Below are 42,012 nucleotides of genomic sequence, written 5' to 3' on the forward strand. Positions count from 1 at the left end.
CCCCGCGGAGCGGGTACCACAGCGCTGCGCGCTGTGCAAGCGAAACGCGGTGCTTCGCACCGCGTGACGAATTGCTTCGCAATTCGTTGACGGTGTTTCACACCGTAATTCCCGTGCTTCGCACGGGAATTGGAATTACGCTTCGCTTAAATTCCTGAAAGGCAGGCGTGTCCGCTTCGCTCCCCCGCCCTGTTTCCGGCAAGCCGGAACGGCTGGCTACCGGGTGGGGGTGCATCAGTGCAGGCCTGTGTAGCATCCCGAAGAAACAGCCACCCCCACCCGGTGACGTGACGTCACTTCTACCGGGAGGCCGGCCCCGCAGGGTGAGGTGCACCGGACTCCGCTTCGCTCCATCCGGTGTGTGATGACCTTTCACTTCCTGAAGAACGTTCAGTGTGCGCATGAGTCTACCCGAACCTCTCTCCCCTCAGGCCCTGTTGCGCTAGAGTGATGCCCGCACATCATCACGATGATGCATCACGGGATGCAGTGTGTAATATCCCGAGGATACCGCTACCCCATCCGTCACGACTTGCCACCCCTCCCGTGAATTCTGGAGTATGGATATGACGAGCATAGAAAAGATTGCGCTTCGGCCTCATCGGGTTAAAGCCGTTGACGCTGTGAGGCACGCGTGAGCACCGAGCAGCACGATGCGGATGCTTACGGCCAGGAGTTGGCCCGCGTCAGCCATCACCAGCAGGAGGCAACGAGCGCGCGGTTCACGGTCTTCCAGGCCCTGGCCGCCGTCGGGATCACGAACGAGCAGGCGGATGACATCGTGTCGAAGCTGGAGGCCGGGGCGGTGGCCGGCGCCCACACCTGGATCTGTGAGAGCAGTGCCCCGCACGGGTCCGCGCAGCGCTTCGAGGACGGCTGGTCCGCCGGTGTCCGCGACGTCGCCAGCTACCTGCTGCGCATCGCCGACACGACCGCCACCGCTCAGCGCGGGCGTGCTGCTTCCAGTGCTCTGCTGCTCGCTCCCCTTCAGCAGCCGTCCTCCTCCGCCGCGGAGCCCCGGGTGCAGGAACCGGTCCTTGCCCCGGCCGCGGCGCTGGACGCGAAGGAGGTCCTGGCGGCGGCGCAGCGGTGCACGTGGGCCTTGGCCGACCCGGGCAACTTCCTCGTCCCCGAGGCGTCGGACGAGATCCTGACTGTGGCTCTGGGCGCCGTACGCGAGGACGAGCGGGCCGGGTACGTGGAGCGCCTGGAGGCGTTCGCCGAACAGCACCGTGAGCGGCTTCAGGGGCTGCTGCGCGCCTACGGGCCGGGCAGTGGACCAGCCGAGTACGGCCGCTACATGCTGGTCGGTCAGCCCGAGAGCCTGATCGTCTGCGAACGGATGGAGAGCGCCCCGTTCCTCCTGCGCAGCCGTTGGAAGGGCGAGCTGGAGGCCTTCCTGCTGGACGACCTCGAGTTCGTGTGGGGGCCGCGCATCCGCCTGAGCCGGTGACCCTCTCGGCCCCTCGACCCGCCAACTCCAGCCCAAACGCGCGGCATTCAGCGCGCCCGAGGAATGACACCGCCCTTCACCAGCCCGACAAAACCACCACCGCAACCCGCCTCGCGGCAGTGAAAGCACATGCTGCCCGTTAACTTGCCGCCCCTCTCGTGAATTCTGGAGTACGGATATGACGAGCACAGAAGAGATTGCGCTTCGGCCTCATCAGGTTGAAGCCGTTGACGCTGTGGTGCGCGGTCTCGATATCCCTCCGGGGAAGCGGATTCCGCGTCATGGGCTGCGGGCCACGGTGGTGGCGGCGTGCGGTACGGGAAAGACGTTCATTGCCGCGCATTCCGCGTTGCGGCTCGCGCGTAATGGGCGGGTTCTCGTGTTGCTGCCGACCCTGGATCTGCTGACGCAGACAGTGCGCGAGTGGCGATCGGCCGGGCATACGGGTCCGGCGGTGGCGGTGTGTTCGCTGGATGACGACCCGCACTTGTGGGATCTGGATGTGCGGTCCACGACCAGCCCGCCGCAGCTGGCGCTGTGGCACGGCCGCGGGCCTGTCACCGTCTATGCCACCTACGCTTCGCTGCCGGTGCTGGCCGAGGCGCACGAGGGCGCGTACGGGCTTCCCATGGACGTTTTCGACCTGGTGGTCGTGGACGAGGCGCACCGGACAAGTGGCTCGGCAGGGAAGGCGTGGGCCGCGATCCATGACCAGGACGTCATTCCTGCGATGCGCCGGCTCTACATGACCGCTACCCCGCGCATCTGGAAGGAGCGTCCGCCTCGGGCGCGGTGGGCGGAGCCCCAGGAGGGTTTCGAGAACGCGCGGGATCGTCTGCCGCAGGAGCTGGCCTGTTCCATGGATGACCCCAAAATCTACGGGCCCGTCGTGTACGAGCTCTCGCTCGCGTCCGCGGTGTCCCGGGGTCTTCTGGCGCGCTATCAAATTGTGGTCGTCGAATTGACCGACCCCGTCGTCACCCCCGCCCGCCTCGCGAGTGACGAAAAACGTGAGGAGCAGCTGCGCGGTGAGCGGATGGGGGCGTTGCAGGCCGCGCTGCTCGAGACGATGAGGGCGCATCAGCTGCAGACCACCATCACCTTCCATCACCGGACGATAGAGGCGTCCGCGTTCGCGAAGGGACTGCCCAAGGTCGCGGCCCGGCTGCATGCGTCGGATCCCGAGCGGTACCCGAAGCCTGTGTGGGCCGACTGGCTGAGCGGTGAGCACGAGATGGACCACCGGCGCTCCGTGCTCGCTGATTTCGGGCGCCGGGCGGGGCGTGCGGTGCTTTCGAATTGTCGTGTTCTGAACGAGGGTGTGGATATTCGAGCGGTGGACAGTGTTGCCCTGTTGGACCCCAAGGGGTCCGCGATCGATATCGTTCAGGCGATTGGCCGGGCGTTGCGTCAGAAGCCTGGGCAGGGGAAGATTGCGACGCTGATCGTGCCCGTGTTCCTGGCGCCGGGTGAGCGGCCGGAAGATATGTTCACTTCCGCTTCGTATCGGCCTTTGGTGAAGGTTCTTGAGGGGCTTCGGGCGCACGATGAACGTGCCATTGAGATGCTTGCTATTCCGCAGGAGAACCAGAAACAGGTCGTTGATCCGTCGCAAAACATCGGCCCGGAGCCGGAGGACGGTGAGGAGGAGTCGCGGCTGCTGCTCCGCTTCGCCGCCCCACGTGACCCCGTGATGATCGCGAAGTGGGTGCGGTTCAACGTCATCAGTACCGAGCGGCAGGACTGGCAGCGCGGCTACGACGCTGCCCGCCGATACTTCGAGCGTGAGGGCTCTTTGGAGGTCCCGTACGAACACTCCGAGGGTGCGTACCCGCTGGGAAGGTGGCTGTCCGATCAGAGGCGCGCCTACCGGGCCGGGACCATGCCCAGCGAGCGGGCCGACGAGCTGGATGAACTCGGGATGATCTGGGACACCGCCGACACCGGGTTCGCCGAGAACCTCGCCGCGGCCCGCGCGTACTACGCAGAGGCCGGCACTCTGGCCGCCCCACGGCACGCCACCGCCCTCGACAGGCCGGTGGGGCAATGGCTCACCAACCTCCGACGGGCCGGCGGACTCGGCAAAGACCCCGAACGCGCGCAGCGGCGGGCCGAGCAACTCGCCGCCATCGACCCGGACTGGAATCCGGGACAGTTGGGGTGGACCGTCGACTGGCAACGCCACTACACCGGCCTGCGCGTGCTCCTCGCGGGCGGTGCCCGCCTCGAGGAGATCGTGCCCGGAGTAACGCACCGCGGCGACGACATCGGACGCTGGCTCGCACGGCAGCAACGGGACTGGGCGCAACTCAACCCCGAACAGCAACACCGCCTGGGTGAGATGGGCGTGAAACCAGCCGTACGGCCCCAGAACGCCACAGCACGAGCCCACTCGAAGGCTGGGGCAGCGAAGGGCCCCGACGCGTTCGCACGAGGCGTCGTGGCCCTCAGGCAGTACATCCAGCGTGAGGGCCGGACCGTAGTCGGAAGGCAGCACGTCGAAGAGCTCCCGGACGGCACCTCCGTACGTCTGGGCGTATTTCTGAGCAACCAGAAAAACCGCCGCGACCGGCTCAGTGAACAACAGCTCACCGTACTCGCCGCACTCGGGCTGGAATGGGCTGCATAGATTCCTGGGATGGACCATCCCGGGCGTCCTCAGCGTTGGTCAATACGCCAGAATGGAGCCGATCTCGCGGACGGTCTGCGCATCCGGCTGATGCTGCCGCCGGGCTCCACCTGCAGCAACGCCGAACCAAACAACGAGTCACTCTGGGGCCGAGGGCGCGCGAGGCGCTGGAGGATGGAAGCGGTGACCGTGTGAGCCAGGACGAGAGCCCTCAGGATCCGCCGCCTATTGTTGTCGTGCTGCCAGACGGCCAGGAGATACGAGCGCGACTTCATGCCCGTCGGCAAGTGCGGGACGGCTGGCGGTACCACATCGGCGTCATGATGTGGCGGGGCAGCACAAGCGATGGTGTGGAAGCGGTCGAGCACCGGACCTGGGTAAGTCCCGTGCAGGCACGCCCTGTTCCGGGTGTCTCCTACGAGCACGTACCCACCCATCGCCGGTCCTCAGCAGCCGGCGGCCTGCCCAGGAATGTGGAGCCGGCCTGGACGGTTCAGCGCCTGCCACATCTACCTGGCCATCTGGGCGCCACCCTCGTGCACGTCATCGGCTGCGCACCCGGCGGACAGAGGCTGGACCGAGAACAGGCCCTCACCGCGCTTGGCCAGCCCCGCACAACAGCATGCAAAGAATGCGACGCGGCAGGATCCCTGGCTACTGAAGACGAACCCCCGTCTCCCTGAGGCGGAACGAGGCCAACCCGTACCAATCCCGCCTTCCTCCCCCGAGGACGCACAGGCCACCACCGCACCTGCCCGATCACAATCCCCGCCCTGTATCAGCGACGGCAGGAGAGCATCGCCGCTGACCGAGTGGCATCGATGGAGCCGGAGCACGAGGCGGCACTGAAGCCGGTCGGCGAGACTGATGCGGTACGGCTGACCGGAGAGTTGCGCGTAGCGATCGGTGAGGCGCGGCAGGCTGTGGTGGTCCTGGCGGGGCGTGTGCGGGACGCGCACCGGGCGCGGGTGCGAGTGCCGCTCGAATGAGGAACAGAGCCCGCCCCACATTCTCATCCGCCAGCAGGAACGGGTCACAGGCCGCGGAAAGCCCCGGCAGCGGCAAGCGTGTTCCGCACGTCGATCACGGTCTGCCCCGTACGCTCGGCAATCCGGGCAACCGGCTCCCCTTCCTCATACGCGGCAACCACCGCCGCCGTCAGACGACGCCGAGCCGCATACAACCCCTCCTGCGCCTCCCGCACCGCCGCCACAGCCCCCTCCAGAACACCCTCACCACTCGACATACGCCCCCATCCTGCCGCCCCAACACCACACACAACCACCCACCCCCGGGCAGGGGCCAGTGGCTATCGGAACCGGGGCCGGCGCCCGGACGGCGCCGCGTAGCCTTGCCCGACAAGCTGCGGCCTTTCGCGCGGCCGGAACACAACAGGAGGCTCCGCGTTGCTCACCGTGGATCTGCACCCGATCTTCCGCAACAACCGGGACATCGAACTGGCCCTGCGTCAGGCCATATTCAAGGCAGCGCGCAGCGGCGAGACCACGATAGAGATCATTCCGGGCAAAGGCTCGGGAAAACTGAAGAAACGCGTGCTCGCGTTCCTCAACCAGCCACACATCAAGAAGCTGTACGAACGCTTCGAAACAGACCCGACCAACGACGGCAGAGTCATAGTCCACCTCAAGTCGTAACACCCAATGGAGAAAACCGGCAGGCAGGCGACCTTCGCCAGCCGCACCGCCGACCGACCGTGGTGACTCCCCAAGAAACCCCCACCACGGCTCGGGACAACAGCCCGGGCGAGTTCCATTCACCACGCCCGTTCCCCCGTAGCCGCACCACAGACCCGGCAGCCAGGCCCAGCGCGAAGCAGACCTCTTCCCCAGCTGCGATCGATCACCTACACCGCCCGGTGACAGTACCGACACCCCCCGATCTCTCATCTCATGACAGTGGCAGCACGTACGGCGAGCCCGACATATGACTCACTGACCACGAAAGTGAGAGATCGCAGCTGAAAGCCCTCGGCAATCTCCGACGCGACGACGCCGTACTGCTCGCCGCTTCTCCTGACGGCGGAAGGCTTGCCCGGGTCAGGCACGGAATGCGAAGGGGGGCCTCAGGCGCCTCCTAGCGGAGCGTGGCAACACTGGCGCGCAGCACCAAGGCCCGCACGGGCTCTGTGACGGTCCCAGGAGCCATGTAGAGCGGTTGGAGGACGGCACCGCGGTCAAGCCAAGAATGTTCCTGTCCAACGCCAAGAGCAGGCGCGGGAAACTCACCCCCGACAAACTCCAACAGTTCGCCAACCTCGGACTTGACTGGGCAACAGCCTGATTGCCAAGTCGGCGCAGCGGGGGCGGCCCCGGCTGTACTGGCCTGAAGAGCGGTGGCGTAGCGCAGCGGAGTAGCGGCCTGTCGACAGGGCTTTTGAAGTGGTCCTTATGTACCGCTATGCCGCATATGCGGGGACTGGTCGGCGCATTCGTTCTTGGCTGCTGGCTAGTGGTGACGGCGTGCGCTTTAGAGTGCGGTTCTGCCGTATTCGTACTACCGACCTATGGAGGGTTTGCTCGTCATGTCGGCTGAGATCCATGAGTTCCAGGTGGAAGCACGTCAGTTGCTGCAGTTGGTGATCCATTCGATATATTCGAACAAGGATGTGTTTCTGCGGGAGCTGGTCTCCAATGCCTCTGACGCGTTGGACAAGCTACGTCTGGAGGCACTGCGTGATGACACCCTCGGGGTTGACGTGTCAGATCTGCACATCGGCATCGAGGCGGACGCTCAGGCGCGGACGCTGACGGTGCGGGACAACGGGGTCGGCATGTCGCGTGAGGAGGTCGTCGCTCTCATCGGCACGATCGCCAGCTCCGGGACGGCGAGGCTGTTGCAAGAGCTGAAGGACACCAAGGACGCGGACGCGGCAGCCGGGTTGATCGGCCAGTTCGGTGTCGGGTTCTATTCGGCCTTCATGGTGGCCGACGAAGTCACGGTGGTAACCCGTCGGGCCGCTGAGAGCCAGGGCACCCGCTGGACCTCGCGTGGTGAGGGCACCTACTCGGTTGAGACCGTCGACGAGGCACCCCAGGGCACCACGGTGGCCCTTCGCCTCAAGCCCGTCGACGTCGAGAACCAACTGCACGACTACACCGACGCATGGAAGCTCCGGGAGATCGTCAAGCGGTACTCCGACTTCATCACCTGGCCCATCCGCATGCCCGCACCCGCCACGACGGCAGCCGGCACCGACACCGACACCGACACCGACAGTGATGCCATCGAGCCGGCACCGGCGGGTCTGGAGACGGTGAACTCGATGAAGGCGTTGTGGGCGCGGCCGCGTGAGGAGGTGTCCGAGGATGAGTACCACGAGCTGTACAAGCACCTGGCTCACGACTGGCTGAACCCGGCCGAGATCATCCGGCTGCAGGCGGAAGGCACCTTCGAATACCAAGCCCTGCTGTTCATCCCCTCGCACGCTCCGCACGACCTGTTCGCCCGCGACCAGCGACGCGGCCTGCAGCTGTATGTCAAGCGTGTCCACATCATGGACGACTGCGAAGAGCTCCTGCCGCCCTACCTGCGCTTCATCAAAGGTGTCGTCGACGCCCAGGACCTCTCGCTCAACGTTTCCCGCGAAATCCTGCAGCAGGACCGCCAGATCCAGATGATCCACCGGCGCCTGACCAAGAAGGTCCTGTCCACCATCAAGGACATGATGACCAGCGCCCCCGACCGCTACGCCACCATCTGGCGTGAGTTCGGCCGCGCCCTGAAGGAGGGCTTGCTGGACGACTACGACAACCGCGATTCCCTGTTGGCGCTGTGTTCCTTCGCCTCCACGCAGGACACAGACGAACTGACCACACTGTCGCAGTACCTGGAGCGCATGAAGGACGGCCAAGAGGAGATCTACTACCTGACCGGAAACTCCCGGGAGACCATCGAGAACTCCCCGCACATGGAGGCCTTCCGCGCGAAGGGGATCGAGGTACTGCTGCTGACCGACGCCGTCGACGAGGTCTGGGTCACCACGGTGCCGTCCTTCGACGGCAAGCAGCTGAGGTCGGTGGCCAAGGGCGAGGTCGATCTGCACGCCGACGAGCAGGACACCCAGGCCGACAGCGAGCGCGAGAGCCGGCAGAAGGAATACACCGACCTGCTGACGTGGATGACCGAGGTGCTTGCCGAGGACGTGAAGGAGGTCCGGCTGTCCACCCGCCTGACCGTCTCCCCGGCCTGCCTCGTCTCCGACACACACGACATCACACCGGCCTTGGAGAACATGTACCGCGCCATGGGCCAGGACATCCCGCGCACCCAGCGCATCCTGGAACTCAACCCCAGCCACGCACTGGTCAACAACCTCAACAAGGCCCACGCCGAACGTGGTGACGACGGCGGTGCAGACGGTCTCGCAGGAATCGCCGAACTTCTCCACGGCATGGCCCTCATCGCCGAGGGCGGCGCGCTGAAAGACCCGGCGCGCTTCGCCAAGCTCATGGCCGATCATCTCGCCATCTAACCCAGCCGGACCTGGTCGGGGTGGGCCGTAGCCCGTCCGCGACGACGCGTCGCGGCCCACCGAAACCCATCGAACGGCCCTCCCGACAGCGCTGCGAACGACAACGGGAGGGCCGTTTGCCGATCAAGACATGGTCACCGTGCCCCTCGGCACCCCGGCGATCAACCCACCCGCAACGATCAGACCGCCATACTCGTTTGGGCTTTTTCCGGGTGCACTGCGAACCTCGCCGACGCCGGGCGGGTGCGGGTTGACGTTGGTGTCGCGTTTCCCGCTGTTTGCTCAGAACAGCGCCAGGCCCTCACCGCTGGTGTCCGCGATGACCGGCCGGAACCGGGCGGGGAGGCCGTCCAGACGGTCGGGTCCGGCCTCAGCCGCCACGGCAGGGGCGGTCTCGGCCAGCCAGATGCCAAACCGCCCGGCGGCTTCGCGGTAGGGGACTCTCGCCAGGACACGGTGCTCGCCAGAGGGGCACAAGTCGACGGCGACAGTGAGCAAGCAGGAACCGGGCGCGTTCTGACTGCCCGTCCAGGACACGCGCAGCGCGCCGCAGGGTTTGCGCGCGCGGGAGCCGCGGGGGCCGCGGTGGGTCGGGCGCAGTGATCGGCAGGCTATGTGGGCGGTCCATGCGGCGAGGTGTGGCAGCGGGAGGGTGGTGCGGGTGCGGCAGCCGGGGCAGCGGTGCCAGTGGCGGAGCCAGTCGGCGGTGTGGGTGTCGAAGAGACGTGTGTAGTGGTCGGCCACGCGGATGTCGTTGCTGTAGAGGTGGTCGGGTCGTTCTTGTGTGTTGCAGGACTGGCAGACGGGGGCACGGACGTAGCCATGTTCGTGGCAGTGGTCGAGTACGGCGGCGGGTGCGGTACGACAGACGGCACACGCCCACCCAGCCACCTTGCGGGAAATACCGGGCTTCCTGCTGAGAACCGAGTACAGGTGGCCTTTCAGTTCCTCGTTGTACGGGCGCAGTGGGGTGGTTGGGCAGTCGGGGCTCGTCGTCTGCCGGCCGTCGGCGGCTCGGGCCTGCCAGTGGTGGGAGGGCGGCTCCGTGACGGCTGCGTTTTCCTGGCGGGTCCGTGCGGCTTGCAGCCACTGCGTTTCGGTGTGCTCGGCCGCGTCCAGCAGTCTGACCACGGCGCGCGGCAGCCACCATGTCCGCACCGTGTGGCCGCGGGTTTGTTCCACGAGTATCCGCCGCCAGTCGATTCCCGCCAGATGGTGCGGCCGGCCGCCTTCACGTCGTGCTGCCCGCTCGGGGTCGCCCAGTTCCTGCAGTTCCCGGGTGATGCGCTGGCGCCATTGCAGCGGCGTTCCCTCGTTCTGCTTCTGCGCGCTACGGAACGGACCGATGCGGACCAGGTCTTGGCGGTCCATCTCCACCGCGTTCAGTTCCGCTGCCGCCCGGCGCACCTCGATCTCCAAAACACTCCACTGGCCGCCGCTTGCCTTCACCGTCGCCACCACACGGCCGCCGAGCAGGACGTACCCCACCTGGGCATTGGCAGGAGAGCCGGTGAACGCCGCAGAAGCCGTCGGCACAGCGCTGCCAGCCGTCAAACCGGCCCACAAAGCGTCCGCGGCGCCCAGAAGGATCAGGCCGCCCGTACGGCCCGGGATGACACGCTCTGACATACCCACAGGCTAACGGCCGGTCTCCGCAGCGCCGCCCGCATCGCCTCCGCGCTAGGCGCTGCCCGTGGCAACGGCCGCGCGGAACTCCTGAGTCATCAGGGCCACCGAGCCGCGCTGGACAGGGGCCTGGCCCTGCTCGCCCCACACCTTGTGCACCGCGGCTCGCATCCGGTCGTTCATGGCATCGTTGAGGACGGCCTGGTGCTCCTCGGGCACCTCGCGCACGTCCTGGACGACGACCATGGTGCCGTGGCGGGTGCCGATCATCCCGATCGTGGTGACCTTCCAGCCGAGCTGCCGTGCCGCTTTACGCATCGCGGCCCGGATCAGCTCCACCCCGCCCAATCCGACGGCCTCCTCGTCATCCAGGTTCACCTGATACGAGCCGCCGAATCCGCCGGCGCCTTCCGGGCAGTTGCGGCGCAGCAGAGGCGAGAGGGCTTCGGCCATGGCGGTGCAGCGCGGGTCCTTCGCGTACGAGGCCATCGTCAGCTCCTTTCCGGGCCGGTGAGGTGCGGCCAGAGCAGCTTGAGGTCGTGGGTGACTCGCTCGGCCAGGACGTCGGGGTCGTTGGCCGTCCACTGGTGCGCTGTCCCGATGGCGTCGGCGGCCTTCGTCCTGGAGGTGCCCGTGCGGGGGAAAGAGCCGGAAGTGATGCGGGCGGTGAAGGTCGCGGGGGCCGGCGGGCGGGGCAGGAAGAGCAGTGGGTGGTGCGGGGTGAAGTCGAGGTGACCGAGGCGGGCTGCGGGGGCTTCGTCGAAGAGCTGCGGTTCGGTCCACAGGCCGACGGTGACGACGATCCAGGTGTGCGGGTGGTCCGGGTCGTTGCACAGCCACAGGTCGAACGTGCCGACCAGGAGGTTCTCCTCCCACTTCCAGACCTTCGCCCGCGGATCGAGTTCATCGGCCCCGTCCCGGCGCAGCGGGATCAGGGCGCGCTCGAACGGGGCGATCAGATCGTCGTAGGCAGCCCGCAGGGCGGCGCTACCGGCGTGGTCGACCGTGTACTCGCGGTCCGGCGTAATCTCCCACTTCAGACCCTCGGGCAGCTGGGTCGTCAGGTACTGGCGCAGCGGGGCCATTGGCAGCGGCATACCGTCCTTGTCGAGTCGGGCATGCTCGGCTGCGGGCAGGCGGACCCACCAGGCGTAGTACGGCGTTTCGTCGTCGTAGGAGTCGTCGTCAACGCAGTGCTCGAACACGCAGCCCAACGAGGCAGCCAGCTCCGTCATCGTCTCCCGGGTGCGCTCGTCCAGATCCGGATCCTCGCCCGCGAGCCGCGATGGGTCCTGGACCTCCAGGCGCCACACCACCCACTCGAAGTCCGTGAAGTCCCTCACGCGCACGCGCCCCTCGGCTCAAGGGTGAAACCCCTGCTGTACCCGGCCAACGTCCCGCTCCCCTGCTTCGCCCAGCTCCGACACTCCAGTACATCAAGGCCACCAGGCGGGCGGGAACGTTCGCAGACACCCGGCCCGGACGAGCGACACACAGGACCGGCTCAACCCGGCGCACCGGCTCAGTCGGCGTCAGGGTCGTATCCGAGGCTCTGAAGGAGACGGCGGCGTTCGTCTTCCTCGCGCTCAAGGAGTGCCGCCAGGACGCGTATGTCTCGGTGGGAGGTGATCGCGGCTTTCAGCACGGCGGCGAGGACGTCGGGCGGCAGGGCCTCGGCCTGGGTGGTGGAGGTGCCGCTGAACGAGCGGTGATCACTTGCCTTCGGCGGGGCGGTGGGCAGCTGGTAGTCGGTGATCTGCTGCTCGGTCACCGCCAGGCGCTCGAAGACGACCTCCGTTCCCGGGGCGTCCACGGCGGCGAACGCGGTGACATCCTCGGCCAGCGCGGAGAACAGGTGGACCCCGCTCTGGTCCCAGTCGGAGACAACGAAAACCCTCACCGCGCGATGCCGGTCCGCAGCCGCACGCAGCGCTGCTCCCCGTTTCGCCGGCAGCCCGTTGAATCCGCTGCCCGAATACACCGGTACGCCGTACGGGTCAGCGACGGCGACAAGCTGGGGAACCATCCCGGCTGTCTCGCAGACGATCTCCAACCGCACCGGCTGGCCGGCCTGCCGGTCCAGCCGGTAGTCCAGCGCCGCCCGACGCAGCCCGGCCCTGAAGCCGTCGGGCCCCTCGTAGGCGACGGGTTCGGCGCGGATCTCGGTGTCGTCGCGCAGGGTCTCCCACGGGATACGGCCCGAGCGGCGGGCCATCCCCAGGAGTTCCACCGTCTGCTTGTAGGTGCGCTCTTCCTTGACCAGCACCCCGTCGGAGATCAGCGAGTACCAGACCTGCCGGATCGTGAGCGGCAGCTGAGCCGTGTAGCGCGCCAGAACCCGGTCCACGGCCTCCAGCAGCTCGCACGTGCGGGCGCGGGGCTTCCACCGCGGCTGATAACCACGCGGCCGCCGGTTCGGCATGACAGCGCCTCCCGATCGGGTTAGGACGTCTTGGCGTCCCTTTCCAGGATCCCGCCGCAGACCGCGCCGCGGCAACGTCCCCGGGCCGGGGCAGCGGGCTCTGGCCGTCGGCCTCGGGGGCTGGGCAAGCCTGTCGCACGGTGAGCTTGCCCGGGGTTTCCTTGGGCTTGCCTGCTTGGTCCGGTGTCTACCGGTCACCGGCGCGGGCGCGGAGCCGCGCGAGGACGCCGTTGTCGCGTCCGGCTTCCTCACCGGCCTGGTGCTCGCGTTCGGTGTCACGGCGGATGTCCTCGCAGGCCGGGCACAGGCCGCCCTCTGTGGGGCGGTACCCGTCCGGGCCCACGGTGCCCGGCTCGACGTCGCTCCGGCAGGACGGGCACTCCCAGGCCGCTTCCCACCGGGCCAGTTCTTCGCGCCGCTGCTCCTGCTCCACGACCCGGGCCGCCTCGCGCTCCTGGCGGTGCTGGTCCTGGCGGGCGCGGTACTCCTCTTTGGTGCCGGTGTTGGCCAGGGCGTCGATGATCGGCTGCCATTCGCTATGGCCGAAGCGCCACCAGACGGGCCCGTGCGGGCCGTGGGCGCGCAGCTGGTCAAGGTGCGTAGCGATGACCGGGACAGTGCCGGAGAAGTCCCACCAGCCGTCTTCCTCGGTGTCCTTGGACGACCAGCCGTGAGGGTTGTACCAGCGGGGCTGCCAGCAGGGACGGGACAGATCGCGGATCGCTTTGATGCGATTCGTCCGGGCCTGCGCGCTGACATCCTTCGTGAAGACCAGGGCGACGGGCGGAAAGCCACCTCGGCCGGAGTCGTCCCACAACGTCGACCACAACGCGATCTCGCGCCCGCGGTCGTTCTTCACCTGGCGGTCGAAGAACCGGCGGTAGCGGTCGATCTTCGAAGCGACAACCGCGGCGGGTTCGGTGTGGTTGTCGACCTCCACGAACAACACCGGCACCTGGTCCTCCGGCGCGACCAGGACCGCATCCGCGCGCAGGCTGCCCCTCGCCGGTGTCGTGAACGTGCCCGTGACCGGGAGGGCGACTTCGGTCTCCCAGCCCCGCAGGTGCCCCAGCCCCCGCGGCCGCACTGGGAGCACCCGCTCGGGGGCGGGGCGGGTGGTGCGGCGGGCGACGGGTTTCGTCGGCAGCGGCGGCGACTGACGGAACGCGTCGATCGTGTCCGTCACCGCCAGAGCGTGAGCGGCGCCGGCCTTCGCCGCATCCCGCGCCGTGCCGCCCATCTCCCGCACCGGCCGGCCCAGCTCCGACGCGGCCGCCGCGAGCCCGGCCGTCGTCAGGTTCCACAAGTCCCGCCGCACCGGCCGCCCGTGCACCCCCGCACTGGACGTGCGGCCAACCGACTCCATGAGCCCAGCGTGCCGCAGGTCCTTGCACGCGTTACGCACCGTCTGCAGATCCGCCGTGCCCGGCAAAACCAACTGCCGCAACTGCTCCGCCGTCGCGACCTTCACCACCCCCAGCGCCAAAAGCACCAGGCCCCGCGCCCTGGCCGTCGAGTTGTACGGCCACTCCGCCCTCCCCATCCCGCTCCCCATCCCTCGTCCGGCACCGCGGCGGACAGCACGACTGCCCGCCGGCCCCGGCCCGCCACCGTGTCTGTCCAAGTCCCCTTCACCGACAACAAACAGTCGGTAAAGGGGTGTCGGAGCGGCGGGCAAGCCACGAACCAGGCACTGACCTGCACAGCAACCGGTCACCCCGTCGATGATCACTGTAGGGCAGAGTGTAGGGGCGACTGTAGGGGAGGCTGTAGAGAAAAACACAAGGCACGGCCAGGGCTTGCCCGACTCACCGGCCACGCATCAGCCTGCGCCCGGAACACGAGCGGTCATGGCGAGTAGCGGACCATCAGCTCGATAGTGAAGGCACAGACCGGCAGAGCTCCGGTGCTCCACCACCGGACGCCACACCCATGACCGACCAGACACCAGCAGAACAGCCGGCACAGGGATGCAACCTGGTGCGCCTACCGATTGCTTACCATCCTGACGTAGGGACGCCGCCCACGAGCTGACCCATGACATCCAGGGGCTCTCGGCCGAACGGGGCGAGCAGCTCTCCCAACGCCAGCACGATGCCAACGGTCAGCTTCTCGGCGAACCGGCTTCGAGCCCCCGCCCGACGGCGCAACCACAGGAACACGACGACAGCGAGCAGCACCGCCACATTGATCGTCAGCACCCGGCCAGTCCCCCTGTCGCACAAGAGAGCATCGTCCGTCCTCTTGTGTAGCGCGAGACCGGTACGAGGGTGGCCCGGATGCCGATCATTGGCGGCAAAGCGCACCCCTGGCCGGATTCCTCGAGGATGCGACCTACAGAGGCATCACGATGGCGGCGCCTGACTCAGGTCGCACGGCAAGAGCATGGGTGCTGGACGCGCGGGATCTACCGGACCAGGGTGTGCAGATGAACGACGACAACCATGCAGATGAGACGCCGCAGGAACGGATCGCGAAGGTCGCGCTCTACCTGGAATCGGTCAAGGCCCGGATGCCCGCGGAGGAATTCGAGACGCTGCAGCAGGCCGTGCACGAGATGGCCCACCTGCTCGCCGACGGCGGCGAAGGCATCCTGGACGCCGGCGACCGCGAGAACTTCACGGACGACGTCCAGAAAGAGTTCCTCACCGTGATGGCGATCGTGATGACCGGCCGCATGGACCACCAGGTCGTGGACATGCCCGGCCCCGACGGCAGCCCCGGCTACGCGATCGTCACCCAGGAACTCGCCAACGACCCCGAAGAACTGGCGAAGGTCCGCGAGAAGATCCATCACTGGGCGACCGAACGCGAAACCATCAACACCGAGCTGGACGGCATCGCCCGCGCCAGCGGCATCGACACAGACAACTGACACCGCCCACCCACATCACATCGGGCGGGCGGGGCGGCGTTGAGCTGGGTCATAACGCGAGGTCAATCCCGGTCTGTGACACTCGGACCGGGGTTTTGCTGGTCTGGACCTGCGTGCTGTCTGCCCTCTCGATTGCGCGCCCACGCTGGTATCGAGTAGTAGACCTAGTAATGTTTGGCCGCATGAGCATCCCAAGTCCCCGTGGGGAGCGAGAGAAGCTAATCACTTCTCTGACCCCCACTCTGCGTAGACACCTGAAGATCCGTGCTTTCGAGCACGGTATGGACATTCAGGACGCGGCTGAGCACGCCATCAAGGCCTGGTACGCCACCACGGGCACGCTTCCTGAAGTCGAGACGACAGGCGCGAAAACGTGGGGAACCTTCCTTCCAGTCGGCGAACCCGAGCAGTTCAAGACGGTGTGCTCCCAGCGCCGGGTCACCTATGTGCAGGGGCTCGCGCAGGCGTTGACCCTGTGGCTCGACAACCATCCATCGCCGACAACGCCTTTGGTCGCTCAGCCTGCCGTGCGGGTGATAGTGGCGAACCAGAAGGGGGGCGTGGGCAAGACGTTCATCTCGTCCGGCATCGCTCAGGCGCTGGCTGAGGCCGGCCATCGCGTGCTGATCGTGGACTACGACCCGCAGGGGCACCTCACCGCGGAACTCGGCTTCGAGGAGCTGATGTACGAGGACGATGTCGAGACGCTGATGATGCACATGGATGGCACGGCGAAGGGCGACATACACGATCTGCTGGTTGCCCTGGACCACAAGCGGTTCGGCGAGCGGCTGCATCTGCTGCCGGCTTCCGATGACGCGTTCCTTCGCGACGTCGCCCTGTCCAAGGTCAGCTTCAGCGAAGCGGCTCTGGAGCGGGCCATGGAGCCGCTGGAGGAGGACTACGACGTCATCATCATCGACGGCCCTCCGAGCCTTGGTCTGAACATGGACACCGCTCTGTACTACGTGCGCCGCCGCGACGGCGAGCTCGCGGACCGGTCTGGCGTCATCACGCCGGTGTGGGCCAACAAGGCTTCCCACCGCGCCTTCCGGCTCCTGCGGACGCAGATGGATGACCTCTGCCGCAAGGGCCGGATCCAGGTCGACTACCTCGGGCTCGTCATCAACGCCTACGACAGCAGGCGGGGAAAGCTGGTCCAGGAGAACCGGGAGCAGTGGGAGAAGAGCGCTTCCCCGACCGTGTTGGCTGTGATCGGCGACTTGAAGGAAGGGCGTGAGGCGGCAGATGGTGAGATCCCGCTGCTGGAGTACGCGCCCGACAGCGAACACGCTCAGGTGATGCGTGAACTGGCGAAGGAGCTTGCCGTATGACGCCCCCCACCCAGCGGGTCACCCGCGGCTTCAGCATCGACGAAGACGGCCGGGACGAGAAGCCGGCACCTCGCAGGATCCGGACCCGGCAGCAGATCATGGCGGGGGAGGGGAAGCGCCCGCCAGCCTCCGTCGTCCTCGCAGCGTTGGCGCACAATCCGTTCAATCCCCGTGACGAGCTCACCGACCTTGAGGAGACGGCCGAGTCCCTGCGGACACGAGGACAGCTCCAGCCGGTGGCAGTGGTGCGCCGGGCTGCGTTCCTGAACGTGCATCCCGATCAGGAAGAAGCGATCGCGGAGGCCGAATACGTAGTCATCGACGGCAATCGGCGACTGGCGGCCGCCGCCATGGCGGAACTGGCAGAGCTCCGCATTGACGTCAACGACGATCTAGCTTCCAGCGCCGAGGACATGCTTGAGGGGGCGCTGATCGCGAACATTCACCGTGTCGACGTCCCACCGTTGGACCAGGCGAAGGCAATCCAGGAGCTTCTGGTCAAGCACGGAAGCCAAGAGAAGGTCGCCAAAAGGCTGGGCAAGTCTGGCGCCTGGGTGTCTCAGCGCCTGGCGCTCCTCGGCTTGTCTGACGATCTGCAGGAAAAGGTTGAATCGGGAGAGCTGAAGGTAAAGGACGGGCGTCGTATCGGACGCCTGCCGACTGAACAGCAGCAGGCAGAAGCGGCTGTGGCTCTTAACCGGGTTAAGACTCCTCGTAAGCCGAGGACGGCTCCATCGGGTGCTCCGATTCCTGCGCAGGGTACCGAGACCGCGCCCGCGAGCACCGGTAGCGAGGGCCTTAACCCGGTTAAGAGCGTGCCTGCGAGCCCCGATGCCGGAGGCGTTAACCCGGTTAAGACGGAGACGGAGCCCGCGACCGTGGACCTCCCGTGGGACGACCCGGAGTGGTTCAACAGCCGACTCCGTGCGCACATGTCAGCCGAGCACCGTGAGCAGCTCGTTCTGCTACTCATGACGGACAGCTGAAGGAACCGGCAGGGTCTTAACCGGATTAAGGCCCCAACGTAGGGCGATGGTCTGTCAACGGACTCCAGTGCGGTGTGACACGACCGGTGCTCCAACGCAAAAAGCGGCCTGGCCCCGGGTTTCCCCGGGGCCAGGCCGCTTCGTGTGCGCTGGTCAGAAGATCGTGCGATGGATCGGGACGCCGCCCGCCGAGGCGGACTGCGCCGGGTCAGGGGGCGGGGGTGGCGAGTGTGTCGTCGATGACGACCTCGGGGTCAGGGTCGCTGGCGGCGCGGACGTTGCTGACGCGGTCGATAGTGGGAGCGAGCGTGTCGTAGACGCGGAGGGCGGTGGCCTTGCGGTCGTCGGTGGTGCAGCTCATCCAGCCGCAGTGCGCATTGGCGTCGAGTTCGATGAGGTAGGCGACGAGTTCGGTGCCGGCGAGGGTGATGCGGATGAGTCCGCGGTTGCCGCGGTCCCCGTCGGCCGGGCGGGTCTTGTGGTTGCGCAGCGCCCACGGGCGGGTGCTCTTCCAGAGTCCTTTGGTGAGGACCAGGTCCATGCTGCCGATGCCGGCGGCCTTCTTCAGGCGGGCATCGTGCGCGGGCGGGGACTGGGCTGCGGCTCCGCACGCGGTGAGCGTGAGGGTGCCGAGCAGGGCGATGGTGAGCGTGGTTCGGGCGCGCATGTGGGCGGAGGCCTCCGTCTGGGATGGGTGTGGACTCCCGGCAGTCGGTTTCTGGGCGCGGTGATGCTGCCCAGGGACGCCGGGGGATCAAGGGGGCGTACAGGCGTGACCGCCGGAGCGCCGGTAGCGGAATATCTGGTCCGACCGCCGGGTGAGGATGTGGAAAGGTGAGCGGTGCCCGGGGTGGGCGTCTGGTGTATGGCGCCGGTGACGGAACGGCCACCCCGGGCATTTCTCGGTCAGGCGTGGTCGTCGTCGTCCTTGCGGCGGCGCGGCTTGGTGTCGGAGACGAACCGGCTCTCGCCGGGATGCGCCAGATTCCAGTTCTCCGCACAAACTTTGTGGGCTGCTTCCCCCGCGTGGGAGCGCAGCGGGGTCGGGTTTCCGCAGAGTACGCACGGTGCGGGACGGCGGTAGTGGATGCCGTCGCGCCAGTCGAGCAGCGTTGGCTGCCCGGGCGTGGTCATGGCCGGGTGGTGGTGCGTGCCGCGGTGCCGGGTCGTCCTTCGCGGCGGCCGTTGACGCTGGGCGTCTGGGCGTGGCCGGGTTGGGCCTGGACGATGATGCCGCTGTGTTTGCCCTTATACATGGCTGTGTCGGCGGCGCGCATCAGGGTGGGCAGGTCGGTGCTCCCGATGCCGGCGGGTGTGGCGGCGCCGAGGGAAACCGTGAGCGGTAGCAGTCCGTCGCCGTAGGGGACCGGGCGGGTCATGAGGCGGGCCAGGTGCTCCAGGCGCAGCGTCTGGTGCCGGGGTTCGATGTGTGCCAGGGCGGCGAATTCGTCGCCTCCGAGGCGGCCTGCGACACCGTGGCGTCCGGCCCATTCGGTCAGTCGGCTGCCGATCGCGGCGAGTGCGGTGTCGCCGGCGGCGTGTCCGTGGCGGTCGTTGAGCTGTTTGAAGTGGTCGGCGTCCGCGAGGACCAGGACTACCTCGTCGGGGTGGCGCTCGAGGAGGCGCTGGGCGCGGTCGGTGAATGCTTCGCGGCGCCAGGTGCTGGTGAGCGGGTCGCGTTGGGCTTGGACGAGGCGGCGGCGCAGGACGGTGGTGTGCAGGGTCCATCCGGCCAGCGGGATGGCCAGGGCGGTGATGTGGAGCGGCTTCCTCGGTAACGCGAGCGTGGTCATAATGGGTTTTCCTTCTCGTCTTCGACACGGGTTGGAAAAGCCCGGGACCGCCGTTGCGTCGGCGGTCCCGGGCGCTTGTTTTGGGTGCGGGGTGGTTGAGTCGCTGAGCAGGGTGCCTGCGTGACCGGGGTGGTCAGCGGCCGGTGCGGCGCTGGGTGTCGGCGCGGATGGCCTGCCGGTCGGGGTGGGCGTCGACCGCTGCCTGCAGGGCGTGCCACCAGGTGTCCGCGTACCGCTGGCGTTCCTTCAGCTCCCGCATCCGCTGCTTGAGGCGGTCGTGGCGGGCGGTGAGGGTGTCGCACAGACACTCGGCATCCGGGTTCTGGATGCGGGCCATGCAGCCGGGTGCGAGGCAGAGGGTGCCGTCGGGGTCGAGGAACCAGAAGCACCCCGAGGGGATGGTGTCGGGGGTGGTCACGGCCGGGTTGTCGCGTGTTCCGGTGCCGGTGTCGGTCATCGGTCGCTGCCGGTGGTGAGGCTGGAGGCCAGGTGCACTGTGGTGAAGCCCTCGCCTCGCAGCGGGACGGCCATGGCCGTGATGTGGAGCGGCTTCCTCGGTAACGCGAGCGTGGTCATAATGGTGGCTTCCTCTCGTAGCGCTACGGGATGGAAAGCCCGGAACAGCCATCCAGCCGGGAAGTTGCGCCGGCTGTTCCGGGCACCTGCCGTGCGTGGCTCAGGCAGCGAGCTGGTGGCCGGCGGCCGGGGGAGCGATGTAGCTGTGCGGGTCGGCGGGGGTCCCGTCGTGACATTCCAGGCAGCTGTCGATCGAGGTCGGCAGAACGAAGTGGTAGCGGCGGCGGCAAATGCCGCACGTCTCCCTGGCTGCCATGGCCTTGTCGAGTGCGGCTTCCTTGGCGAGCGTCATCGGGCGGACCGGTAACGCTTTCGCGATCTCGTACAGCAGCCCGTTCTTCGGGCCGCGCGTCTCAACTTCAGCAACTGGGTCCTGACCTCCGGGCCGTAAGCCCATGGCCCTGAGCTGGCGTTTCGTGGCAAGCCCGGACGGTGCGCACAGACGCGTGAACACCGGGATCGTCGCCTCCGGCTCCGCGGCGGCATGCGGGTCGACGTCGGCCACGTCGTAGCCGGCCGCCATCACGCACCCCAGGGATTGGGTGGGGCGGGGCCGGCCGATCCGGCGGCGTGGACGCGGGGTGAGCATGGTGGGGCTCCTTCGCAGAGACGATCCGTACGTGAGTGGAGGCGGTGCGAGGGGGTGGTCAGAACGGGGGCGGTGAGCGAGGCGCGGATCCGTAGCTGCCAGTCGCAGCGGACTGGGGCGCCGGGGCTGCGGGAGAGTCGCTGAGGCCGGGCGGCCTGTACGGGCCTCGCCCACCGCGCGGAGGCGGTGGCACGAGGGCCAGGCAGAGCGTCCGGAGGTATGTGGGCGGTACGACCGTTCTCACGGTGTCCGCTTACATGCTGATGGCCCGCACTCCAGCGTTTCGGAGTGTGGGCCATCAGCCGTAGAGCATCGAACTAATTGCGAGGCAGTTGCTTTCCGGTCTCCGTGTCGAATGCTGCATCGGCAGGAGAGAGGCGGATTGTGCGGGAGGGTGCCCGCATACCTTCTTTCCAGCTCTTGCCGCCAATCGCTACCCGGACGGTCACGTCGGCGAGGGGATCCGTGACTGGCAACACGACCTCAGGATCCTTGGGGAACCATCCGTCTTCCCGAACGCTGCTGGCGCTCTTCCCTGACGCGTCGATCCGCAGATACCTCGCGTCCGGATCGAAGTACGACCGAAGCTCCACAATGACGCTGTCCCCGCCCCTGGTCCATTGAGCCACCACGTCCGCATCGACACCATCTATGTTGAGCGACGCTCCCGACCTGCCCTTGTACGCAGCGGCCTTCTCCTCGCGCTGGTCGAGGTCGGCTTTCTGCCACACGAAAGCAACAGCGATGGACAGGACTGCGATGGCGGCGACGTAGGGCCACCTGCGGCGGCGCGCCGGCACGGACGCTCCGTCGTGAGTGGTCGGTCCGATTGCGGGTGGGGCTGTGGGCGGTTCGGGTACGTGGTACCACTGCGGTGATGTGGTGCCGTCGGTGTTCTCGAACCACGTGTCGTTGCCCATGCGGGCGACGGTAGCGCGCAGTTGGACGGCCTGGTCGGGGTTTCCGCACAGGTCAGCGACCTGGGCCCGGGTCGTGAGCCAGGACGCGGCCGGGGCCGAGTTGATGCCGTGGGCGGTGATGTCCTGGCGTTCGCCGATGGCCGCCAGGTCGGCGGCCTCGTTGCACCGGCCTTCCCGCGCGGCCTGGAGGACGTCCTGGTGTCGGTGGTCTATGACGTTGGGGGGCATGTCCCAGTCCCAGTCGCTCTCCTCTCTTACGTCGTGGGCGGGCTGCTCGAACAGCGCCGGCACAGCCGCGTCCTGGTCGTCACGGTCGGTGGTCTCGTCGGCCTCCGTCGCTGCGGCCTCCGCAGCGGGGGCTTGCTCGGCCTGGGCGTGTTGGGCCTGGCGGCGTCGGGAGGAGGTGTCGGTGAGGCGGGCCTCTTCTTCGCTGCGGATGGTTTCGATGATGTCGACGTAGTGGGGGCCGACCTTCCAGACGGCCTGGCCCGGTTCGAGGTTCGGGATTTCCTTGATCGCCCAAGTGGGCAGGCCGAGCAGTGCGCCGGTGAGGGCGGCTTCTTCCGGGTTGAGGCGTCCGATGTGGGCGACCTCGCACAGCCGGGCCAGGTCGCGCGCCTTGCCGTCGCCGAGGTCGGACAGCGTGTGCATGATCACCTCCAAGCTCAACCCGGCCTTGCGGGAGTTCTTGAGCAGCCGCTGGATCAGTTCGCTCGTGGCGGGGGACAGCAGGATCTGCCATGCCTCCTCGAGGACCAGGTGCCGGTGGACGGCGGTCGACTGGCGCAGCCAGACGTGTTCTGCCCAGCACGAGACCGCGGCCATCAGGCTGGGGATCGCGGGGCTGTTGCGGTCCAGACGGGAGAAGTCGAACGTGAGGATGGGAAGGTCTGTGGGCGGCAGGGTCGCGTCCTGGCCGTCGAAGAGACCGCGGAGCGAGCCTTCGGTGTAGCGGGACAGCCCGATCGCCACACCCTCTCCCCACTCGGCGAGCTTGGTGGCCGGCCACCTGCCGTCCTCGGGCCGCACCAGGGCATCGACCAGACCGGTCAGGTTGGTCGCCTTGGGGTGATTGAGGGCGTGCTGGAGGGCGTGGGTGGACTGGTAGGTGAGTGCGCCGGGCTCGACAGCGGCGATCAGCGAGCGGATCAGCTGCTCCCGTACTTCGGACGGCAGCTGGGTGCTGCAGGGGTTCAGGGTGAAGGAGCCGGCCTCGATGACCCGGCCTCCGAGCGAGTGGGTGAGTGCTCCCCACTCTCCGGTGTTGTCCTCTCCGAAGCTGTCGATGACGACGGCCTGGTGGTCGTGGTGGAGGATTTCGCGGCGCATCCGGATCTTGTCGGTGGTCGACTTGCCTGACCCGAGGCCCCCGAGGGCGAGGCAGTAGGTGGAGGGCAGGATCGAGTCCTCGGTGAGGACCGGGGAGAGGTGGAAGGGGCGTCCGTCCAGCAGGGACTTGCCGATCGGGATTCCGGGGAAGCGGGTGCTGGAGGCGACGAGGGGCGCGGTGATCGCGGCGTGGCTGGAGGGCAGTCGAATCATCAGAGGATCGCCCCTTTCCTGGTGGAGGCTCCGTGGGCAGTGGTCATCACATGGGCCCGGTGCTGCTGGCCCGGGAGCCAGTCGAGGCGGATCCGGTGGCGGTCGGCGGTCAGTGCGGTCTGCCAGCGGGCGTCGTTGACGGCCTCGGGGCTGTCGCCCCATACCGTCAGATACGCGTCGAGGTCCACCAGGGCATCGCCCTGGACGAGCGCGCCATGTGTTGTACGGGCGGCGATGCCCTGCGCATCAGCCTTGACCTCGTCGGTGGTGAACGCCCCGCCGGCGGCGGTCTGCCACTTCGCGGAGCGGCGTGACTGGGCCGCCGGGAGGGGCCGGTACAGAACGGCCAGGGAGCGGTCGGCGTCGTGGCCCAGGAGCAGCTTGGGCATGAGGTCACCGTCGGCTTCCTCGGGCCATCCGGTGATGCGTGCAGTCGCCGCGTAGCGGCCGTCCTCCAGCGCCGCCCAATGCGGCCCGCGCTCGACGACGGCAGGAATCGGCTCCGGTTCTACCGGTGTCAGCTTGCCCATGGTGGCGAACTCGCCTTCCAGCGTGTCGATGACCCGTGTGGGATAGCCGACCAGGCCCTTGGGGACGTGGACGGAAATCGTCTGGGTGTGGGCGGTGTAGTCGCCGACGGTGGCGTGGTGGGTGACGTGGACCTGGATCCCGGCGGCGCGGGCCTGCCCGCCGGCGAACGTCAACGCCCGCGAGAACGCGTCGTGGAACGCGGCGCGTTGGTGCGCGTCCTGCATGGTGCCGTGCCCGGGGTACAGCGCCCACGTCCTGGTCGCTCCGGTGCCGGGCATCACGCTGGCGGGTGCGGTGCGCTCGCGCAGGTGCCGGTAGCCGACAGTCGCCCATCGGGCGATCGAGCGGGGCCCCGGCGCAAGGTTGAGCAGCGCCGCGGCCGCGCCCACCGTGCCGAACGTCCAGGCGGGCGGTGGGGTGATCAGTGCCGACATCAGGACGGCGCTTCCTGCCCCGGCGTTGAGCTTCGTCAGCAGGGTCTCTGCGGGGCTCAGGCCGCGTTGCAGGGCGGGAATGCGGTAGCCGGGAGTCAGGGAGTACACGGGTTCCTCTTCCATGAAGTCTGGGCCAGGTAAGGGCCCTGGCCCCGGCGTACGCTCCGCGCCGTGTCGGGCGGGAGGCCGTACGCCGGGGCCAAGGGGCTGCTGCTGGCTTGCTACGGATTGGGCGGCCGGACCGGCGCCGGAGCTGCCGGAGCCTGCCTCCGGACGGCCGGACCGGGCCCCTGTGCCGGTCCCGGTGTCCGCGGACCGGGGGCTTGTGCGGCAGCAGCCCGGGCCGCTCTGCGCGCCTCGATGAGCTGCTGGTTGCGCGGCGCTTCCCGCTGGGTTTTGTCGATGGCGGACTGGGTGGTCAGCCGTGCGGACCGCTGCTTCTGGTTGATCCCGTAGGCGGCGAAGAGGACACCGCGGTCCTGGTGCGCGGCGCGGCCCGGGGTGTTAACGGTGCGGGGCATCCGCGGGTTGTTCTCCTGCTCGTAGAAGTCCGGGGACCCGGCCCGGACAACCGCCCGCGCCAGCGGGTTGGTCGTCCGGCTCTCCACGAAGCCGCGTGCGGCGCCTGCGATCTTGGGACCGAAGTACGGGATCCCGTGGAAAATCATCCGCAGCATCAACGCGTCCGCCGCGACCAGGAGCGCGGCGTCCATCACGAGCGAGCCCTTGACCATCTGGACGAACGGGCTGATCAGCAGCAGGGCGAACGGGGCGAACATCAGCCCCAGGAGGCGCATCGCCCACGCGCGGACTGCGGACGTGTCGCCGCCACGGGCCATCGAGGCCAGGACCAGTGGTGCCATGAGCACGAACGCGAGGATGCCGAGCTGGCGGGTCATGAACACCAGCGCCGCGAACGCCAACGCGACGACCAGCGCGGAGATGATCAGGATCGCTACGGGATTTCCCCCCTTGTCCAGGTCCTTGCTGATGGTTTTGAGGAGGGTCGACTGGTCGCTGTCGAACGCGGTCGTGAACGCGGAGCTCACGGCCCGGTTCAACAACATGACCACCCCTGGGACGGATGCCATGCCGGCGACGGCGGCCAGCGTCCATCCCGTGGATGCGCCGAGCTGCTTGAGGCGGGGTGCGCCCTGCCAGGCGGTCAGGGCGCACACGACGATCACGCAGATCAAAATGGCGACGGCCAGATGCTGGCCGAGCCACAAGAACTGCGCGTACACCGGATTGTCGGGCTTCTCCGGCGCCCACCCTCTCTTGGGGGCGAGCAGCCCATGAAGCGTTTTGATCAGGGTTTCGGCGAGGTCTTTGACGTGCTCGGAGGCCCCTTGGGTGATCCCGCCGCCACCATCGGAGGACCCGCCTTTCTCGGGTTCCCAGTCGTTCTCGCACATCTTCTTGGCGATGCCCTTGATCAGGGCGCAAGGGTCTTTGTCGGGCATGGTCAGCCCTTCGCGTTCGTCACGGTCGAGAACAGGGTGTCGCCGTAGAGCGCGAGGATCACAGCGACGAACAGCGTGCCCAGCGCCATCGACCCCTTCTGCAGGGCGCCCTTGGGGTCGTTGGACAGCTGGAGCAGCATGCGAATCGCGATGATCGCGATCACAGCGGCAATGCCCTTGGTGACCAGCCCACCGCCGGTGAGGCCGATCGTGTCGAAGAAGTTCTTGAAGCCGCCGGACAGGTCGGTTCCCTTGGCGAGGAAAATGAGCTTGCTCATGGGTCAGATCTCCTTGTTCGCGTGACGTACAGGGCGTGCGATCGCATACAGGTCGGACATTGAATCGATGGGAGAAAAGCGAACCGACGTGCCGGGTTTGGGGGCCTCGATCATGTAGCCGCCTCCCACGTAAATTGCAACGTGGTGAATGCTGGTGGGGCTGCTCCCGTAGAAGAGGAGGTCACCGGGGCGCTTCTGTCCGGGCTTCACCGGTTGTGAGGCGGCATATTGCTGCGCCGCCGTGCGAGGCAGGGTGATTCCGGCCTTCGCGTAGGCATAGAGCGTGAGCCCGGAACAGTCGAAACCCTTGACGCCCTTTCCGGAACTCCCGTTGGGGGAGCAGCACGACCCGGTACTGGGGCCACTTGCATTGCCACCGCCCCACGAATACGGGGTTCCGAGCTTTCCACTTGCCGCATTGATGGCGGTTGCCGCCTGTTCGGTGGTCGTCATCTTCCCGCCGGACGGAACATCGGCGAGGGCACTGATGGACCGGACGTAGTTCTGTGTCTCCTTGTACGGAGGGACGCCGCCGTATTTGTGGACGGCGCCGCTTCCGGCGTTGTAGGCGGCAAGCATGTTGTTCTGCTTGTTACCGGGAACGTCGCCCACGTCCTGGGCTATGTCGCACAGGTACTTGGCTGCTGACGGGATGGCATCCTCGGGATCCCACACATCACGCTTGCCGTCCGAGTTGCCGTCGATTCCGTGGGTCTCCCACGTGGACGGCATGAACTGCGCGATGCCCTGCGCGCCGACCGGTGAGGACGCTTTCGGATTGAAGCCGGATTCCTGGGTGAGAAGCGCGGCAAGCAGATTCGGTGTGACCTCGGGGCAGGTGGTTCCCGCGTCCTCGATCAGGTTTTTGTAATCGGTGGGAACGGCCAGGCTGAGCGCCGCCCCTAACGGGCCGTCGCCGGCGCCCTGCACGAGCGCGGCCACGACCACGGCCGCGGTCGCTCCTACGCCGATCGTGACCGCTGCAGAGGGTCTCAAGAGCCTTTTCCTTCCTTCCTACGGGTTTTCGGTGTTTTCGCAGGTCAGGACCGTCACCTGTGACCGCACCTGGACCGCACCTGGACCGCACCCGACCGTCACCCAGGACCGTCGGGTGACGGTCGGGTGCGGTCGGGGTGCGGTCAGGGTGCGGTGCCGGGTGACGGTCACGAACCGGACATAGCGGCGGCGGTAAGGTCGGCCAGGCGGTAGCCCCGCACGCCCTTCGCGCCTCTGTACGCCGGAACGCCCAGAAGCAGGTTCAACTTCTTTCCTGCCTCCACCGGATTGGTTTCCGCGATTCCGAGAGTCGGTGCCAGCTCAGGTGTGGGCATGAAGTCCACGCCCTTGTTCCGCATCAGGTCGATTGCCTGTTTCAGCGGAGATACCGGCGCAGCTTCCAACTTCTTCTGCTGCCGGTCGGCGACTTCGTCCACGACTTCCCACATGAATTCTTCCTCGAAGTCGAATCCTCGGAGGAGTGTGGAAGTACCGCCCGCGAACAGCACGCCCTGACCCTTGATGTCCGGGTTCAGGTGCGTGGGGCTGATCGGGGCGGCTGTGTCGAAGTACGAGTCGCCGAGGGTGACTTTCGCGGTTCCCGCCGATTCCACGTACATGCACATCCGGTACTGGAACTGGTTGCGAACTTTCACCGGGACAGCGTCCTTGTCGGGGCGCTGCGTGAGCATGATGACGGAGATTCCGGATTCGAGGGACTTGGCCACGAGCTTGCGGGCCTTTTCCTCGATGCGTGCCGCGTGTTCCTTTCCCTTCGGAGTTCCGTCGTCGGCGAAGAAGTCGGCCACCTCGTCCACGATGAAGATGACCGGCCTGAATTTCGGTTCGGGCTGCCGGTTCCTCTTCGCTTCCTGCTTTTCCTTGTACCGGGCTTCGACGCGGGGATAAAGCTCGTCCACCATGCTTTCGAAGACGGCCGGTTGGTCGGACGCTTCGTAACGCACGCATGCCTTTTCGAACGTGATCAGCCCGCAGATTTTCCCGTCGAGCAGGTACAGGTCGAAGTCGCCGTAGGCGATGAGCAGGCAGGTGATGATCCCGTTGACCAGGGTCGTCTTGCCCATCTGCGTCATGCCGCCGATGAGCATGGATGCCTTGTCGAAGGTCGGCACGCCCGCAAGTTGGCCGGTCACGTCGTGACCGATCGGGACACCCGCGAACGTCTCGATCTCGCGCCGGGTGGGCGCCGGGAACGTCTGCGCGAACGGGGCCTGGTCCAGCATGAGCAGATGGACGCGGCGTTCGTTGTCCCGGCTGCGCTCCAGCTTGACGTGCAGCCGGCTGACGCCGAACCAGCCCGCCACGTTCTCAAGCCGCTTCTCCACGTCCTGATAGGTGCGGGTCTTGGGCAGCAGGAAGTTGTACCGCTTGCCCGTGGACACCGGCTCGACGTCGACCTCGTCGGCCCGGATCACCTCGGCCTTGTCGATGACACCGGCCGTGATGAGCGCCTCTGTCAGCTCCGGATGCGCGGGAGGGGCCTCTACGGCCGTCTCCGGCACGCCCGCGGCCTGCCCGGGCGCTTCCTGCTTCAGCGCGGTTGCGGGCTGCGTCTCGCCTGTCACCAGCCGCCGCAGGGTGCCTCTGAGCTTCCAGGCCCCGTAGCCGAGCCCGACCAGCACCCCCACAACCAGGACCATGGTGGCCGGCCACGACAGGCCCAGCTTGTCCTTGATGGCCGCGAGGATGCCGAACACGATGGCCAGACCGCCGATCGCGCCGGCCAACTGCCCGTACATTTCCTCGCTGTTGGGCTTGTGCTGCTGTTTCTTTCCCATATCCCACCCCGTTTTCATGTCACCTGAAAGGTGAACTGGCGAGCGTAACTCGCGGCTCTGACAATTCCGTTCGGGCTTTTCGCGGTGCTTTCGCGGTGCTTTTTCGGGTCTGCTTTCCGGGTCTGCGATGTATCGCTCTCGCTCGCCGGGTCACTCACCGGTCTGCACCGCTCGACTGCGTTGTTTTTCCGGCAGTCGCGACACAGCCCAGCCAGTTCGAACCGGCTGGGCTGCATCGGTGGTGCCGGACAGATGTTCAGTGGCTGCGGGTCAGGCGCCCGCGTCCTCGGGCTCCTCCTCCTCGGCCTGCTCGACGCCCCCGTCCGTGTCGGCCTGGGGGCCGGCGGCCTTTTCCTTCGCCATCAGCGCGGCCCAGGCGCGGCGCAGCCGTTCCTCGGAGCCGATGTAGCCGTCCGCGCGCAGGGTGTCGCGGGCCTGGCGGTAGGACTGCGGCGGGTCATCGACGTACCGCAGGTGGCGCAGCAGGACGTCCACCTGACCGTCGGTCAGTGGCTCGTCGGGCTGGGGGACCGGCACACCCGCGACGGCCGCGAGGTCCGCGAGGGCGGCGGCCCGTGCCGCCCGCTGTGCCGGTGTGCCGCCCGGCGTGCCGGGCAGTGTGCCGGACGGTGTGCCGGATTCGGTCGGCAGGCCGTTGACCTGCGTGCCTGTGGTGTGCCGGGTGAGGGCGGGCGTGCCGGATCCGGCACGCTCCACCGTGCCGGGCAGCGCGGGCGCGGTCGGCTCCCAGTTCTCCAGTTCCGGCAGCCGGATCGCTGCGACCGACGCGGGAAGGGGCTTTTCCGCGATGGTCTTCTCGGTCGCCTCGGCCTGCCCGTGGAGCTGCTGAGTCATGTCCTGCTGCGCCTTGAGGACCGACACGCGGTACTTCGTTTCGGCTGCTGCGACCTGCGTCTCCAGCGTGGTGGCGAGCTCCAGCAGCTCGATACGGTGCGCGGCTTCCGCCTCCATCTCCTCCAGGCGGTCCGCCACCGTCTGCCGCTTGGTGGCGAGGTCCTGCCGCGTCTTGTCGGACACCGGCCGCCCGAGCGAGGGCAGCGTCCACCACCACGCACCCTTGGTCGCGATGATCGCGACCGGGGTGATGACCACGGCCAGGTCGAGCGGTGCGCCGTCCCGGGCGGCCAGGATCAGGTGAGCCGTGGGGATGGCCGCGTTGATGAGCGTGAGTGCCAGCCCGGCGTGCTGAACCCTCTGGGCGCGGCGGCGGTTGTTGCCGGCCAGGATCTCCGTCGCCTGGAAGACGACCCACAGGGCGTCCAGGGCACCGACCGTGGGCACGGCCCACACCCCGAAGCGGGGCTCGAGAATGTCGTAGGTCACGGCCACCGACAAGATGGCCACAGCCAGGGTGATCACGCACAGGGCGGCAAGGACCATCCCACGCGGCTGCTGCAAACGTTCCGGCATTTTCATGTCTGTGCTCCTCACAGGGATTCGGGGTCAGCGCCTGCGCAGGCGCTGGTTGTAGGCGTCCTGCAGGCGGCCAAACCGCTCGAACAACTGGGCCCCGGCCGGGCAGTACTGGTTGTCCTGGCAGGGGCGGCAGGTGTTCAGGTGGGTGCGCCAGGTGGCGGTGGCCTGCATGTAGCGGGCGTGCAAGTCGTCAGGCACGACGGCCTGCCGAAGGGATGGTCATGAGGGGCGGTGCCTCTCGGTGCGCTGTGGTGCGGGGTGAATGTCGGTAACGCGGTGGCCGGCATCCCACGCCGTCGCGGCCGCCGTGGCGGCGGCCGCGAGCAAGGCGAGGGTGAGCGGGTGGGCCAAGCCGCGTGCGGTAATGGCCCGCACCGCCCCGTGCTGGGCGATGCGGGCCAGGCGTATCGGCGGGTGCAGGGTGTCAGCCGTCCTCGCCGGTACTGATGGATCCGGTACCGCTGCAGGCGGTGCAGGTCTGCATCTCGACGCCCTGGTAGAGAGTGCCGTCCGCACCGGCGTGACTGACGGTCACCATCCGCTGGCCCGAGCCGCAACACGGGCTACAAGGAGAGCTCGCCATCAGGCCACCGCCCCGGCTCCGGCCTGCGCGCCGACCGGAGCCGGGGCGAAGCCGCCGCAGCGGCACGTCCAGTACCCACACAGGGGGCATGCGTCATCTGCCGCCCGGAAGGTGAGCGGGCGGGCCAGGCGCAGGACCGGCTGGCGGGTGTCGCCCGGCACCATCTCGGCGAGGGTGCGTCGGGCCCGGCGGCCAGCGGCCCAGGCGCGGGTGTCGCCGTCGGCCACCAGCTGCTGGACGAGCTGGTGGAACTGGTCGGTCTCGTCCAGTACGGACCGGCGTGCGTGCCGGACCTGGGTGGATGTCATCCTGTGCATGCGCATGTTGCCCTTCAAGAGAGGGTGAGCTGCGAAGACGAACCCCCCGGGCTTAGGCCCCCGGGGGGTTCGTCGTACGTGGGGCCCTGCTGGCCCCCCGCGTGTCGCCGTCCCACACCAGAGGTGCGGGACGGCGGCCACGGGTAGCGCAGGGCTACAGATTGAGCAGTGGCCTCTTCCGCCACGTGCGCTCGCCTTTTATGCAAGGAGGCGAAGTACCTTCGGTCCCGACGCGGGCTCGTCGCCGTCGGCTGGGACTGGATGCCGACGGGTCTGGGAGTGGTCGCGCGTCGTTCTTTTTCGTCGCGAGGGTGCCCACCCTCCGCATTGACCGCCGGTAATGAACACCTGGCCGTTCTGCTTCCTGGTCACAGCTGACGCTGCGCCCGGCGGTCTGCGCGTGGACTGCCACCACCAGCGGTGATGGCGCCTCGCGACGGGTTTCCACTCACCCCGGCCGGTGTGGTCACGGCCGGTACTGCGGTGGTGGATCACGCTGTTGAGTTCTCAAGCAACGGCCGCTTCCTTCGTACTCACCCCTGCGGGCTTTCCTCCGGGCGGTACATCGGGGACCGAGGGTCCGGCTCCCTCATCCGGCGCCGCCCGCAGGGGCGGTTCCGGGTGGGGGAGCCGGGTCCGAAGACCCGGCGGGTCAGGCTGCGAGCGGCAGTGGCTCGGCGGTCAGCGCAAAGGTGTCGGGGATCGGGCGGAGCATCTGCGCGCCGACGAAGAGGGCAGCGCCCATCAGCTCTTCTCGGATCCACTCGGCAATCGACGGCTCCAAAGCCTCGAGCAGCCGCTCGCGGACCCGCTCGGTGATGGAGGGGTCGGTGGCGACGATGTCCTCAGCCGCGTCCTGGCGGGCCTCGATCTCGGCTGCGACCTCGTCCCAAACCTTGGAGCTGGCACCCGTGGCCTCAAGGCGGGCCAACTCGCCTGGCGTGAGGCGCTCGTACATCTCCAACGGCGTACCGAACACAACGTCCAGGTCCAGGCCGGCGAACTCCGGAAGGTCCACCTCGATCGCGTCCAGCAGCTCCTGGGTCTCCGTGTCGAAGTACTCGGTCGCGAGACTGGCAGCGGGGCGGCGAGTGACGTCCATGGGTGGTGCTCCTTTCGGGTTGACGGGCTCATGCGATCCCGAGAAGTGGCAGGTGGGGGCTTTTGCCGACCGCCTCACCTTGTCGACATATATAACTTAGCTGATACAGTTCGGGTCGTGTCAAGCGGTTCGTTGAGGAAGCTATGGAAGCTAGCTAAGTTGAGGGAGTCGATCTACGATGTCGCTCATGAGCAACGAGGCCGTTCAGCCGTACCAGCGAATCGTTCAGGAAGTCCGCGACGAGATCCGTTCGGGTCGGCTGACAGCCGGGGCGAAGCTGCCGAGTACGCGGGAGCTGGCTGACAAGTACGGGGTTGCGCCGGGCACCGTCCAACGGGCTCTTACCGAGCTGCGGACGGCTGGGCTGGTCTACTCCCATCAAGGGCGCGGTTCGTTCATCACTGACACGGCGAACGAGTCCAGCGAGGACTCGACTGCCCGCGCTCTCAAAGTCCTTGAGGAGCAGGTCGCAGACCTGGCCGCACGTCTCGAAAAGATCGAGAAGGGGCGCAATGACTGACATCCTTCCTCGCGTCTCGTTGCGCATGTTCGTCCCTCCCTGGCGTGTTCGGCTTCGTTAGCAAAGTTGTAGGCCCGGTTGGGGAGCGAGTTCTAGATCAGACGTGTATCCAGCCGCTGGATACACCGAGTGGAGACATGGAGGGGGCACCAAGTGGGGCAGCAGCCGAACGTGTTAACGCCGGAGCAGTCGGCCCTGCACCGCTTCGGCTACACGCTGCGAGAGCTCCGACAGGCTCGCCGTTTTTCCTTACGCACCTTGGCTGAGAAGGCCTTCATGTCGCACTCCAAGCTGCAGAAATGGGAGAACGGGGACCGTTCCCCGAAGGACCGAGCGGAAGTCGAACTGATCGACTCGCTGCTCCGCGCCGACGGCATCCTGATCGATCTGTGGGAGCGCATCGGTCTGGATGTATCCGTGCGCGGCCATGTATCCGTTTCGGTTCCCCATGTATCCGAAGCGTCGATGGGGCTGGCCACGGCCGCCTCTCAGCAGGCAGCGTCTGATCATGAGGGAATCTTTGTCCCCGCTCGTCTACGGGATGGATCGGTGGTTTTCGTGGCGCTCGATCGACGCGCAATGCTGCGTGGTGGGGTGGGAATCGGCGCAGCGGCTGCATTTGGCGTGGGGACGCCAACGGTCGCGGACTCCAACGTGGTGCCGGCCCTGGCGCGGCCCGCACGGTCTGCTGCCGCGTACAGCGATACCCCAGTGGAACACCTGCAGCGTGCTCGCCGACTGCTGATCGACAGCGACAACCTGCTCGGGCCCGGACAGGCACTCAAGTCCGTCCGCGAGCACATCGAGGTCATCAAGGAACTACGCCGGGACACGAAAGGCATTGACCGCCAGGCCCTGATGGAACTGCAGACGCAGTACGCCGAATTCGCCTCCTGGCTCTACCAGGATCTGGGGGATTTCGACAGCGCGCAGTTCTGGCTCGACAGGGCGTTCCAGTGGAGCCACACCGTCGGTGACTGCGATCTGACCTCGTACGTGATGGCGCGCAAGGCGCAGCTCGCTGGTGAGACCCGGGACCTGGTCGATGTTGTGGACCTCGCCGAAGCTGCGCAGCGCATGGCGCGGCCCCATAGTCGCCTCGCTGCAGTCGCACGAACCTACGAGTCATACGGCCACGCGCTGCGCGGCGAGTCGACCGACAGCGAGCGCGCGATCGACGACGTGCGCAACTCTCTCGATCGCGTATCCGGCGACACGACCCCCTGGGGTGTGTGGCTGAACGAGCAATACGTCGAAGTTCACCGCGCCCAGGGCCTGGAGGTGCTGGGCAAGCACGGGCAGGCAGCGGAGATCTTCACCAGCGCCATCAAGGCGCTCCCCGAGGGCTACCACCGCGACCGAGGCGTCTACCTCGCGCGGGCCGCCGTCGCGCACGCTGGTGCTGGCGTCCCGGACGAAGCCGCCACGGTCGGCCTCCAGGCGCTGACAGTCGCGAACGACACCGGCTCCGGTCGGATCATTCGCGAGCTCGCTCGCCTGGACAAGGCGCTGGTCCCTTGGCAGCGACAGCCCGAGGTCGCCAACTTCCGCGCCCACTTCGACGCCGTACTCGCCCACGAATCCTGAGCAGAAACGGTCCACACCACCGATGACCACGCGTCCGTACGTCATCCTCTCCGCCGCCATGTCGGTCGACGGCTACCTCGATGACACCAGTCCCGATCGTCTGCGTCTGTCCAACGCCCCCGACTTCGACCGCGTGGACCAGGTCCGCGCGGAGTCCGACGCCATCCTGATCGGCGCGAACACCATGCGCCGGGACAACCCGCGCCTGCTGGTGAACAGCGACGAGCGACGAGCTCAGCGCGTCGCCGATGGCAAGTCGGAGTACCCGTTGAAGGTGACCGTCACCGCGACCGGTGACCTGTCCGCCGACCTCAACTTCTGGCATCACGGCGGTCAGAAGCTCGTGGTCACCGTGGACAGCGCGGTGGAGAAGGTGCGCACCACGTTGGGGGACCTAGCCGACGTGGTCAGCGTCGGCCCCGAACTCGACTGGGGCCTGGTCCTCGATGAGCTCGGCCACCGCGGCGTGGGCCGGCTCATGGTGGAAGGCGGCGGCACGATCCACACCCAGCTCATGTCGCAGAACCTTGCCGACGAGGTCCACCTCGCCATCGCCCCACTGCTCGTGGGCCAACCCGAGGCCGCACGCTTCCTCGGTGCCGCCGACTACCCGGGCGGATCGACTACCCGGATGAAGGTGCTGGAGATTCGCGCGATCGACGACGTCGTGCTGGTTCGCTACGCCCCGAAGGAGCGCGGCTGATGTACGTGCCTGACCGAGACCAGGACCTGCGCTGGATACAGCGTGCGATCGACCTCGCCGCGCTGTGCCCTCCGGCCGCCGGCGCCTACTCGGTCGGCGCGGTCATCGTGGGCGAGGACGGCGCCGAGCTGGCGACCGGCTACTCCCGTGCGACTGGCCCCCACGAGCACGCGGAAGAGGTTGCCCTCTCTCAGCTCCCCCAGGATGACCCGCGCCTCGCGGGGGCCACGATCTACAGCACGTTGGAGCCCTGCTCCCAGCGACACTCGCCGCGTACCCCGTGCGCTCAGCGGATCCTTACGGCTGGCATCCCTCGCGTTGTCATCGCCTGGCGTGAGCCCTCGTTGTTCGTAGACGACTGCGTCGGCTACGAACAGATGGTGGAGGCCGGAGTGACCGTGAACGAACTGCCCGAGCTCGCCGCAGCCGCAAAGGAGGCCAACTCTCATCTGCCAGGCATGGGTTAGGAGCAACGATGGAGCAGGTCTACGTTCAGCGGAGGGTGGGGAGTCGGGTGGAGCCGGTCGGTATCTCGCACGGCAACACGCTCGTTCTCGATACCGAAGCCCGCCGGAGCAGTGTATGTTTTGGGGAATGTTTCCCTACGGTGGAGGTTCTAATGTCCGATCCGCTGAGGCGAATTGACGCCCTGGTGGAGGAGGACACCCTCCCCACACCCCAGGTCCGGCAGCAGCTCCGGCTCGCCGCCGGCCTCACCCAGACCGAAGTTGCCGACGCTATCGGCGTCAAGCGCCTCGCGGTCGCACGGTGGGAAGCCGGGCTCGCCCAGCCTCACCGCGGGAACCGTCGCGCGTACGCGCATCTCCTCCGACGGCTGGCCGCGAAACATCCGGACGCCGCCATCGAGGAGGTGCCGGATGAGGAGTGACCTCTCGGTCCCGGCCGTATTCGGGTTCGCCGACGCCATCTTCGAATTCGAGGAGGTCTGGGTGACCTAGTGGCCACAGGCCGCGCGCGCCAAGATGTGGACTGGCGTCCACTGTGGCCCCTCGCGCCCGTAAAAGACCGAAGCCGCCCCCTCCTGGCAGGGAGGGAACGGCTCCTCAAGTCGACTCGCAGGCCTTCCAAGCTCTGAGTCGTGTCCGGTGAGGTGACCTCGCCGGGGGTGATGCCCGTGGACCTTCCGGTCCGCGTGGTCACCTGTACCCAGAATAAGCGGACCGCCTCGCGGGACGCCACCACCTGGGTCACCTGTCAGGTCACATCCGCTGGTCACGGCTCCCCTATCAGGGGAGACCCACCACATGCACCGCCAGCTCCACCCCCGCCGCCGGCCCCCCGCCGCGGCCCCGGGTACTTTTTCCGGCTGGGCTGTCACACCGACGCCCGGACCGACACCTGTAGCAGGCGTGACGCCTACTTCTGTTATCGCCGCCCAGGTCGCGCCCGGCTGCTTCCCGCCTGACGGGACGCACATCAAGATTTCTGTCCGCCCAGCGGGAGGGACCGCCCTTTCTTGGACTGGGCGGCCGCTGTCCACAGGCCGCCCGGTCCAAGGTCGCCAGATGACCACGCTTCTGCGTTACCGCGCCTTCTTCGCCGCCACCCGCCTGAGTGTCGAGCCGGAGGTGGCCCGGTGATTCAGCACATGAACTTGGTGTTCCAGGCCAGCGGCCTGTCCGTGGGGGAGGGTGCGTTCCTGATGGCGTGCGCCAACCACACCGACGACAAGGGCTACGTGATCGCGCACATGCAGCAGCTCGCGGACGAGGCGCACATGAAGCTGCGGGCCGCTCAGACCAACCGGGCACGGCTGGAGAAGCGCAAGCTGCTGAAGGCGGGGGCGCGGTTCAGCCCGAAGAACAACGCGCAGATCGCCAACCTGTTCCGGATCAATCTGGACCTGCTGGCGAGCATGCAGCGGCAGCGTAAGGACTACGGCCCGACCCTCATCGAGGAACTCACCTTCGATGACCCGTCTCAGGAAAACCCCAGCTCAGACCCCCATGCAGATTTTGCACCCCCCCCTGCATTTCCTGCACCCCCCCCTGCATTTTCTGCGGGGGCTGGGGGTGCAGAATCTGCACCCCTTCTCCTTCCTTCTTCTCTTCCCTCTTCTCTCTCAGGTCCCGCCGGTCTTTCCGGTGACGGGTCGCGGCAAGACGAGAGAGAGGCGGCTGCGCCGGAGGACAAGCCCGTCGCTGCGGTTGCGGCTGCGGGTGATGTGCCGGCCCCTCGTGGCGACGACGGCGAGCAGACTGCTGAGGCCGACGTGGTGGAGATGCTCGTGGGACTGCCGGGCGAGGTGTCCAAGGCAGCGGCCCGGCGGCTGGTGTCGCTGGTGCTGGCTGCACTGGGTGAGGGATGGACACTGGTGGCGCTGCGGGCCCATCTGGCCCGCCTGTGCGACCCGCAGCGGGTGCGCTACGCCCCGGCGGTCTACGAGAAGCACTTGCGGGAGCTCCCGGCCCCGCCTTCCGGTACAGGGCCGCGCGGTGCCGCTGCGGACATGTGCGAGCAGCATCCGGTGTTCCCCGCGGGTGACTGCACGCCGTGCCGCCTGGCCCAGATGAAGGCCCGCCGGGGCGACGTCGACGGTGGCTCGGGGCCGCTTCCGCTCGATGTCAGTGCCGTGCTGGACCGAGTGCGTGCGGGTCTGGCCGGCGGGGGTGGGCAGCGGTGACCACGACGACACCGGACGAGACCACTCTGGACGCTTTCCCCCGGCAGGGCGGCGGCGTGCCAGCGCAGGCCCTGGAGGCGGAAATGTCCGTCCTCGGATCGATGCTCCTGGACAAGGACGCGATCGCGGACGTCATCGACTGCCCGATGAAGGCCCGGGACTACTACCGGTCGGCCCACGAGATGATCCACGCGGCGATCCTGGACGTGGCCGCCAAGGGCGAACCGGCCGACCCGATCACGGTGGCCGCCGAACTGGTCAAGCGCGGCGAGCTCGCGAAGGTGGGCGGGGCCCCGTACCTGCACACCCTGGTGCAGTCCGTGCCCACCGTGGCGAGCGCGACGTACTACGCGGAAATCGTCCACGAACAAGCCGTGCTGCGGCGCCTGACCAAGGCCGGCCGCGAGATCACCCAGCTCGCAGCAGACGGCGCGGGCGACCTCGCCGACATCCGGTCGGCCGCCGAAGCCAAGCTCCTGGACGCGCTCGCCGGCCCCGACCAGACCACCGGCTACGCCCCGGTCAGCGAGGACGTAGCCCCGTTCTGGGACGCGCTCGACCACCGCATGCGCCACGGAACCGGTGTCGCGCTGACCGGCGTCCCGACCGGCCTGGACGACTTCGACCTCCTGACCGGAGGCCTCCAGCCCCGACAGCTCATCGTGATCGGCGCCCGGCCCGCCATGGGCAAGTCCACCCTGGCCCTGGACTTCGCCCGGCACGCCGCGATCGTCCACGGCAAGACCGCCGCGTTCTTCTCCCTGGAGATGGGCCGGGAGGAGATCAGCCAGCGCCTGTTCTCCGCAGAGGCCCGCGTCGCGCTGCATCACATCCGCAGCGGAAGCGTGACCCCCGAAGACCTGGCCCGCCTGGAGGCGCGCACGCAGGCCGTCAGCGCCGCGCCGCTGATCGTGGACGACTCCCCGGAACTGTCGCTGATGGAGATCCGCTCCCGCGCACGGCGCATCAAACAGTCCCAAGGCCTTGACCTGCTGGTGATCGATTACCTCCAGCTGATGGAATCCGGATCCACCCGCCGTGCCGAGAGCCGCCAGCAGGAGGTCTCGGACATGTCCCGCAGGCTCAAGCTCCTGGCCAAGGAACTGAACGTGCCCGTGATCGCCCTCTCCCAGCTCAACCGCGGCCCCGAACAGCGCACCGAGAAGAAGCCGGTCCTCTCCGACCTGCGGGAGTCCGGCTCCATCGAACAGGACGCGGACATGGTGATCCTGCTGCACCGCGAGGACGCCTACGACAAGGACTCCCCGCGCGCGGGCGAGGCGGACCTGATCGTGGCCAAACACCGCAACGGCCCGACAACGACGATCACCGTGGCGTTCCAAGGCCACTACTCACGCTTCGTCGACATGGCCAAGACGTGATCCACCGCCCACGCGCCCGCCAAACCCCCTGAGAGCGCCGCTCGCTGACGATCTGCCACTTCGGAGTCCATCCGGTCGTCCGGGGTGGAGATCGGCGCTCAGCGCCCTGTACAGACGATCAACGACAGGAGTATCCCCGTGGGCATCATCGGCGACAGCCTGAACAGGGCAGCCGCAGCGACGTTCACCCGCTCCATCCCCGCCTCGGCCGGCGCCCAGATCCGGTTCCTCGTCAAGCACGAGAAGGGCTCCACCCGCACCGTGGCACAGCGCCTGGGCGTCTCGCAGCGCACCGTGGAGCGTTACCTCACCGGGCAGATCAAGAAGCCCCGCCCGGACCTCGCGGCGAAGCTCGCGGCCGAGGTGCGCAGGGACTGGCAGCCGATGGTGCGCAGGCGCGCGCGGAAGCAGGCGGCGACCGCGACCGGCATCACGGTCGAGACGCGGGCCCGTTTCGGGTTCACCGCAGCCCCCGGAACGACGGACGACGGACGCATCCGGCTCATTACCCAGCACCTTCCGCCCGTTTATGCCGACCGTCTTTTCACCGCGCAGGAGGCCCGTGCCGGTGAACAGGAATTGCAGAACATTGTTGCCGAGGGATTGCAGGAGGTGTATTTCAAGGACGGCGGCCGACGCGCGAACGACCTCCTCGTGGAATTCACCGACATCGATTACCTCGACACCGACTATGCCTGACCCGGAGCACCGGCTACCGCCGCCGCGCCCCGTCCTGCGACAATCAACGAGCCGTTCGCGGCCTGTCCCACCTGAACGGAGCTCCGGTGTCTGAAGACCCGATCTACGAAAGCCCTGACGCGCAGCTTGCCCGCCGGGTCGCGGCGCTGGAGCGCCTCGCGGAGACCCAGGACATCCTGGACCGCACCGAAGCGCTGGCCGTACGACAGCGCCAGCAGGTCGAGCAGTCCCGTACCCAGCTGCTGGAGAAGCTCTCCCGCGTCCAGGACGACCACAGCGCCCAGCTGGACCAGCACGGCGAGATGCTGACCGAGATCCTGACCATCCTCCGCAGCATGAACCGCCCCGCCCAGTGACCGAGGCTGCCGTCGTCCAGGGCCAGGCCTGCGCCGCGAGGTCCGCGACAAGTTCACCGCGGTGAACACCCGGCTGGACACCCTGGGCGGCGAGGTCAGTCACGGGTCCGGTGGGGCGCCGCTCGGGCGGGACTGCCCAGCCCGCCTCTTTCCCGGTGCCGTGGGCGGCCCGGTGTCGGGGGTCCCGCAGCCGGGACATACGACCAGGCCGCGGCCCTGGGGAGCGATGAGAGTTCCCCAGTCTTTGCAGCGCTGACAGGTGAAGGCGCGATCGGTCCTCGGCTCAGGAGTGTCGTGGTGACGTGCATCACTCATACAGACAGACTAAACAAATCGTTTATATCGGTTCATTTCGGCCCGGTGTGTCGGGTCTCGCGGGCTTGCTTTGGGAGCGCGTGGCCTTCCGCCGCCTCGCTACGCGGTTGACGTCAGCCAAGCGCCTTCCACCTTTTACCGGGACGGCCGAACTGCCTTCCACCTTTTTGGGTTTCCCTGATTTCCCGGAGGGTGGTCCGGTCTGCTTCCGCAATTTGTAGGCTGGGTCCGCGAAGGCCGTCGCGGAGGCGCTGTATGCCGCGCTCAACCGGGGTGCACTCCGGTCTGGGCCCGATCGTCTACCAGGATTGACCGTCCTCGTAGGAGACTCGGACCATCGACTTGGAGGAGCACGCCGTGAGCGCCCAGCCTGAACATCCGGCAGACCCCAGGGTCCGCCCGATCCCGCACACCATCGATGCCGTGGCCGGCGCCCTGACGGGTGCCAAGCGCATGGCGTTCTACGCCGAGATCGGCCAGGCCGAGGAGGGCGAGCACATCAACGCTGTCCTGCGGAAGTGGTGGATGGAGGCCATGTTCGACAGCCGGCCCGGCCGCGGGCAGCGTCTCGCCGACGCGGACGCGCGACGCGGACTCGTCTCTCTGCCCGATCTGGCCGGGGAGTGAGCGACTCGGGGCGCGGCTGGACCGTGTTCTGCAACGAGGATGCGGCGAATGTCCTGGAGGCGATGCGGGTCGGCGGCCACACGGAGCTGCATGACCAGGTCGTGCTGTTCCTGCGGGCGCTCGCCATCGAGGCCGGCGCCGCCGCCGACGCAGGCAAACCGCTGCCCGGCCTCCCGATGGGCGACGGCCGGTACAACGTCGACGTCCCCCAGCTGCCAATCCTGATCAGCTACACCCCCTACCCCGGGATGCGCGAGTTCCGCGTCACGGATCTCCTCTGGCTCGGCTGACCAGACACCGCACACAGAATCGACCCCCGGCAGGGAAAATGCCGGGGATCGATTCATCTCCCCGGTGGGATATCAAGACCGCGCACCACAGCGTCAACGGCTTCAACCTGATGAGGTCGAAGCGCAATCTTTTCTGTGCTCGTCATATCCGTACTCCAGAATTCACGAGAGGGGTGGCAAGTCCTGACGGAGGGGGTAGCAGTTCCCTCGGGATGCTACACACGCATCACGTGATGCATCATCGCGATGATGTGCGGGCATCACTGTAGCGCAACAGGGTCCAGAGGGAGGGGTTTTCGGGTAAGCTCGTGCGTATGCTGAGTGTTCTTCAGGAAGTGAGAGGTCATCACACACTGGATGGAGCGAAGCGGAGTCCGGTGTGCCCCATCCGGCGGGGCCGGCCTCCCTTCGGGGGTGACGTCACGTCACGGGGTGGGGGTGGCCGTTTCTTCGGGATGCTACACAGACCTGCACTGATGCACCCGCGCCTGGTAGCCAGCCGTTCCGGCTTGCCGGAACCAGGGCGGGGGAGCGAAGCGGACACGCCCCGTCTGTCAGGAATTTAAGCGAAGCGTAATTCCAATTCCCGTGCGAAGCACGGGAATTACGGTGTGAAACACCGTCAATGAATTGTGAAACAATTCGTCACATGGTGCGAAGCGCCATGTTTCGCTTGCACAGCGCGCAGCGCTGTGGTACCCGCTCCGCGGGG

At 67.5% G+C, this 42,012-nt stretch carries 43 protein-coding genes; 20 read left to right on the plus strand and 23 right to left on the minus strand.

The genetic code is table 11. From position 1 onward, the window contains the following. Nucleotides 1-634: 634 nt before the first annotated feature. The 4 genes from ACIA8E_RS38520 (at nucleotide 635) to ACIA8E_RS38535 (ending at nucleotide 5,071) form a co-directional block, all read left to right on the plus strand. Entirely contained in the window at nucleotides 635-1,453 is an 819-nt protein-coding gene (locus ACIA8E_RS38520; RefSeq protein WP_399305938.1) for a hypothetical protein, read from the plus strand. A gap of 178 nt (nucleotides 1,454-1,631) precedes the next feature. Next, on the plus strand, nucleotides 1,632-4,082 hold the full coding sequence (locus ACIA8E_RS38525; RefSeq protein WP_399305941.1) for a Helicase associated domain protein: 2,451 nt from the start codon (nucleotides 1,632-1,634) through the stop codon (nucleotides 4,080-4,082). 323 nt (nucleotides 4,083-4,405) lie between these two features. Continuing rightward, on the plus strand, nucleotides 4,406-4,765 hold the full coding sequence (locus ACIA8E_RS38530) for a DUF6233 domain-containing protein (RefSeq protein ID WP_399306047.1): 360 nt from the start codon (nucleotides 4,406-4,408) through the stop codon (nucleotides 4,763-4,765). Nucleotides 4,766-4,894: 129 nt separating this feature from the next. Continuing rightward, nucleotides 4,895-5,071 carry a hypothetical protein gene (locus ACIA8E_RS38535; RefSeq protein ID WP_399305944.1) on the plus strand — a complete coding sequence of 59 codons (177 nt, stop codon included), beginning with the start codon at nucleotides 4,895-4,897 and terminating at the stop codon, nucleotides 5,069-5,071. 44 nt (nucleotides 5,072-5,115) lie between these two features. On the opposite strand, the gene ACIA8E_RS38540 is transcribed toward ACIA8E_RS38535, so the two are convergent. Continuing rightward, a complete protein-coding gene (locus ACIA8E_RS38540; RefSeq protein WP_399305947.1) occupies nucleotides 5,116-5,328 on the minus strand; it encodes a hypothetical protein in 213 nt (70 codons plus the stop codon). 169 nt (nucleotides 5,329-5,497) lie between these two features. Here ACIA8E_RS38540 and ACIA8E_RS38545 point away from each other — a divergent pair, with 169 nt between their 5' ends. Both ACIA8E_RS38545 and htpG read left to right on the plus strand, forming a co-directional pair. Next, nucleotides 5,498-5,737, plus strand: coding sequence for a Smr/MutS family protein (locus tag ACIA8E_RS38545; RefSeq protein ID WP_399306049.1), 240 nt, complete (start codon nucleotides 5,498-5,500; stop codon nucleotides 5,735-5,737). A gap of 887 nt (nucleotides 5,738-6,624) precedes the next feature. After that, complete coding sequence (gene htpG / locus ACIA8E_RS38550) at nucleotides 6,625-8,574, plus strand: molecular chaperone HtpG (protein ID WP_399305949.1); 1,950 nt, start codon at nucleotides 6,625-6,627, stop codon at nucleotides 8,572-8,574. 282 nt (nucleotides 8,575-8,856) lie between these two features. On the opposite strand, the gene ACIA8E_RS38555 is transcribed toward htpG, so the two are convergent. From ACIA8E_RS38555 to ACIA8E_RS38580, 6 genes are all read right to left on the minus strand, one after another. Beyond that, nucleotides 8,857-10,203 (minus strand): endonuclease domain-containing protein, encoded by a 1,347-nt coding sequence (locus ACIA8E_RS38555; protein WP_399305951.1) that lies wholly within the window; start codon nucleotides 10,201-10,203, stop codon nucleotides 8,857-8,859. Nucleotides 10,204-10,254: 51 nt separating this feature from the next. Next, complete coding sequence (locus ACIA8E_RS38560) at nucleotides 10,255-10,689, minus strand: hypothetical protein (RefSeq protein WP_399305954.1); 435 nt, start codon at nucleotides 10,687-10,689, stop codon at nucleotides 10,255-10,257. Nucleotides 10,690-10,691: 2 nt separating this feature from the next. Further along, nucleotides 10,692-11,543 carry a hypothetical protein gene (locus tag ACIA8E_RS38565; RefSeq protein ID WP_399305957.1) on the minus strand — a complete coding sequence of 284 codons (852 nt, stop codon included), beginning with the start codon at nucleotides 11,541-11,543 and terminating at the stop codon, nucleotides 10,692-10,694. A 179-nt stretch (nucleotides 11,544-11,722) separates the two neighbouring features. Continuing rightward, nucleotides 11,723-12,622, minus strand: coding sequence for a hypothetical protein (locus ACIA8E_RS38570; protein WP_399305959.1), 900 nt, complete (start codon nucleotides 12,620-12,622; stop codon nucleotides 11,723-11,725). Nucleotides 12,623-12,809: 187 nt separating this feature from the next. Beyond that, nucleotides 12,810-14,165 (minus strand): replication-relaxation family protein, encoded by a 1,356-nt coding sequence (locus ACIA8E_RS38575; RefSeq protein WP_399305962.1) that lies wholly within the window; start codon nucleotides 14,163-14,165, stop codon nucleotides 12,810-12,812. Between the two features lie 454 nt (nucleotides 14,166-14,619). Beyond that, nucleotides 14,620-14,823, minus strand: a complete 204-nt coding sequence (locus ACIA8E_RS38580) for a hypothetical protein (RefSeq protein WP_399305963.1) — start codon at nucleotides 14,821-14,823, stop codon at nucleotides 14,620-14,622. Between the two features lie 227 nt (nucleotides 14,824-15,050). On the opposite strand from ACIA8E_RS38580, the gene ACIA8E_RS38585 reads away from it, so the two are divergent. From ACIA8E_RS38585 to ACIA8E_RS38595, 3 genes are all read left to right on the plus strand, one after another. Continuing rightward, nucleotides 15,051-15,497, plus strand: coding sequence for a hypothetical protein (locus ACIA8E_RS38585; RefSeq protein WP_399305966.1), 447 nt, complete (start codon nucleotides 15,051-15,053; stop codon nucleotides 15,495-15,497). Nucleotides 15,498-15,679: 182 nt separating this feature from the next. Further along, the gene (locus tag ACIA8E_RS38590) at nucleotides 15,680-16,831 is read left to right on the plus strand and encodes an AAA family ATPase (protein WP_399305969.1); all 1,152 of its coding nucleotides are present in this window, start codon (nucleotides 15,680-15,682) and stop codon (nucleotides 16,829-16,831) included. Beyond that, a complete protein-coding gene (locus tag ACIA8E_RS38595) occupies nucleotides 16,828-17,817 on the plus strand; it encodes a ParB/RepB/Spo0J family partition protein (RefSeq protein WP_399305972.1) in 990 nt (329 codons plus the stop codon). Before ACIA8E_RS38590 ends, ACIA8E_RS38595 begins: the two co-directional genes overlap by 4 nt. A gap of 208 nt (nucleotides 17,818-18,025) precedes the next feature. Here the strand turns inward: ACIA8E_RS38595 and ACIA8E_RS38600 are convergent, their stop codons facing one another. From ACIA8E_RS38600 to ACIA8E_RS38675, 16 genes are all read right to left on the minus strand, one after another. After that, nucleotides 18,026-18,484 (minus strand): hypothetical protein, encoded by a 459-nt coding sequence (locus ACIA8E_RS38600; protein ID WP_399305975.1) that lies wholly within the window; start codon nucleotides 18,482-18,484, stop codon nucleotides 18,026-18,028. Between the two features lie 239 nt (nucleotides 18,485-18,723). Then, nucleotides 18,724-18,951 carry a hypothetical protein gene (locus tag ACIA8E_RS38605; protein WP_399305978.1) on the minus strand — a complete coding sequence of 76 codons (228 nt, stop codon included), beginning with the start codon at nucleotides 18,949-18,951 and terminating at the stop codon, nucleotides 18,724-18,726. Next, nucleotides 18,948-19,610, minus strand: coding sequence for a GGDEF domain-containing protein (locus ACIA8E_RS38610; protein ID WP_399305981.1), 663 nt, complete (start codon nucleotides 19,608-19,610; stop codon nucleotides 18,948-18,950). The genes ACIA8E_RS38605 and ACIA8E_RS38610 overlap by 4 nt, the downstream gene beginning before the upstream one ends. Before the next feature lie 133 nt (nucleotides 19,611-19,743). After that, the gene (locus ACIA8E_RS38615; protein WP_399305984.1) at nucleotides 19,744-20,067 is read right to left on the minus strand and encodes a hypothetical protein; all 324 of its coding nucleotides are present in this window, start codon (nucleotides 20,065-20,067) and stop codon (nucleotides 19,744-19,746) included. Further along, entirely contained in the window at nucleotides 20,064-20,186 is a 123-nt protein-coding gene (locus ACIA8E_RS38620; RefSeq protein WP_399305987.1) for a hypothetical protein, read from the minus strand. The genes ACIA8E_RS38615 and ACIA8E_RS38620 overlap by 4 nt, the downstream gene beginning before the upstream one ends. 100 nt (nucleotides 20,187-20,286) lie before the next feature. Next, nucleotides 20,287-20,775: an RRQRL motif-containing zinc-binding protein gene (locus ACIA8E_RS38625; protein WP_399305990.1), complete on the minus strand. Its 489-nt coding sequence runs from the start codon at nucleotides 20,773-20,775 to the stop codon at nucleotides 20,287-20,289. Nucleotides 20,776-21,092: 317 nt separating this feature from the next. Then, complete coding sequence (locus tag ACIA8E_RS38630; RefSeq protein ID WP_399305993.1) at nucleotides 21,093-23,237, minus strand: hypothetical protein; 2,145 nt, start codon at nucleotides 23,235-23,237, stop codon at nucleotides 21,093-21,095. Next, the gene (locus ACIA8E_RS38635; protein WP_399305996.1) at nucleotides 23,237-24,310 is read right to left on the minus strand and encodes a hypothetical protein; all 1,074 of its coding nucleotides are present in this window, start codon (nucleotides 24,308-24,310) and stop codon (nucleotides 23,237-23,239) included. Before ACIA8E_RS38635 ends, ACIA8E_RS38630 begins: the two co-directional genes overlap by 1 nt. A gap of 113 nt (nucleotides 24,311-24,423) precedes the next feature. Continuing rightward, nucleotides 24,424-25,665: a hypothetical protein gene (locus ACIA8E_RS38640; protein ID WP_399305998.1), complete on the minus strand. Its 1,242-nt coding sequence runs from the start codon at nucleotides 25,663-25,665 to the stop codon at nucleotides 24,424-24,426. A gap of 2 nt (nucleotides 25,666-25,667) precedes the next feature. Beyond that, entirely contained in the window at nucleotides 25,668-25,943 is a 276-nt protein-coding gene (locus ACIA8E_RS38645; protein WP_399306001.1) for a hypothetical protein, read from the minus strand. A 3-nt stretch (nucleotides 25,944-25,946) separates the two neighbouring features. Then, nucleotides 25,947-26,891, minus strand: coding sequence for an NlpC/P60 family protein (locus ACIA8E_RS38650; protein ID WP_399306003.1), 945 nt, complete (start codon nucleotides 26,889-26,891; stop codon nucleotides 25,947-25,949). A gap of 215 nt (nucleotides 26,892-27,106) precedes the next feature. Beyond that, nucleotides 27,107-28,756, minus strand: a complete 1,650-nt coding sequence (locus tag ACIA8E_RS38655) for an FtsK/SpoIIIE domain-containing protein (protein WP_399306006.1) — start codon at nucleotides 28,754-28,756, stop codon at nucleotides 27,107-27,109. A gap of 252 nt (nucleotides 28,757-29,008) precedes the next feature. Beyond that, complete coding sequence (locus tag ACIA8E_RS38660; protein ID WP_399306009.1) at nucleotides 29,009-30,175, minus strand: hypothetical protein; 1,167 nt, start codon at nucleotides 30,173-30,175, stop codon at nucleotides 29,009-29,011. A 27-nt stretch (nucleotides 30,176-30,202) separates the two neighbouring features. Further along, entirely contained in the window at nucleotides 30,203-30,373 is a 171-nt protein-coding gene (locus ACIA8E_RS38665; protein WP_399306012.1) for a hypothetical protein, read from the minus strand. Between the two features lie 384 nt (nucleotides 30,374-30,757). Next, nucleotides 30,758-31,066, minus strand: coding sequence for a hypothetical protein (locus ACIA8E_RS38670; RefSeq protein ID WP_399306015.1), 309 nt, complete (start codon nucleotides 31,064-31,066; stop codon nucleotides 30,758-30,760). 661 nt (nucleotides 31,067-31,727) lie between these two features. Beyond that, nucleotides 31,728-32,177 carry a hypothetical protein gene (locus ACIA8E_RS38675; protein ID WP_399306017.1) on the minus strand — a complete coding sequence of 150 codons (450 nt, stop codon included), beginning with the start codon at nucleotides 32,175-32,177 and terminating at the stop codon, nucleotides 31,728-31,730. A gap of 187 nt (nucleotides 32,178-32,364) precedes the next feature. On the opposite strand from ACIA8E_RS38675, the gene ACIA8E_RS38680 reads away from it, so the two are divergent. The 11 genes from ACIA8E_RS38680 to ACIA8E_RS38730 all read left to right on the plus strand — a co-directional run bounded on the left by ACIA8E_RS38680 (nucleotide 32,365) and on the right by ACIA8E_RS38730 (nucleotide 41,300). Beyond that, a complete protein-coding gene (locus ACIA8E_RS38680) occupies nucleotides 32,365-32,697 on the plus strand; it encodes a GntR family transcriptional regulator (RefSeq protein ID WP_399306020.1) in 333 nt (110 codons plus the stop codon). 153 nt (nucleotides 32,698-32,850) lie between these two features. Beyond that, nucleotides 32,851-34,284, plus strand: a complete 1,434-nt coding sequence (locus tag ACIA8E_RS38685; protein WP_399306022.1) for a helix-turn-helix domain-containing protein — start codon at nucleotides 32,851-32,853, stop codon at nucleotides 34,282-34,284. A 22-nt stretch (nucleotides 34,285-34,306) separates the two neighbouring features. Continuing rightward, nucleotides 34,307-34,987, plus strand: coding sequence for a RibD family protein (locus tag ACIA8E_RS38690; protein ID WP_399306025.1), 681 nt, complete (start codon nucleotides 34,307-34,309; stop codon nucleotides 34,985-34,987). Beyond that, nucleotides 34,987-35,454, plus strand: coding sequence for a deaminase (locus ACIA8E_RS38695; protein ID WP_399306028.1), 468 nt, complete (start codon nucleotides 34,987-34,989; stop codon nucleotides 35,452-35,454). The genes ACIA8E_RS38690 and ACIA8E_RS38695 overlap by 1 nt, the downstream gene beginning before the upstream one ends. A gap of 8 nt (nucleotides 35,455-35,462) precedes the next feature. Then, entirely contained in the window at nucleotides 35,463-35,876 is a 414-nt protein-coding gene (locus ACIA8E_RS38700) for a helix-turn-helix domain-containing protein (protein ID WP_399306030.1), read from the plus strand. A 708-nt stretch (nucleotides 35,877-36,584) separates the two neighbouring features. After that, nucleotides 36,585-37,631 carry a hypothetical protein gene (locus ACIA8E_RS38705; protein WP_399306033.1) on the plus strand — a complete coding sequence of 349 codons (1,047 nt, stop codon included), beginning with the start codon at nucleotides 36,585-36,587 and terminating at the stop codon, nucleotides 37,629-37,631. 83 nt (nucleotides 37,632-37,714) lie between these two features. Then, a complete protein-coding gene (gene dnaB / locus ACIA8E_RS38710) occupies nucleotides 37,715-39,013 on the plus strand; it encodes a replicative DNA helicase (protein WP_399306052.1) in 1,299 nt (432 codons plus the stop codon). Nucleotides 39,014-39,151: 138 nt separating this feature from the next. Next, on the plus strand, nucleotides 39,152-39,712 hold the full coding sequence (gene tpg / locus ACIA8E_RS38715) for a telomere-protecting terminal protein Tpg (RefSeq protein ID WP_399306035.1): 561 nt from the start codon (nucleotides 39,152-39,154) through the stop codon (nucleotides 39,710-39,712). An 86-nt stretch (nucleotides 39,713-39,798) separates the two neighbouring features. Further along, nucleotides 39,799-40,068 (plus strand): hypothetical protein, encoded by a 270-nt coding sequence (locus tag ACIA8E_RS38720; protein WP_399306038.1) that lies wholly within the window; start codon nucleotides 39,799-39,801, stop codon nucleotides 40,066-40,068. A gap of 672 nt (nucleotides 40,069-40,740) precedes the next feature. Continuing rightward, nucleotides 40,741-41,010, plus strand: coding sequence for a hypothetical protein (locus ACIA8E_RS38725; protein ID WP_399306040.1), 270 nt, complete (start codon nucleotides 40,741-40,743; stop codon nucleotides 41,008-41,010). Further along, entirely contained in the window at nucleotides 41,007-41,300 is a 294-nt protein-coding gene (locus ACIA8E_RS38730) for a hypothetical protein (RefSeq protein WP_399306044.1), read from the plus strand. Before ACIA8E_RS38725 ends, ACIA8E_RS38730 begins: the two co-directional genes overlap by 4 nt. Nucleotides 41,301-42,012 lie beyond the last annotated feature (712 nt).

Source organism: Streptomyces sp. NPDC051664 (assembly GCF_044453545.1).
In the GTDB taxonomy this organism is placed as follows: domain Bacteria; phylum Actinomycetota; class Actinomycetes; order Streptomycetales; family Streptomycetaceae; genus Streptomyces.

What these genes read in the sequence shown, in the direction of transcription:
- ACIA8E_RS38525 (WP_399305941.1), top strand. Translation starts at nt 1,632, where the DNA reads ATGACGAGCACAGAAGAGATTGCGCTTCGGCCTCATCAGGTTGAAGCC.
- ACIA8E_RS38530 (WP_399306047.1), top strand. Translation starts at nt 4,406, where the DNA reads ATGTGGCGGGGCAGCACAAGCGATGGTGTGGAAGCGGTCGAGCACCGG.
- ACIA8E_RS38540 (WP_399305947.1), bottom strand. Translation starts at nt 5,328, where the DNA reads ATGTCGAGTGGTGAGGGTGTTCTGGAGGGGGCTGTGGCGGCGGTGCGG.
- htpG (WP_399305949.1), top strand. Translation starts at nt 6,625, where the DNA reads ATGTCGGCTGAGATCCATGAGTTCCAGGTGGAAGCACGTCAGTTGCTG.
- ACIA8E_RS38555 (WP_399305951.1), bottom strand. Translation starts at nt 10,203, where the DNA reads ATGTCAGAGCGTGTCATCCCGGGCCGTACGGGCGGCCTGATCCTTCTG.
- ACIA8E_RS38560 (WP_399305954.1), bottom strand. Translation starts at nt 10,689, where the DNA reads ATGGCCTCGTACGCGAAGGACCCGCGCTGCACCGCCATGGCCGAAGCC.
- ACIA8E_RS38570 (WP_399305959.1), bottom strand. Translation starts at nt 12,622, where the DNA reads ATGCCGAACCGGCGGCCGCGTGGTTATCAGCCGCGGTGGAAGCCCCGC.
- ACIA8E_RS38575 (WP_399305962.1), bottom strand. Translation starts at nt 14,165, where the DNA reads ATGGGGAGGGCGGAGTGGCCGTACAACTCGACGGCCAGGGCGCGGGGC.
- ACIA8E_RS38585 (WP_399305966.1), top strand. Translation starts at nt 15,051, where the DNA reads ATGAACGACGACAACCATGCAGATGAGACGCCGCAGGAACGGATCGCG.
- ACIA8E_RS38590 (WP_399305969.1), top strand. Translation starts at nt 15,680, where the DNA reads ATGAGCATCCCAAGTCCCCGTGGGGAGCGAGAGAAGCTAATCACTTCT.
- ACIA8E_RS38595 (WP_399305972.1), top strand. Translation starts at nt 16,828, where the DNA reads ATGACGCCCCCCACCCAGCGGGTCACCCGCGGCTTCAGCATCGACGAA.
- ACIA8E_RS38600 (WP_399305975.1), bottom strand. Translation starts at nt 18,484, where the DNA reads ATGCGCGCCCGAACCACGCTCACCATCGCCCTGCTCGGCACCCTCACG.
- ACIA8E_RS38605 (WP_399305978.1), bottom strand. Translation starts at nt 18,951, where the DNA reads ATGACCACGCCCGGGCAGCCAACGCTGCTCGACTGGCGCGACGGCATC.
- ACIA8E_RS38610 (WP_399305981.1), bottom strand. Translation starts at nt 19,610, where the DNA reads ATGACCACGCTCGCGTTACCGAGGAAGCCGCTCCACATCACCGCCCTG.
- ACIA8E_RS38615 (WP_399305984.1), bottom strand. Translation starts at nt 20,067, where the DNA reads ATGACCGACACCGGCACCGGAACACGCGACAACCCGGCCGTGACCACC.
- ACIA8E_RS38620 (WP_399305987.1), bottom strand. Translation starts at nt 20,186, where the DNA reads ATGACCACGCTCGCGTTACCGAGGAAGCCGCTCCACATCACGGCCATG.
- ACIA8E_RS38625 (WP_399305990.1), bottom strand. Translation starts at nt 20,775, where the DNA reads ATGCTCACCCCGCGTCCACGCCGCCGGATCGGCCGGCCCCGCCCCACC.
- ACIA8E_RS38630 (WP_399305993.1), bottom strand. Translation starts at nt 23,237, where the DNA reads ATGATTCGACTGCCCTCCAGCCACGCCGCGATCACCGCGCCCCTCGTC.
- ACIA8E_RS38640 (WP_399305998.1), bottom strand. Translation starts at nt 25,665, where the DNA reads ATGCCCGACAAAGACCCTTGCGCCCTGATCAAGGGCATCGCCAAGAAG.
- ACIA8E_RS38645 (WP_399306001.1), bottom strand. Translation starts at nt 25,943, where the DNA reads ATGAGCAAGCTCATTTTCCTCGCCAAGGGAACCGACCTGTCCGGCGGC.
- ACIA8E_RS38655 (WP_399306006.1), bottom strand. Translation starts at nt 28,756, where the DNA reads ATGAAAACGGGGTGGGATATGGGAAAGAAACAGCAGCACAAGCCCAAC.
- ACIA8E_RS38660 (WP_399306009.1), bottom strand. Translation starts at nt 30,175, where the DNA reads ATGAAAATGCCGGAACGTTTGCAGCAGCCGCGTGGGATGGTCCTTGCC.
- ACIA8E_RS38670 (WP_399306015.1), bottom strand. Translation starts at nt 31,066, where the DNA reads ATGACATCCACCCAGGTCCGGCACGCACGCCGGTCCGTACTGGACGAG.
- ACIA8E_RS38675 (WP_399306017.1), bottom strand. Translation starts at nt 32,177, where the DNA reads ATGGACGTCACTCGCCGCCCCGCTGCCAGTCTCGCGACCGAGTACTTC.
- ACIA8E_RS38680 (WP_399306020.1), top strand. Translation starts at nt 32,365, where the DNA reads ATGAGCAACGAGGCCGTTCAGCCGTACCAGCGAATCGTTCAGGAAGTC.
- ACIA8E_RS38690 (WP_399306025.1), top strand. Translation starts at nt 34,307, where the DNA reads ATGACCACGCGTCCGTACGTCATCCTCTCCGCCGCCATGTCGGTCGAC.
- ACIA8E_RS38695 (WP_399306028.1), top strand. Translation starts at nt 34,987, where the DNA reads ATGTACGTGCCTGACCGAGACCAGGACCTGCGCTGGATACAGCGTGCG.
- ACIA8E_RS38700 (WP_399306030.1), top strand. Translation starts at nt 35,463, where the DNA reads ATGGAGCAGGTCTACGTTCAGCGGAGGGTGGGGAGTCGGGTGGAGCCG.
- dnaB (WP_399306052.1), top strand. Translation starts at nt 37,715, where the DNA reads ATGTCCGTCCTCGGATCGATGCTCCTGGACAAGGACGCGATCGCGGAC.